This window comes from Microbacterium sp. UBA1612 (genome assembly GCF_002321605.1).
Taxonomy (GTDB): Bacteria; Actinomycetota; Actinomycetes; order Actinomycetales; family Microbacteriaceae; genus Microbacterium; species Microbacterium luteum.
The window spans coordinates 1-57,671 of sequence record NZ_DCMW01000034.1 but is presented as its reverse complement, the minus strand read 5'-3'; the positions used below and the strand labels follow the sequence as shown (position 1 = coordinate 57,671).

Annotated in this window: 46 protein-coding genes and 1 pseudogene (1 of these 47 running past the window's edge); 22 read left to right on the top strand and 25 right to left on the bottom strand. The window is 68.5% G+C overall.

What is annotated here, in order from left to right; translation table 11 throughout:
• Window positions 1-1,088 carry the 3' portion of a glycosyltransferase gene (locus tag B3S45_RS12355; protein WP_286720946.1) on the top strand. The gene continues 823 nt to the left of window position 1, outside the view, so the window shows 1,088 of its 1,911 coding nt (coding positions 824-1,911); its start codon lies off the left edge, out of view; it ends in the stop codon at window positions 1,086-1,088.
• The gene (locus tag B3S45_RS12350; RefSeq protein WP_286720944.1) at window positions 1,085-2,089 is read left to right on the top strand and encodes a glycosyltransferase; all 1,005 of its coding nucleotides are present in this window, start codon (window positions 1,085-1,087) and stop codon (window positions 2,087-2,089) included. Before B3S45_RS12355 ends, B3S45_RS12350 begins: the two co-directional genes overlap by 4 nt.
• A 35-nt stretch (window positions 2,090-2,124) precedes the next feature.
• Here B3S45_RS12350 and B3S45_RS12345 read toward each other — a convergent pair whose 3' ends face one another.
• The 5 genes from B3S45_RS12345 to glf all read right to left on the bottom strand — a co-directional run bounded on the left by B3S45_RS12345 (window position 2,125) and on the right by glf (window position 7,827).
• A complete protein-coding gene (locus B3S45_RS12345; protein ID WP_286720942.1) occupies window positions 2,125-3,354 on the bottom strand; it encodes a polysaccharide pyruvyl transferase family protein in 1,230 nt (409 codons plus the stop codon).
• The gene (locus tag B3S45_RS12340; protein WP_286720940.1) at window positions 3,351-4,325 is read right to left on the bottom strand and encodes a lysylphosphatidylglycerol synthase domain-containing protein; all 975 of its coding nucleotides are present in this window, start codon (window positions 4,323-4,325) and stop codon (window positions 3,351-3,353) included. The genes B3S45_RS12345 and B3S45_RS12340 overlap by 4 nt, the downstream gene beginning before the upstream one ends.
• A gap of 3 nt (window positions 4,326-4,328) precedes the next feature.
• Window positions 4,329-5,402: a nitroreductase family protein gene (locus tag B3S45_RS12335; RefSeq protein WP_194383514.1), complete on the bottom strand. Its 1,074-nt coding sequence runs from the start codon at window positions 5,400-5,402 to the stop codon at window positions 4,329-4,331.
• 34 nt (window positions 5,403-5,436) lie between these two features.
• Entirely contained in the window at window positions 5,437-6,507 is a 1,071-nt protein-coding gene (locus B3S45_RS12330; protein ID WP_414683091.1) for a glycosyltransferase family 2 protein, read from the bottom strand.
• A 183-nt stretch (window positions 6,508-6,690) separates the two neighbouring features.
• On the bottom strand, window positions 6,691-7,827 hold the full coding sequence (gene glf / locus B3S45_RS12325) for a UDP-galactopyranose mutase (RefSeq protein ID WP_286720937.1): 1,137 nt from the start codon (window positions 7,825-7,827) through the stop codon (window positions 6,691-6,693).
• Between the two features lie 133 nt (window positions 7,828-7,960).
• Between glf and B3S45_RS12320 the strand changes: the two genes are divergently transcribed.
• From B3S45_RS12320 to B3S45_RS12270, 11 genes are all read left to right on the top strand, one after another.
• Entirely contained in the window at window positions 7,961-9,913 is a 1,953-nt protein-coding gene (locus tag B3S45_RS12320; protein WP_286720935.1) for a DUF6541 family protein, read from the top strand.
• On the top strand, window positions 9,913-11,118 hold the full coding sequence (locus tag B3S45_RS12315; RefSeq protein ID WP_286720934.1) for a glycosyltransferase family 4 protein: 1,206 nt from the start codon (window positions 9,913-9,915) through the stop codon (window positions 11,116-11,118). The genes B3S45_RS12320 and B3S45_RS12315 overlap by 1 nt, the downstream gene beginning before the upstream one ends.
• Window positions 11,115-12,314: a glycosyltransferase family 2 protein gene (locus B3S45_RS12310; RefSeq protein WP_286720932.1), complete on the top strand. Its 1,200-nt coding sequence runs from the start codon at window positions 11,115-11,117 to the stop codon at window positions 12,312-12,314. Before B3S45_RS12315 ends, B3S45_RS12310 begins: the two co-directional genes overlap by 4 nt.
• 3 nt (window positions 12,315-12,317) lie before the next feature.
• On the top strand, window positions 12,318-13,457 hold the full coding sequence (locus B3S45_RS12305; protein WP_286720930.1) for a glycosyltransferase family 4 protein: 1,140 nt from the start codon (window positions 12,318-12,320) through the stop codon (window positions 13,455-13,457).
• On the top strand, window positions 13,454-14,725 hold the full coding sequence (locus tag B3S45_RS12300) for a hypothetical protein (protein ID WP_286720929.1): 1,272 nt from the start codon (window positions 13,454-13,456) through the stop codon (window positions 14,723-14,725). The genes B3S45_RS12305 and B3S45_RS12300 overlap by 4 nt, the downstream gene beginning before the upstream one ends.
• Entirely contained in the window at window positions 14,715-15,605 is an 891-nt protein-coding gene (locus B3S45_RS12295; protein WP_286720927.1) for a glycosyltransferase, read from the top strand. The genes B3S45_RS12300 and B3S45_RS12295 overlap by 11 nt, the downstream gene beginning before the upstream one ends.
• Before the next feature lie 46 nt (window positions 15,606-15,651).
• Window positions 15,652-16,533, top strand: coding sequence for a glycosyltransferase family 2 protein (locus B3S45_RS12290; protein ID WP_286720925.1), 882 nt, complete (start codon window positions 15,652-15,654; stop codon window positions 16,531-16,533).
• A 31-nt stretch (window positions 16,534-16,564) separates the two neighbouring features.
• Window positions 16,565-17,506: a UDP-glucuronic acid decarboxylase family protein gene (locus B3S45_RS12285; RefSeq protein ID WP_286720923.1), complete on the top strand. Its 942-nt coding sequence runs from the start codon at window positions 16,565-16,567 to the stop codon at window positions 17,504-17,506.
• Window positions 17,507-17,530: 24 nt separating this feature from the next.
• Window positions 17,531-18,400: a glucose-1-phosphate thymidylyltransferase RfbA gene (gene rfbA, locus B3S45_RS12280; protein ID WP_286720922.1), complete on the top strand. Its 870-nt coding sequence runs from the start codon at window positions 17,531-17,533 to the stop codon at window positions 18,398-18,400.
• Window positions 18,400-19,398, top strand: a complete 999-nt coding sequence (gene rfbB, locus B3S45_RS12275; RefSeq protein WP_286720920.1) for a dTDP-glucose 4,6-dehydratase — start codon at window positions 18,400-18,402, stop codon at window positions 19,396-19,398. The genes rfbA and rfbB overlap by 1 nt, the downstream gene beginning before the upstream one ends.
• A gap of 71 nt (window positions 19,399-19,469) precedes the next feature.
• Window positions 19,470-20,891 (top strand): bifunctional dTDP-4-dehydrorhamnose 3,5-epimerase family protein/NAD(P)-dependent oxidoreductase, encoded by a 1,422-nt coding sequence (locus B3S45_RS12270; protein WP_286720919.1) that lies wholly within the window; start codon window positions 19,470-19,472, stop codon window positions 20,889-20,891.
• Between the two features lie 49 nt (window positions 20,892-20,940).
• Here B3S45_RS12270 and B3S45_RS12265 read toward each other — a convergent pair whose 3' ends face one another.
• The 4 genes from B3S45_RS12265 to B3S45_RS12250 all read right to left on the bottom strand — a co-directional run bounded on the left by B3S45_RS12265 (window position 20,941) and on the right by B3S45_RS12250 (window position 28,898).
• Complete coding sequence (locus B3S45_RS12265; RefSeq protein WP_286720918.1) at window positions 20,941-22,578, bottom strand: DUF2142 domain-containing protein; 1,638 nt, start codon at window positions 22,576-22,578, stop codon at window positions 20,941-20,943.
• A complete protein-coding gene (locus B3S45_RS12260; RefSeq protein WP_286720916.1) occupies window positions 22,508-23,722 on the bottom strand; it encodes a glycosyltransferase family 2 protein in 1,215 nt (404 codons plus the stop codon). The genes B3S45_RS12265 and B3S45_RS12260 overlap by 71 nt, the downstream gene beginning before the upstream one ends.
• Before the next feature lie 3 nt (window positions 23,723-23,725).
• Window positions 23,726-27,211 carry a glycosyltransferase gene (locus B3S45_RS12255; protein WP_286720914.1) on the bottom strand — a complete coding sequence of 1,162 codons (3,486 nt, stop codon included), beginning with the start codon at window positions 27,209-27,211 and terminating at the stop codon, window positions 23,726-23,728.
• Window positions 27,212-27,293: 82 nt separating this feature from the next.
• Window positions 27,294-28,898 (bottom strand): glycosyltransferase family 39 protein, encoded by a 1,605-nt coding sequence (locus B3S45_RS12250; RefSeq protein ID WP_286720913.1) that lies wholly within the window; start codon window positions 28,896-28,898, stop codon window positions 27,294-27,296.
• A 311-nt stretch (window positions 28,899-29,209) separates the two neighbouring features.
• Between B3S45_RS12250 and B3S45_RS12245 the strand changes: the two genes are divergently transcribed.
• Window positions 29,210-30,121: a glycosyltransferase family 2 protein gene (locus B3S45_RS12245; protein WP_286720912.1), complete on the top strand. Its 912-nt coding sequence runs from the start codon at window positions 29,210-29,212 to the stop codon at window positions 30,119-30,121.
• Window positions 30,122-30,146: 25 nt separating this feature from the next.
• A complete protein-coding gene (locus B3S45_RS12240) occupies window positions 30,147-31,253 on the top strand; it encodes a glycosyltransferase (protein ID WP_286720910.1) in 1,107 nt (368 codons plus the stop codon).
• Here the strand turns inward: B3S45_RS12240 and B3S45_RS12235 are convergent.
• The 4 genes from B3S45_RS12235 to B3S45_RS12220 all read right to left on the bottom strand — a co-directional run bounded on the left by B3S45_RS12235 (window position 31,243) and on the right by B3S45_RS12220 (window position 37,583).
• Window positions 31,243-33,738 (bottom strand): polysaccharide pyruvyl transferase family protein, encoded by a 2,496-nt coding sequence (locus tag B3S45_RS12235; protein ID WP_286720908.1) that lies wholly within the window; start codon window positions 33,736-33,738, stop codon window positions 31,243-31,245. The genes B3S45_RS12240 and B3S45_RS12235 overlap by 11 nt on opposite strands.
• Before the next feature lie 47 nt (window positions 33,739-33,785).
• On the bottom strand, window positions 33,786-34,541 hold the full coding sequence (locus B3S45_RS12230; RefSeq protein ID WP_286720906.1) for an ABC transporter ATP-binding protein: 756 nt from the start codon (window positions 34,539-34,541) through the stop codon (window positions 33,786-33,788).
• A complete protein-coding gene (locus B3S45_RS12225; RefSeq protein ID WP_349676003.1) occupies window positions 34,542-35,396 on the bottom strand; it encodes an ABC transporter permease in 855 nt (284 codons plus the stop codon). It lies immediately after the preceding gene.
• A gap of 108 nt (window positions 35,397-35,504) precedes the next feature.
• A complete protein-coding gene (locus B3S45_RS12220) occupies window positions 35,505-37,583 on the bottom strand; it encodes a hypothetical protein (protein WP_286720904.1) in 2,079 nt (692 codons plus the stop codon).
• A 7-nt stretch (window positions 37,584-37,590) separates the two neighbouring features.
• Between B3S45_RS12220 and B3S45_RS12215 the strand changes: the two genes are divergently transcribed.
• Window positions 37,591-37,854 carry a hypothetical protein gene (locus B3S45_RS12215; RefSeq protein WP_286720903.1) on the top strand — a complete coding sequence of 88 codons (264 nt, stop codon included), beginning with the start codon at window positions 37,591-37,593 and terminating at the stop codon, window positions 37,852-37,854.
• Between the two features lie 37 nt (window positions 37,855-37,891).
• Here B3S45_RS12215 and B3S45_RS12210 read toward each other — a convergent pair whose 3' ends face one another.
• The 6 genes from B3S45_RS12210 to B3S45_RS12185 all read right to left on the bottom strand — a co-directional run bounded on the left by B3S45_RS12210 (window position 37,892) and on the right by B3S45_RS12185 (window position 43,667).
• Window positions 37,892-39,019, bottom strand: a complete 1,128-nt coding sequence (locus B3S45_RS12210; protein WP_286720902.1) for a glycosyltransferase — start codon at window positions 39,017-39,019, stop codon at window positions 37,892-37,894.
• Window positions 39,016-40,455 carry an LCP family protein gene (locus B3S45_RS12205; RefSeq protein ID WP_286720901.1) on the bottom strand — a complete coding sequence of 480 codons (1,440 nt, stop codon included), beginning with the start codon at window positions 40,453-40,455 and terminating at the stop codon, window positions 39,016-39,018. Before B3S45_RS12205 ends, B3S45_RS12210 begins: the two co-directional genes overlap by 4 nt.
• Complete coding sequence (gene purE / locus B3S45_RS12200) at window positions 40,452-40,919, bottom strand: 5-(carboxyamino)imidazole ribonucleotide mutase (RefSeq protein WP_286721070.1); 468 nt, start codon at window positions 40,917-40,919, stop codon at window positions 40,452-40,454. The genes B3S45_RS12205 and purE overlap by 4 nt, the downstream gene beginning before the upstream one ends.
• A 119-nt stretch (window positions 40,920-41,038) precedes the next feature.
• A complete protein-coding gene (locus tag B3S45_RS12195) occupies window positions 41,039-42,175 on the bottom strand; it encodes a 5-(carboxyamino)imidazole ribonucleotide synthase (protein WP_286720900.1) in 1,137 nt (378 codons plus the stop codon).
• A gap of 61 nt (window positions 42,176-42,236) precedes the next feature.
• Entirely contained in the window at window positions 42,237-42,821 is a 585-nt protein-coding gene (locus B3S45_RS12190) for a PH domain-containing protein (RefSeq protein ID WP_286720898.1), read from the bottom strand.
• A 51-nt stretch (window positions 42,822-42,872) separates the two neighbouring features.
• Window positions 42,873-43,667, bottom strand: coding sequence for a biotin--[acetyl-CoA-carboxylase] ligase (locus B3S45_RS12185; RefSeq protein WP_286720896.1), 795 nt, complete (start codon window positions 43,665-43,667; stop codon window positions 42,873-42,875).
• A 165-nt stretch (window positions 43,668-43,832) separates the two neighbouring features.
• On the opposite strand from B3S45_RS12185, the gene B3S45_RS12180 reads away from it, so the two are divergent.
• Both B3S45_RS12180 and B3S45_RS12175 read left to right on the top strand, forming a co-directional pair.
• Complete coding sequence (locus B3S45_RS12180; RefSeq protein ID WP_286720895.1) at window positions 43,833-45,422, top strand: acyl-CoA carboxylase subunit beta; 1,590 nt, start codon at window positions 43,833-43,835, stop codon at window positions 45,420-45,422.
• Window positions 45,419-45,658 (top strand): acyl-CoA carboxylase subunit epsilon, encoded by a 240-nt coding sequence (locus B3S45_RS12175; protein ID WP_286720894.1) that lies wholly within the window; start codon window positions 45,419-45,421, stop codon window positions 45,656-45,658. The genes B3S45_RS12180 and B3S45_RS12175 overlap by 4 nt, the downstream gene beginning before the upstream one ends.
• Before the next feature lie 638 nt (window positions 45,659-46,296).
• Here B3S45_RS12175 and B3S45_RS12170 read toward each other — a convergent pair.
• The 4 genes from B3S45_RS12170 to B3S45_RS12155 are packed head-to-tail and all read right to left on the bottom strand — an operon-like array spanning window position 46,297 to window position 50,649.
• Complete coding sequence (locus B3S45_RS12170; protein ID WP_286720892.1) at window positions 46,297-47,376, bottom strand: hypothetical protein; 1,080 nt, start codon at window positions 47,374-47,376, stop codon at window positions 46,297-46,299.
• A complete protein-coding gene (locus B3S45_RS12165; RefSeq protein ID WP_194383542.1) occupies window positions 47,376-48,644 on the bottom strand; it encodes an ATP-binding protein in 1,269 nt (422 codons plus the stop codon). The genes B3S45_RS12170 and B3S45_RS12165 overlap by 1 nt, the downstream gene beginning before the upstream one ends.
• A complete protein-coding gene (locus B3S45_RS12160) occupies window positions 48,641-49,306 on the bottom strand; it encodes a response regulator transcription factor (RefSeq protein WP_194383543.1) in 666 nt (221 codons plus the stop codon). Before B3S45_RS12160 ends, B3S45_RS12165 begins: the two co-directional genes overlap by 4 nt.
• Window positions 49,307-49,362: 56 nt before the next feature.
• Window positions 49,363-50,649 (bottom strand): class I SAM-dependent RNA methyltransferase, encoded by a 1,287-nt coding sequence (locus B3S45_RS12155; protein ID WP_286720889.1) that lies wholly within the window; start codon window positions 50,647-50,649, stop codon window positions 49,363-49,365.
• Window positions 50,650-50,680: 31 nt separating this feature from the next.
• Between B3S45_RS12155 and B3S45_RS12150 the strand changes: the two genes are divergently transcribed.
• Window positions 50,681-51,331: a Maf family protein gene (locus B3S45_RS12150; RefSeq protein ID WP_286720887.1), complete on the top strand. Its 651-nt coding sequence runs from the start codon at window positions 50,681-50,683 to the stop codon at window positions 51,329-51,331.
• Window positions 51,332-51,456: 125 nt separating this feature from the next.
• Complete coding sequence (locus tag B3S45_RS12145) at window positions 51,457-53,226, top strand: biotin carboxylase N-terminal domain-containing protein (RefSeq protein ID WP_286720885.1); 1,770 nt, start codon at window positions 51,457-51,459, stop codon at window positions 53,224-53,226.
• Window positions 53,227-53,230: 4 nt separating this feature from the next.
• Here B3S45_RS12145 and B3S45_RS12140 read toward each other — a convergent pair whose 3' ends face one another.
• Entirely contained in the window at window positions 53,231-54,280 is a 1,050-nt protein-coding gene (locus tag B3S45_RS12140; RefSeq protein ID WP_286720883.1) for an alpha/beta hydrolase, read from the bottom strand.
• A gap of 249 nt (window positions 54,281-54,529) precedes the next feature.
• Window positions 54,530-55,978, bottom strand: coding sequence for an NAD(P)H-quinone dehydrogenase (locus tag B3S45_RS12135; protein WP_194383548.1), 1,449 nt, complete (start codon window positions 55,976-55,978; stop codon window positions 54,530-54,532).
• A gap of 82 nt (window positions 55,979-56,060) precedes the next feature.
• Between B3S45_RS12135 and B3S45_RS12130 the strand changes: the two genes are divergently transcribed.
• A complete protein-coding gene (locus B3S45_RS12130; RefSeq protein ID WP_286720881.1) occupies window positions 56,061-56,894 on the top strand; it encodes a purine-nucleoside phosphorylase in 834 nt (277 codons plus the stop codon).
• Window positions 56,895-56,935: 41 nt separating this feature from the next.
• Window positions 56,936-57,671: pseudogene (locus B3S45_RS12125) on the top strand (phospho-sugar mutase); the annotation flags it as partial.

The window sequence follows — 57,671 nt, the reverse complement described above, 5'->3', positions numbered from 1 at the left end:
TCTTCGGGCAGTACGCGACTACGCCGACGATCGTGGGCGCGCACATGTTCGACCTGCTCGATCGGCCCAAGCTTCACGCCTGGGCAGAGGTCGTCGACGAGCAGCCGTTCATGTGGCGCGCGCTTTTCCAGGAGCGCATGCCGCACGACTTCTCCGAGGGCAACCTTCGCCAGTCCCCCACCCTCCACATGCGCCTCGACGCCGACTACAACGGCTGGTGGATGTGCCTGATCCCGAAGGAAGCCCTCGAGAAGGTCGGCCTCGCACTGCCCGCCTTCATCAAGTGGGATGACGCGGAGCACTGTCTGCGTGCCCGGGAGGCAGGGGTTCCGACGGTGTCGTTGCCCGGCGTCGCGCTGTGGCACGTCTCCTGGGTTGGCAAGGATGACTCAATCGATTGGCAGGCGTACTTTCACGCGCGCAACCGCATCGTCGCGGCACTTCTGCACTCACGAGCACCCGAAGGCGGAACACTTCTGCGACACAGCCGCCGCGTCGACCTCAAACACCTCATGATGATGCAGTACTATCCCGTGGCACTTCGCCATCGGGCGCTGCGCGACATCCTCTCGGGGCCCGACCACATGTGGCGCACCCTGGCGACCGCGATGCCGGAGGCGCGCGCCCTCGCAAGACAGTTCCCCGAAACGGTCGTCCATAAGGACGACGGTAGCCCCATGAGATCGCGGCGCGGACGTCAGGTGTTCAAACGGCTGCGCCGCCACGCCTATGACAGCCCGGCCGGCATGCGACTCCGGTGGTTCACCGCGACCACACTGATCTCTCATTGGCTGCACGAGCCGCGGCCGGAGAACGTCGCTCAGCCGGAAGTGGAGTTCGGCAAAACCGACGCGCATTGGTGGCGCGTCCCGCTGTTTGACAGTGCGCTCGTGAGCACCGCAGATGGCGCCGGGAAGAACGTGTACACGCGTGATCGCGCAGCATACCGACGCATGCTCGTCGAATCAATCCGACTTCACCGTGCGCTGCGAAAGGATTGGAGGCGCCTTTCGCGCGATTATCGCGCGGCGCTTCCCGCCCTGACCTCACCGGAGGCTTGGGCCTCGACTTTTGAGGAGGAGAGATGACCGTGACTGAGCGAGGTATCGCAGGCGTGGAACAACACTCCTTCCAACCGGCATCCGCGACGATCGCGATCGTCACGTTCAATCGCTCACACCTGCTCGCCGGACTTCTCGAGAGCATCACGCGCATGGACCCGAAGCCTGGACATGTCGTGGTCGTCGACAACGCGTCCAGCGATGACACCACCGAGATTGTGGAGTCGTTTCGCGATCGCCTCGGCACCGAGCTCGTGTACCGTCGCCTCGAGTCGAACACGGGCGGCTCGGGCGGTTTCAGCGAAGGAATGCGTATCGCCTACGATCTCGGCTCCACCTGGATTTGGCTCATGGACGACGATGTCGAGGTGCTTCCGGACGGTCTCGCTCGGATGGGCGCGTGGGCGCCCCGATTTAAGACCGTTCAGGGACGCCGCTACGATTACGACGGCAGCGAGTTCTACTGGCAGTACCGAATCGCCGAGAAGATGGCGATCCCGATTCCGTTCGCTCCCGCCGGCTTCGACGAGTCCGGCTACAAGGAGATGAACTCCGGCTGCTTCGAAGGCATGTTCATCCACCGGGATATCGTGAGGCAGATCGGACTTCCCGACCCTCGGTTCTTCATCTACTGGGATGACCAGCTGTACGGCTGGCTGGCGTCACGCGTCACAACGTCGGTCATCGTCGACGAGTTCGTTCTCCGCCGTACCCGCGAAATCAAACAGTGGGACATGGGCATCCGCCACATGAATGCCTCAAGCAACGCGTACAGGTACTACATCATGCGCAACCGGGCCATCATCAAGAAGTACTATCGCGCCAACGGCGTGTATCACCCGCTGCTGTTCGGGCTGGGCACGTCGCTTACGTTCGGCAAAGAGCTCATTCGTCTCCTCTTCGTCGAACGCACGGTACGGGGCACCAGCAATCTGTGGCGCGGCCTGCGAGACGGACGCATAATCGGACGCGACGGTAACTTCAGAACCATGCCCTCGCTAGCGGAACCCTCTGCCGCCGGTAGCTGACCAATACAAACGGACCCGACGGTCGTAGCGAGCGTTCATTGATGGGTGCGCACAACCTGCGCAATGAGTTCGGCCTGCTCAATCGATCGCGCCTTTACAACCGGCAGACGTTCATCGAGCTTCCGTTCCACAACCGGCCGAGCATCCTCGAGTGCCTCGAAGCGTTCCACCAAGTACTCGAGAGTCAGCATGTCGTGACCGAAGGCCCATTCCTCCAGTTCGAACATCTCGAGGACCTCGCGGTACTTGTGGCTCCAGCCGATCACGAGCGTCGGCACCGCCATGGCGAGCGACGAGACCATCGCGTGGAACCGGCTGGCGACGAAGAACGAGCACTGTCCGATCAGATAGCGCAGCTGCTGCGAGCTGAGTTCCCGATCGACGAAGAGGAGGTCGTCACCCAGCGTGAGCCGCGAGTGGATCTCACGGCACAGCGGCAGATCGTTGTTGTGGGTCTTGTCGGTTCCGGTGCGCACGCTGTGGGGCAGGAGGAGCACGCGCTTGCCCTGTGCGCGCACGTGCGCGATGAAGTCGACGATCTGCCCGGCGTAATCGCCGCCGCGTGCGTCGACCTTCTTCTGCAGCACCACGCTCGGGCACACGCCCACCACGTCCTCGTCGAAGAACGACAGATCGAGATGACGGGACACCTGCTCGCTCTCGGTGCCCTCGAGCTCGAGCGAGAAGGCGTAGTCGGCGCCCGCGACGAGGTTGGTCAGTCCCAGCCCCTCGGCGTACTCGTGGGTGATGCGGCCGCGCGTGACGACCGTCGCCGCCTTGGGCAGGAAGGTGCGCGACGCCCAGCGGTTGATCGGATTCTGGAACGGGCCGACGGCCTGGGCGCACTTGAAGACGGGCGTGCGGGTGTTCAGCGCCGGCAGGATCGATGCGACGTTGTACAGGAGGAACTTCTCGCGCCCGTCGGTGAAGGTGATGCCGCCCTGGTCGAGCAGCACCGACGACTCGGCGAGTGCGCGGATCACACGCGAATGGCGACGCAGCGTCCCGCGCAGGAACGGCAGGACGCGGTAGGCCAGCGCGAGGGTGTTGATCGTCACGCCCAGCTGACGCGGATTCGCCGGCAGGATCTCGAGGTTCGGGTACGGGTTCTGCGCGGCGTCTTCGCGCGGGTACATGCTGAGCAGCGTGAACCGGGGGTCGTCGAGTCGCTCGCCGAGGGACTGGATCGCCGCTTCGAGCATGGCGGAGGCGCCCTTGTTGCCCGACAGGGCTGAGCCGATGATGGTGATCCGCGGACCGGTCATGGTCGGTACTCCTTGGGGATGGTGCGGCGGATGCCGACGTAAATGAGGGCGACGAGGCCGTCGCCGAGGGTGCTGAGGAGGCGCGCGAGGAGGCTGATGACGATCGCCTCCGCGACGGGGATGTACTGGCTGAGGACGAGCACGATGACGGCCTCGCGAACTCCGAGACCGCTGGGCACGAAGAACGCGAGGATTCCGATCGCACCGGCCAGCACGTAGGCGGCCGCGAAGGGAAGCCACTGCGTGGGCGGGACCGCACTGACGGTCGCGGCGATCATTACGAAGCCGATGCCGTTGAGCGCACGGGGCCCGAGGAATCCGACGATGTACGCGAGCGTCCGCCCGGTCGACAGAAAGTACTCCTTCGGCACCTCGCGCTTGAGCGCGCGCCGCGCGGGGATGCTCACGAGGCGGTGGAAGACCGGCGGGTACAGCAGCGCCGCGAGCGGCACGAGCACGAGGAGTGGCAGGACCAGCAGCGTCGCATTCTCACCGAAGATCTCGGGCCCCAGGCTGAGCAGCAGGACCACGGCGCCGGGGACGATCGAGGCGAACTGCAGGAACACATTCTCGTACACGAACGTGATGAGCACGAGCGAACGACTGACGCCCTTCTTACCCGCCCAGACGACCTTGTTCACCACAGACCCAACCTGGCCGGGAATGTACTTGAGCAGCCACGAGGCGCACTGCACCGCGATCGCCTCGGCCACGCTCACGCGCCCGCCGAGGTCGGTGTCGAGCACGCGCACCATGTGCCCCCACAGCAGGCCCGTCAGCGGGACGGCGAGGGCGAATACCACCGTCGCTACGATCCACCAGGGGCTGAAGGCGAGCTGCTCGGCGGCGATCGCATCCCAGTTGTCCCACAGCGCGACGGCGAAGAAGTACCCGACGACGCCGACGACGAGGACCGTCAGCGCCCAGCGGAGCGCGCGACGTCGCCAGCGCGGAGCGGATTCCTCGGTCATGCGTCAGTTGAAGCGGCGGAAGGTGTCCAGCTCCTTCTTCTGCGAGTAGGGCACCATCCCCTCCGGGTGCGCATAGCCCACGGCGATCAGCATGACGACGCGGTCGGTCATGGACAGTCCGAGCGTCTTCTGCATCTTGCGCTCGAGAGGCTCGAAGTCAGGCCAGTTGATGACCGAGGAGCTCAGCCCCAGGGTCTCCAGGGCCAGCATGAACTGCATCGCTGCGAGGGAGCTGTCGACGTAGATGGCGTGACGATCGCGGGGGCTGAAATACGACTCGAGTTTGCCGACGACGACGATGATGGCCGGGATGTTGTGTCCATAGCCGGCGGCCCCGAACGGTATCGACGACACCCGGCGAACGGATTCAGGGTCGTCGAAGACACGGAACTCGTACGGCAGCCGGTTGCACGCCGTCGGCGCCTGCCGTCCGACCAGGAGCGCCCGGTCGATCTCCTCCCGCGGCACGGGGCGCTGGTCGAACCAGCGCACGCTGCGTCGCTGGGAGACCAGGCGCTCGAGGTCGTCGTACGACAGGTTCGAGAGCTGCTCCTTCGGATGCGGCACCTTGCCCGTGAACTCCCCCGCGTAGCCGGCGGCCACGAACCGTGCACGTGCGGCGTCGACGGTGGCGTCCTCGCCCGTAACCGAGCGGAAGTACTCGGTGAGCACGTCATGCGCCCAGTCCATCTCGCTCTGTTCCATGGTCCCAGGGGCCGCGGCGAACTGCGCGACGGCCTCCTCGTAGAACTCGATGGTCTCGGTGATGTAGTCGCGTGCGAAGACATCCCGACGGGGGCGCATGATGAGGCCCTTCTCGAGACGGTGCACGTTGCGGCGCAGCTCGACATGCGAGAGGCGGTCACGATGCTTGTTTCGGTAGTAGTCGCGGCGACCACGCAGGACGGCGGACTGCTCGCGGTTGAAGGTGATCGCGCTGACGAAGAACCACAGGTGGGTCAGGATGCGGCTCGAGCCGAACGTCTCGAGCACCACACGGTTGACGAACTCGTAGACGCGGCGGATCCACGTGATCGCGAGCAGATCCTTGGCGATGCGCTTGAGCGTGTTGAGCACGCAGACTCCTGTCGGCGGGAGGGGCGGGGAGTGGTCAGGCGCCGCGCGCGGCGCGCGCGGCGCGCGCCCCGGCGTCATCGGCACGTTCGTGCTCGGGCGCGATGGTGGCGACCGGTTCGGCACCTGAGAGCACCGTCTCGACCGCTAGGGGACTGATGGCCAGCGACGGATGCTGCGCGGCGTCGTCAGGACGCACCGCGTTCGGGTCCGCGATGCGCTCCGGCGCATACTGCAGCTGCTTGATGCGCTCGAGGGCGTCCTCGACCAGGGTGCGGTTAGTGCGCAGCATGTCGGAGATGACGAGGAGCGCGATGCTCAGAAGCGCACCGACCAGCAGCGCCGAACCGAGGATGAGCGATTGAATGTGGTCCCCGGCGACCCCCATCAAGCTCAGCACGAGGAACCGACCAAACGGTATCGCCGCACCGACCAGGAACACCACGGCCAGGGTCAGGAAGACCGCGTGTGGTTTGAACATCACATAGCTGCGCATGATCGCCTGCGCGGAGCGCCCCATGTGCTGGAAGATGTTCGAGAACAGACGCGATTCGCGCGTCTTCGGGTTGGTCTTGATGGGAACACTCGCGATACGCAGGCGCTTGTTTCCGGCCTGAATGATCGTCTCCATGCAGTAGCTGAACTGAGTGACGACGTTCAGTCGGATGAGGGCCTCGCGCGAGTACGCTCGGAAGCCGCTCGCCGCGTCGGGCAGGTCGGTCTCGGCGGCGAAGTTCACCACACTGCTACCCACCCCCTGCATGATCTTTTTGAAACCAGAGAAATGCGCGATCGTCTTGGTTTGCCTGTCCCCGATGACGATGTCCGCCTCACCTCGCAGGATGGGCTGAACCAGGTCGGCGATTCGCTCCTGCGGGTATTGGTTGTCGCCGTCGGTGTTGATGACAATGTCCGCGCCGTGCTGGAGGGCGTAGTCGACACCGTCGCGGAACGACCGGGCGAGGCCCATGTTGCGGGTGTGGAAGACGAAGTGCTCGACCCCCAGCTGCCGTGCTACCTCGACGGTTCGGTCGGATGAGCCATCGTCGACCACCAGCACGTGGATCTCGTCGACACCGTCGATCTGCTTCGGGATCCCCGCGAGCACGAGCGGGAGGGTCGTCTCCTCGTTGAGGCAAGGAATTTGTATGAAGATGCGCATGTGTCTGAGGAGGCTTTCGCGAGGCGGCGGCGGATTTTCCGCCGCGTGACGAGTCCGGATCCGAGCCGACCCGCCGCGGCAACAATTCTACCCGACGCCTCCCCCGAGGCGACACGCGCCGCCGGTCACTCAGGCGAGCCTGTTGGTCCAGAGCGACAGAGCCGAACCGATCGCCATGTGCATGTCGAGGTACTGATAGGTGCCCAGACGCCCGCCGAAGTGGACGTCCTTCTCGCCCTTGGTGAGCTCGCGGTACGCGAGGAGGCCACTGCGGTCCTTCGGGGTGTTGACCGGGTAGTACGGCTCGTCCGCGCGCTCGGCGAATCGGGAGAACTCGCGCATGATGACCGTCCGGTCGGCCGGGTGACGGTCTGCGCGCTCAGGGTGGAAGTGCTTGAACTCGTGGATGCGCGTATACGGCACGTCCGCGTCGGCGTAGTTCATGACGCTCGTGCCCTGGAAGTCGCCGACTTCGAGCACCTCCTGCTCAAAGTCCAGCGTCCGCCACGAGAGCGCGCCCTCGACGTAATCGAAATACCGGTCGACCGGCCCGGTGTAGACGATCGGGAGCCGGCCCACGGTGTCGGCCCTGTTCAGCGGCTGGGTCTCGTCGAAGAAGTCCGTGTCGAGGCGCACCTCGATGTTCGGGTGGTCGGCCATGCGCTCGAGCCAGGCGGTGTATCCGTCGGTCGGAAGTCCTTCCCACGTGTCGTTGAAGTACCGGTTGTCGTAGGTGTAGCGCACCGGCAACCGGCTGATGATCTCGGCCGGCAGGTCCTTCGGATCCGTCTGCCACTGCTTGGCGGTGTAATCACGGATGAACGCCTCGTAGAGGGGACGCCCGATGAGCGCGATCCCCTTCTCCTCGAGGTTCGCCGCGCTCTTCGCGTCGAACTCCCCCGCCTGCTCCTGCACCAGCGCGCGAGCTTCGTCGGGCGAGTAGGCCGCCTGGAAGAACTGGTTGACGGTGCCGAGGTTGATTGGCAACGGGTATACGACGCCGCGATGGTTCGTGTACACCCGGTGCACGTACGAGGTGAAGGATGTGAAGCGGTTCGCGTACTCCCACACCCCGGGGTTCGACGTGTGGAAGAGATGCGCGCCGTATCGGTGCACCTCGATGCCCGTGGACGGTTCGGGCTCGCTGTAGGCGTTCCCGCCGATGTGGGGCCGGCGGTCGATGACGGTGACCTTGCGTCCCGCCGCGGCCGCGCGCTCCGCGATCGTCAGGCCGAAGAAGCCGGAGCCGACAACGAGAAGATCCATATGGTGCGCTTTCTGAATCGGTGCGACGACGCGATCCGCGCGCCTCGTATGGGGAGTCGCCGGGGCGTTGAGCACCTGTCCAGCAGACGGACTACTACGATATCTCACTGTTGTCCACCGGCCGGGAGTCGAGATGAATGAGGCTTGGCTTGACGCCGCACCATCGGTGCTGATCGCCATCGGCGTGGTCCTGTTGCCGGGCGCCGCGGTGATCGCCGCGGGATGGGGCTTGCGATCGGTCACGGCCTGGCTGTTCGCGCCGGCCGTGTCGCTCGCCGTCGTCGCCGTTGCGGCGACCGCCGCCCCGCTGGTGGGCTTGAGCTGGTCGCCGGTGCCGGTCGCGATCGTCGCCGCCGCCACCTCAGCGGTCGCGTTCGCGGTGCGACGCTGGGTCGGCCGTACCGAGGCTCCCTCGCCGTGGGAAGCCCCCGCCGCGCCGTCCCGACGCGCGGTCGCCCCGATCGTCGCCGCGGCCGGACTCGTCGCGGCGACCGCAACGATCGCGACCCAGCTCGCCATCGTGTTCGGCGACCCCGAGAACATCTCCCAGACGTTCGACGCGATCGTGCACCTCAACGCGGTCCGCCTGATCCTCGACACCGGCGACGCCTCGATCTTCACGGTCGGCAGCGCCTCCGACATCGACTTCTACCCCAACGGGTGGCACAGCGTCGTCACGCTGGTCGCGCAGCTCGGCGGCGGCGGCGTGGCGCTCGCGGTGAACGCCGCGAACATCGCCATCGGCGCCGTGGTGTGGCCGGCCTCCGCGCTCGCACTCGCAGCCGCGGTGTTCGCGGCGCGCCCCGCGGCGCTCGCGCTGACGGCGGCGCTCACGACCGGTTTCGGTGCGTTCCCGCTGCTGCTGCTCGACTTCGGCGTGCTGTACCCGAACTACACCGCGTACGCGGTGCTCCCCGCCGGCATCGCCGCCGTGTGGCTGCTCCTGCACACCCGCGGGCGTGACCGACTGCGCACCGCGTTGCTGCTAGTCACCGTGTGCGCGGCCATCGGGATCTCGCACCCGAACGCGTTCCTGGCGCTCTACGCTCTCACCGTGGCGGGCATCGCCTGGATCCTCGGCGCGGCGGCCATCACCGAACGCACGCGCGCCGCGGTCACCGTCGCCGCCGTGACCATTCCCGCCCTCGCCCTGGTCGGGGTCGGCCTGTGGCGCTTCGGCCGCACCAACGAGGAGATGTCCGGGTGGGGCGCGTGGCAGAGTACGGCGCAGGCCTTCGGCGAAGCGGCCCTCGTCGCCCCGCGCGGTTATCCGATCACGGTGACCACGGCCCTCCTGCTGATTCTGGGGATTGTCGTTATCGTCCGCCGTCCGGCACGCTGGGCCCTCGCGGGCATCCCTTTCGCGTCCGCCGCGCTCCTATTCATCGCCGCCAGCGGCCTCCCCGTCGGCACGCAGATCCGCGACCTGCTGACCAATCCCTGGTACAACGACTCATATCGGCTGGCCGCACTCCTGCCGATCGCGGCGATTCCCGTCGCCGTCCTGGGGGCCCTCGTCCTGATCGACCTGCTGAACCGGGCGGCGCGTCGTGCGCGGTCGACGGAGCCCGTCCGGGTGGGCGTCGTCGCACTCGCCGCGGCCGCGGCGTTCAGCGTCGCCGTCGGCCCCAATGTCACCGCGACGATGCACGCCGCACAGGACGCATATCGGCTGGACGGGTCCGCAGCGCTGCTCACGGAGGACGAGCAGATCCTGCTGGACCGACTGGATGAGACGCTGCCCGCGGATGCCGTGCTCATCGTCAATCCGTGGACGGGAGGCTCGCTCGCGTACGCTCTCGCGGGGCGCGAGGTGCTGGAGCTCCACGTCTTCGGCACGCGCACGGACGACGAGGAGTACGTCGACGCCCACCTCGCCGACATCGACGACGACCCGCGCGTGTGCGACGCCGTGGACCGCCTGGGAGCAGAGTACGTGCTCGACTTCGGATCCCAGAACGTCTTCAATAGCAAGAACTCGGGCACCGAGCGCAGCGGCATCAACGACCTCGAGCCCTCCGACCGCCTCGTCCTCGTCGACGCCGAGGGCGACGACGCGCGGCTCTTCCACATCGAGGGGTGCTGATGCCCGTGACATCCGTCGCGATCGCCTACGACTGCCTCTTCCCGTACACCACGGGCGGCGGTGAGCGGCAGTACCGCGCCTTCGCCACCGAGCTCGCCGGCCGCGGCCTCGCGGTGGACTATCTCACCGCCCGCCAATGGACGGGGGCCGCGCCCGAGGAGCCCGGGTTCCGGGTGGTCGCGGCCACGGGCCCGCTCCGTCTGTATTCCGCGGACGGTGTCCGCCGATCCGCCGCCGCCGCGGCGTTCGCCTGGGGACTGTTCCGCACACTCCGCCGTCGCCGCCACCGGTACGACGCGGTGATCGTCAGCGCACTCCCCGTGTTGAACGTCCTCGCCGCGAGGGCCGCGCTGGCCGGAACCGGCACGACGCTGATCGCCGACTACCTCGAGGTGTGGCGGCGCCCACAGTGGATCCGGTACGCCGGCCGGGCCACCGGCACCGTCGCGTGGTTCCTGCAGCGCCTCGCGATCGCGCTCACACCGGTCGCGACCGCCCACTCGCAGCTGAGCGCCCGGCGCCTGCGCGCGGAGGGCCTGCGCGGGAGGCTGCTGGTCAGCCCCGGCCTGATCGAAGGCGGCGGCCCGGAGCCCGAGACGCGCGATGCGGCGTCGCCGCCGTTCGTGCTGTACGTCGGACGCCATATCCCCGACAAGCGCGTGGAGTGCCTCCCTGCGGCCGTCGCCGTCGCACGCGAGCGCACCCCGGACCTGCGCCTCGTCATCCTGGGGGAGGGACCGAGTGCCCCCGAGGTGCGCGCCGCGATCCAGGCCGCCGACGGGGACGGATGGACGGACCTGCCGGGCTTCGTCTCCGAGGAGCGCCTCGACGAGCTCATGGCGACCGCGGCGTGCCTGGTGAACCCCTCGCGTCGCGAGGGATACGGCCTCGTGGTCGTCGAATCCGCCGCACATGGGACGCCCGTCGTGCTCGTCGCCGACGAGGGCAACGCGTCGACCGAGCTGATCGAGGCGGGACGCAACGGCCACGTCGCCGCGAGCGCCGCGCCGCGCGACCTCGGTGATGCGATCGGCCGTACCGTGACCGGTGCCGGTGCGCTGCGGCGATCCACGTCAGACTGGTACCGCGAAGCCCTGGCGACGCGCACGATCCGCCGCACCATCGACGCGATCGTCGACACCGTGCGAGACATTCGCGGCGCGGGCGCCGATCGCCCCCGCGCCGAGAGAGCAGAGAACAAGTGAACCAACCAGTCGAGACGGATCCCGTCGAGCTGACCATCCTGATGCCGTGCCTCAACGAGGCCGAGACGCTGGCCGTCTGCATCCAGAAAGCCCAGGGCTTCCTCGCGCGAAGCGGTGTGCGCGGTGAGGTGCTGATCTCCGACAACGGCAGCACCGACGGCTCCCAGCAGATCGCCGCAGACCTCGGCGCACGGGTCTCGCACGCCCCGCGCCGCGGATACGGCGCAGCCCTCATCAACGGCATCGAGCAGGCCCGCGGCAGGTTCGTGATCATGGCCGACGCCGACGACAGCTACGACTTCGAGAACCTCGAGCCGTTTGTCCATAAGCTCCGGGCAGGCGCCGACCTCGTGATGGGCAACCGCTTCCGCGGCGGGATCGCACCCGGCGCCATGCCCCCGCTGCACAAGTATCTCGGCAACCCCGTGCTCTCCGGCATCGGGCAGCTGTTCTTCCGCCCCGGCATCGACGACTTCCACTGCGGACTGCGCGGCTTCAACCGCGAGCGGATCCTGAGCCTGGACCTCCAGACGACCGGCATGGAGTTCGCCTCGGAGATGGTGGTCAAGGCCTCGCTCGCCCGCTACCGCATCGAAGAGGTGCCGACCACGCTCAAGAAGGACGGCCGCTCGCGCCCGCCGCACCTGCGCAGCTGGCACGACGGCTGGCGCCACCTGCGGTTCCTGCTGATCTTCGCGCCCCGCTGGCTGTTCGTCTACCCGGGACTCCTCGCGTTCCTCGTCGGGGCGGTGGCCGTCGGCGTGCTGTCATTCGGCGGCGTGCAGATCGGCGCCGTCGGGTTCGACGTGACGACCATGGTGTACGCCAGCGCCCTGTGCGTCATGGGCTACCAGTCGCTGCTGTTCTTCTGGCTCACCAAGCTCTACGCCACCCAGGAGGGATTCCTTCCGGCGAGTCCCCGGTATCGCGCGATCGTCGCGAGGTGGAGCGCCGAACGGGGCCTCCTCATCGGCGTCGGCCTGTTCGTGGTCGGCGTAGGGATCGGCTTCGTGCAGGTGCTCCGATGGGGCAGCCTCGACTTCGGGCCGCAGGACGCGACCGAGGTCGTGCGGATCGCGATCCCGAGCGCGCTCGGGATCATGCTGGGGTTCCAGACCGTCATGATGAGCTTCTTCTCGGGCGTGCTCTCCACTCCTCGGCGCGAGGTCCGGCCCGACGCCGTCATCGAGAGCTGATCCATGCCCGACCGGATCCTCGTGGACCTCCTCTCGTACACCGGCACGCGCGGTGGCACCGAGACGTACGTCCGTGAGATCGCTCCCCGCCTGCCCGACGCGTTGCCCGGCGTGGAGCTGATCGCCCTGGCGAACCGCGTCGGCGCGGATCGTGTGCGCGCCTTTTTCCCGGGGCGGGTGCGGACGTTGCGGACGGTCGGCGCCGATCGCGTCAGCTGGGCCCTGGGCGCGGTGTTCGCCACGACCCGCGCCGCCCGCTCGGCCGGCGCGGACCTGGTCTGGTGCCCCGCGAACTTCGGCCCGATACGGCGCGGGCCGAGCCGGCGCGTTGTCACAGTGCACGACGCGATCTACCACGAGGCCCACGGCTCGCCCATCACCCGCGCGATGAGCGCAATCACCTCATGGCTGATGACCCGCTCAGCCCGCACCGCCGATGCCGTCGTCACCGTCTCGCATGCCGCCGCGCACGCGATCGGGACCCACATGGGCGTGCCCGCATCCCTCATCACCGTGGTCCCGAACGGCGCGAACCCGGGCTCTGCGCCCGCCGATCCGTGGGCGGCCGTGGCCCCCCTCGGCGTGCACCGCGGTCGCCCGATCTTGCTGAGCACGGGCAACCGGCTTCCCCACAAGAACTTCGCCGGCCTCCTGCGCGCACTGGCGTCCGTAGCCGCCGAAGACCGACCGCTCGCGGTGATCACGGGCGGCGGGTCCGCCGATCCGCTGACGGGGCTCCGTTCCGAGCTCGGGCTGGACGCCGATGTCGTGCTGCCCGGATGGGTCGGCGCCGAGCAGCTCGAAGCGCTCTACGCCGTTTCGGACCTGTACGTCTGTCCGTCGCTGGCGGAGGGGTTCGGGCTGCCCGTCGTCGATGCACTCCGCCGAGAGGTCCCTGTGCTCGCCAACGACATCGAGGTGTTGCGCGAAGTCGGCGGCGATGCCGTCCGCTACGCCGACGCCACGGACGCGGCGGGGTTCGGGCGCGCGCTGCGCTCGGCACTGTCGGACCCGCCTGCCGAGGCGGCGCGCACGACCGCGAGGGAGTGGGCCGAGCGCTTCACATGGGAGCGCGCCGCCGCCGCCACCGCCGGAGTCCTTCGCGACGCTCTTCACGGAGACCGACCGGAGGCAGGGGCATGACGGCCGGGCCTCTACGCCGCCGCCTCGTCGGCTTCATGCTGCTGCCGGCGATCGCCGCCGTGTCGCCGCTGATCGTCCTCCCCCTCATCTCGCGCGAGGCCGGACCGGGCGGCTGGGCCAGCGCGATCGCCGGCGAGTCGATCGGCACGTTCGCCGCCATCGTGATCGGCTACGGCTGGCCGGCCATCGGTCCGGCGCTCATCTCCATCGCCTCGGGGATCGACGAGCGCGCGCGCCTCTACCGTGAGTCCCTCGTCGTGCGGCTGCTCCTGGCCGCCGTCTCGATCCCCGTGCTCGGCGTCGTGTGCTGGCTCGTCGCGTCGCCGGGTGCGGAATGGCTCACGGTCCTGATGGGCGTGCAGGGCGCGCTCATCGCCCTGTCGTTCACATGGTACTGCGCCGGGGTCGGCCAGCCGCGCACGATTATCTTCTACGACGCGGTGCCCCGTGTCGTGGCCACCGCGGCTTCGGCCGCGGCGATCGCCGCGACCGGCATCGTCGAGCTGTACCCGCTCGCCGGCATCGCGGTCACACTGGTGGGCACCGGCCTGTTCACCGCCCGCCTGCTGCGCCGCCACCCCGGGCCGTGGCCCGGCACGCGCGACCTGCCGGGCCTGCTCCGCACCGGCCTCCCCGTGGCCCTCAACGACGCCGCGCTCAGCGCATACTCGAGCGTGCCCGCACCGCTGGTCAACGTGACCGCCGCGCCGGATGCCGCAGCCGGCTTCGCATCCGCCGACAAGATGTTCAAGCTGGGCAGCGTGCTGCCCTTCACGCTCGCGAGCGCACTGCAGAGCTGGGTGGGGGAGGTCACCGGCCCGGCACGCGGACGCCGGGTGCGCGTCGCCCTCCTCGCCCACACAGGTTTCGGACTGCTGGGTGGGGCCGTTCTGGCAGCCCTGGGCCACTGGGTGAGCCTGGTCCTGTTCGGCGCCGACGCCGCCGCCGGCGTCGACCTGCTGATCGCGATGGGCCTGGTGTTCATGTTCCTGAGCATCCGCACGTCCATGACCCGTCACGCGCTCTTCCCCGCCGGCCAGGCGGCCGTCGTGATGCGCGCCAGCCTGATCGCCACGGCGGTGGGTGTGCCGGTCATGATCGCCCTCGCGATCGCGATCGGCCCGCTCGGCGCGGCGCTCGGCTACGCGGTGACCGAGGGTGCGGCGACCCTGCTGCTGTGGCGCCCCTGCGCGGCGGCGGTGCGCGCGCTCGACGCGGCCGACGCCGCACACCTGCTCGATCGAAACCGGGAGCACCATGACGACTGAGACCTCTCCCGCCCCGCAGGCCCGCCCCACGGTAGGCGTGGTCGTGCTTACGTGGCGCGACCGCGACCAGACGGCGGCCTGCGTGGCGCACCTGCTCGACGGCGATGCGGTGTCGCGCGTCGTCGTGGTCGACAACGAGGCCGACGGCACGATCGCCTCGGCGATCCCCGCCGATCCGCGCCTGACGTTCCGCGAGCTGGATGCGAACACAGGCTTCGCCGTCGGCGTGAACGCCGGGATGCGGGATCTGCTCGGGGACGCGTCGATCGATCAGCTGCTCGTGATCAACAACGACGCCACCCTGACCGTAGCCGACCTCGAGCTGCTGCGTGCGGAGCTCGACCGCTCGCCCGCCCTCGGCGTCGTCGGGCCGCGCATCATCACTCCGGAGGGGCAGGAGTTCTCGGCGGGGGGCGTGCTCTCCCGCGTCACATGGAGCATCCGCCAGCCCCGGCCCGGCGAACAACCGGACTTCCTCACGTGGGCGTGCGTGCTGCTCCGGCGAGAAACGCTGGAGTCGGCGGGTCTCCTCGACGAACGCTTCTTCATGTACTGGGAGGACGTCGATTACGGGCTGCGGCTGAGCGGCCGCGGAATCGCCTTCGCCGAGGTCGGGGACGCCCGCCTGGTACACGCCGTGTCGTCGTCGCACGCGCGTGCAGGGTCGCGCATACTCGCATACTCCAGCCAGGCGTTCCGCCACTTCCTGCGGCTGCACGGCGGACGCACCCGGGTGACGGGCTACGCACGCCTCGCCGCGAAGACCCTGATCACCGCGATCACCGGCGATCTCCGTGGTGCCCGCTATGTGCTGGCGGGCTGGCGCCTGGGCCGCGACGCCCCCGATCCCGCGTATCCGGCCTTCGACCGCCTCCCCTGATCGAGGCGATCGCGGCCGCAGCGGCCGCGTCGGGCAGAATGGGCGGGTGGATCTCGCCCTGGTAATCACGACGCTCGGACGCCTCGACCCGCTTCGCGCACTCCTCGAGTCTCTGGAGGGCCAGCTGGAGGCCGGCGACCGCGTGGTCCTGGTGGCGCAGGGGCGTGGTGACGAGGTCGTCGCTCTGGCGGCGGAGTTCGCCGACCGGGGCGTGCCGGTCGTGGCGACCGACTCGGCGCGCGGGGCGTCGCGCGGACGCAACGCCGGTGTCGCCGCGCTTCCGGCGGGAGACGCCGTGCTGCTCTTCCCCAACGACAACACCGTCTTCCCCGCCGGCGTGCTCGGGCGGGTCCGCGAGGCCGTCGCCGATCCCGCCTTCCTCGCGGGCGGCTTCACCTCGTGGGACGAACGCGGCCCGAAGACCACGCTGCCGCCGGCCGGCACTCCCCTCGACCGGTGGAACGTCTGGAGCGTGATCGAGATGGGGATCCTGCTGCGGCGCTCCGTCTTCGAGCAGATCGGCGGGTTCGACGAGCGGATGGGTCCGGGGGCGGCGACCCCGTGGCAGGTCGCCGAGGGGACCGACCTGCTCCTGCGCGCCCTGCGAGCGCACCCCGAGATGGCCGAGGGCTTCGCCTGGCTCCCCCACGACGTCTACGTCGAGGGCATCTCGACGGCGTTCGGGCTGACGACGGCGGAGCGCCGTCGCAAGCTGCGGGCATACGGCCGCGGCACGGGGCACGCGCTCAGGATCCACCGCTACCCGTGGTGGTGGCGCGCGGCGTTCACCGCGGCAGGGCTGCTCTACGGGGTGCGCAACGCGCGCCCCATCACCGCGCTCGACGGCTGGCCCATGTTCCTCGGCCGCCTCGAAGGCGGGATCGGGCGCACATTCGGGCAGCGGAATATGGTGTCCACCACCCGCTGAGCGGCACGTGCCCCGGTGCTACGCTACCGAGGTGTCATCCAGGGTTCTGATCACCGGCGGCGCGGGCTTCATCGGCTCGCATCTCTCCGAGCGACTCCTCGCCGAGGGTCACGACGTCATCTGCGTCGACAACTTCTTCACCGGATCACGGCGCAACATCGAGCATCTGTTCGGCAACCCGCGCTTCGAGGTGCTGCGTCACGACGTGACCTTCCCCCTCTACGTCGAGGTCGACCAGATCTACAACCTCGCCTGCCCCGCCTCGCCGGTGCACTACCAGCACGATCCGGTTCAGACGACCAAGACCAGTGTGGTCGGTGCGATCAACATGCTGGGGCTTGCCAAGCGCCTGCGCGTTCCGATCCTCCAGGCGTCGACCTCCGAGGTCTACGGCGACCCCGCGGTGCACCCGCAGACCGAGCAGTACTGGGGCAACGTCAACCCGATCGGTCCGCGCAGCTGTTACGACGAGGGCAAGCGCGCGGCCGAGACCCTCTTCTTCGACTACCGGCGCCAGCACGACCTCGATATCAAGGTGATCCGGATCTTCAACACGTACGGTCCACGCATGCACCCCAACGACGGCCGGGTCGTGTCGAACTTCATCGTCCAGGCGCTCCGCGGCGATCCGATTACGATCTACGGCGACGGCTCGCAGACGCGCTCGTTCTGCTACGTTGACGACCTCGTCGACGGCATGGTGCGCCTCATGGACACCGGGCACGAGGTCACCGGCCCGGTCAACGTGGGCAACCCCGGCGAGTTCACCATGCTCGAGCTCGCCCAGGCGGTCTTGGAGATCACCGGCAGCAGTTCCGCGATCGAGCACCGTCCGCTCCCGCAGGACGACCCCAAGCAGCGCCAGCCCGACATCTCGCTCGCACGGAGCAAACTCGGGTGGGAGCCGTCCGTCCCGCTCACCGACGGCCTTCGTCGCACGGTCGACTACTTCCGCCGCTCGCTCGCCGACTGACCGGAGATGGCAGGATAGATGCCTGTGAAGGGCATCATTCTGGCCGGGGGTTCCGGGACGCGTCTGCATCCGATCACGTTGGGGGTGTCGAAGCAGCTGGTGCCGGTGTTCGACAAACCGATGGTGTATTACCCGTTGTCGACGTTGATGCTGGCGGGGATTGACGAGATCCTCGTGATCACGACGCCGCATGACGCGGCCGCGTTCGAGCGGCTGCTGGGTGATGGGTCGCAGTTCGGGGTGCGCTTGTCGTTCGCGGTGCAGCCGTCGCCGGACGGGTTGGCGCAGGCGTTCACGATCGGTGCGGAGTTCATCGGGGATGACCGCGTGGCGTTGGTGCTGGGTGACAACCTGCTGTACGGGCCGGGTCTGGGAACGCAGCTGAAGCGGTTCTCGGATGTAGATGGTGGGGCGGTGTTCGCGTACTGGGTCGCCGAGCCGCAGGCGTACGGGGTTGTCGAGTTCGACGGGGATGGTCGGGCGGTGTCTTTGGAGGAGAAGCCGGCCGCGCCGAAGTCGAACTACGCGGTCCCGGGGCTGTATTTCTACGACAACGATGTGGTGAAGATCGCGCGGGGACTGCGGCCGTCGGCGCGGGGCGAGTACGAGATCACGGATGTGAATCGGGCGTATCTGGAGCGGGGGAAGCTGCAGGTGGAGGTGCTGCCGCGGGGGACGGCGTGGTTGGACACCGGGACGGTGGACGACATGCTCGACGCTGCGGAGTACGTCCGCACGGTTGAGCGGCGTACGGGGATGAAGATCGGTGCGCCGGAGGAGGTCGCGTGGCGGCAGGGGTTCCTGTCGGATGAGCAGCTCGCCGAGCGGGCGCGTCCGCTGGTGAAGTCCGGGTATGGCCGGTACTTGCTGGAGCTGCTGGAGAGGGGACGCTGATGCGCAGACTGCTGGTGACCGGTGGTGCCGGTTTCATCGGGTCGAACTTCGTCCACCATGTCGTATCCCACACCGACGACCACGTCACCGTGCTGGACAAGCTCACCTACGCCGGGAACCGGGCCTCGCTGGCCGGGCTCCCCGAGGACCGGGTGGAGTTCGTGCAGGGGGACATCGCGGACGCGGAACTGGTGGATGAGCTGTTCGGGCGGGTGGACGCGGTGGTGCATTACGCCGCGGAGTCCCACAACGACAACTCCCTCGATGACCCGCGTCCGTTCCTGGACACCAACATCATCGGCACGTACACGCTGCTCGAAGCCGCCCGCCGCCACGGGCGCCGGTTCCATCACATCTCCACCGACGAGGTGTACGGGGACCTGGAGCTGGACGACCCGGCGAAGTTCACCGAGACCACCCCCTACAACCCATCGTCGCCGTACTCGTCGACAAAGGCGGGGTCGGACCTGCTGGTCCGGGCGTGGGTGCGTTCGTTCGGGGTGCAGGCCACGATGAGCAACTGCTCAAACAACTACGGCCCGTACCAGCATGTGGAGAAGTTCATCCCCCGGCAGATCACGAACGTGATCCGCGGGATCCGCCCGAAACTGTACGGGGCGGGGCAGAACGTGCGGGACTGGATCCACGCCGACGACCACTCCTCCGCCGTGCTGACCATTCTCGAGGGCGGCACGATCGGGGAGACCTACCTGATCGGCGCGGACGGCGAGAAGGACAACAAGACCGTCGTGGAGATGATCCTCACCCTGATGGGACAGCCCGCCGACGCGTACGACCACGTCACCGACCGGGCAGGCCACGACCTGCGCTACGCGATCGACTCCACCAGGCTGCGCACCGAACTGGGCTGGCAGCCCCGGTACGCCGACTTCGACGCGGGCCTGGCCGCGACCATCGACTGGTACCGCACCCACGAGGACTGGTGGGCCCCCACCAAAGACGGCGTCGAAGCCTTCTACGCCACCAAAGGCCAGTAGCCGACAACGGCCGCCATACTTCCACACGCCTCCCGACGACCACCCTCGCCTCGAAGGATCACCCGGTTTCCATGACGCAGTTTGGTAAACCCCTCACCCGCACCGAAACCCCCATCCCGGGGCTGGTCGTGTTCGACCTGCCCGTGCACGGCGATTCCCGGGGGTGGTTCAAGGAGAACTGGCAGCGGGAGAAGATGAGCGAAGCCGGCCTGCCGGATTTCGGGCCGGTGCAGAACAACATTTCCTTCAACGACAAAGCCGGCACCACCCGAGGGATCCACGCTGAGCCCTGGGACAAGTTCGTCTCCGTCGCCACCGGCCGCATCTTCGGCGCCTGGGTCGACCTGCGCCAAGGCCACACCTACGGTGCCGTGTTCACCACCGAACTCGACCCCTCGAAGGCGATCTTCGTGCCCCGCGGGGTCGGGAACTCGTACCAGACCCTCGAGCCGGACACCGCGTACACGTACCTCGTCAACGACCACTGGTCCCCCACCGCCGAATACGCCTTCCTCAACCTCGCCGACGAAACCATCGGGATCACCTGGCCCATCCCCCTCGAGGCAGCCGAACTGTCGGAGAAGGACAAGAACCACCCCCGCCTGGCGGATGTCACCCCCATCCCGCCGAAGAAGACCCTCGTGCTCGGCGCCAACGGGCAACTCGGCCGCGCACTCCGCGACCTGTGGGGAGACCGACCCGACGTCGAGTTCGCCACCCGAACCGACATCGACCTCAGCGATCCCAACTCACTACCCGGGGCGCGGCGATGGCGGGACTACGACACCATCGTCAACGCCGCCGCCTACACCGCCGTCGACAAAGCCGAAACCCCCGAAGGCCGCACCGCCGCGTGGACCATCAACGCCACCGCCGTCGCCGCCCTCGCCAGAATCGCCACCGAGAACAGCATCACCCTGGTCCACATCTCCAGCGACTACGTCTACGACGGCACCAAGACCGGCGAACACACCGAAACCGACGCCATCTCCCCGCTCGGCGTCTACGGACAAACCAAAGCCGCCGGCGACACCGCCGCCGCCACCACCCCCCAGCACTACATCATCCGCACCAGCTGGGTCATCGGAGACGGCAACAACTTCGTCCGCACCATGCAGAACCTCGCCCAACGCGGCATCGACCCCCGCGTCGTCGACGACCAGACCGGACGCCTCACCTTCACCCCCACCCTCGCCGACGGCATCCACCACCTCCTCACCACCCACGCCCCCCACGGCACCTACAACCTCACGGGCACCGGGCAGCCCACCACCTGGGCCGACATCGCCCGCACCGTCTACACCCTCACCGGACACGACCCCGCACGCATCACCGGCGTCACCACCACCGACTACTACGCCACCGCGGAACACGCCACAGCACCACGACCCCACAACAGCACCCTCGACACCACCAAGATCCAGAACACCGGATACACCCCGACGGATGCGATTGCGTCGCTGAGGTCCTTGCTCGCGGACACCGCCCGATAGAGCTCGGTCCTGGCGCCGTTCAGCCGTCCCTTCCGGAGATGGGCAGCCGCTACCGCGGACCACTCTCGCGCTGGCTGTCCACTGCCGCATCGGATCGGATGAATCGCAAGGTGACGATCACGGCGCCGACCGTCAGCACCGCCATCAGCAGGCTCGATATCACGACTCCCGGGATTCCCCCGGGTGACAGCAGCGCCCACTGCGACAAGCCATCTCTCGTCAGACGGTAGAAGTCCGCTTCGTATGCGCCGGCGTAGGCGCGGAAGAGACCGACGGCAGCCACAAGGACGAAGGCAATGAGGAGCCCCGTCCCCACATGCCGTCGATGAGCAGCAGGGATGAGCCGACGCCAAGCCACGGCGCTCATCACCACCAGTATGAGGATCGCAACGAAGAGGTAGCGCCCCTGCATACCGGCGAAGAGCTGAGTGCGCACGTAGTGCCGCCAGGTATTGACGATGAGCATCAGGACCAAGAGAGTCGGGAGCGACATCAGCACCGCCATGCGCAGCTTGTCGCGGTCCCGCACGAGGAAATAGACCACGATCATCGAGAGCGAGACGATGCTGAGCAGGTCTGTCAGGAAGTCCGGCAACGCATAGTCGAGGAGGCCGAAGTCGCCCCAGAAGCTCGTCGTCACGCGGATCCACATCACGTCGAGATAGCTGACGAGATCTGGTCCGGTACCCGGTTCCCAGGGCACGGTCTGGCGGATGCCGGCCAGACCACTGGGTTGAAGGTCGCCATAGATCAACAGGTTCCGCAACCACCACCACCCTCCGAGAGCGAAGGCGATGGCGAGTGCTGCGACAGAGCGGATCATACGCGTCGAAATGCGCACCTCACGTGGCCAGACCATCAGCACCGCCGCTACGAAAGGAATGAATGGCAGCGACGTTCCCTTGGTGAGAAGCGCCAGGCCCAAGCTGATTCCCACAGCGACAACGGTCCGGCGACGGTCATCGCCCGTCATCATTCGTACGCAGAGCCAGCCGACGATCGAGCACAGCAGGATGGTGAGCCCATCGTTGGACACCGCCCCCGCGATCTGTCCCAGCTGCGGAACGAGGAAGATGCTCGCTGCCGCGAGAACTCCCGCCTTCGACGAGCCGGTCATGCGGCGGGCGGCATCCCATAGGAGCAGCGGCAGCGGCAGCGTCAGGAGGACTCCGCCGAGGCGGAGCGAGAGCAGCGCGACATCGGCGCGCAGCTGCTCATAGCCGACCGCCTGGAGCGTGCCTGCGGCGAGCAGATAGTAGAGCGGCGGGTGCTGTGTCATCTGGTCGACACCGCCGTCACCGGGGTGGTCCGCCGTCAGCTCGCTGAATGTCGATCTGTCGCGTCCTGTCAGAGCGGCCTCGTCTCGCGCGGCGACCACAGCCTCACTCAGGCGCGCGTCACCTGGTGCCGGCCAGGTGAGCCCTTGCGTCAGGCGGATGGCGCTGTTCAAATGCGCATGCTCGTCCGGTGCGCCGTAGATGGGCGTGAGAAACGCCCAGAGCGTGAGCATCGCAGCGAAAGCCGCCGTGAGCGCTGCGAGAACCACGAACTCCGGTCGCGTCGCCCGTGGGATGATGCCACCGCGCGGCGCTTGCCCGCCTGAGCCGGCCGCAGTCTCAGGCGCCACCCGCTCCTCCCGAGGATCGGAATGCGCGCATGCCACGCGATGCCAGCGCTCGCGCAGCATCCACCGCCCTGCGCACAAGAGCGCGTAGGCGCGCCTCCGGCCGCGCTCGCAGACGGCTCACGACGCTTTCCGCGTGCTCTCGCTCGGATTCCGCACGCCGACGCTGCGCTGCTTCCGCTCGGTAGAGGTCTCGCCAGCGGGTGCTTGCCTCGATGTGCTCGATCTCGAGCGGGATCACGACTCCGGCTACGGCTTCCGCCGACTGACGCTCGTCGCTGGTGTACTGGTCGCCGGGCGCAGCGAGCAGGGGTTCCAGGCGGCCGGGGACGATGGCACGACCAGACTGCAGCAATTCCGCCAATGTCGTTTCAAGTCTGGTCTCGGAAGCGAAGCCCTCCGACGGCACCTCGCTGGATCCCCGGTGCTGACCGGGATGCCGCACGAGGTACAGGGACTCGAGCACGCCCGCTTTCCAGAATCTGTAGTCTCGCATGCCGTGATGGCGTGGACTCGGGTTCAGGAGCGGGTTCGCATCGTATGCGCGCCCCGTGTTGATCACCTTGGTCTCGTACTGGGAGTACGTGCGCCACGGCACATGCAGGACCTCCAGCGCGAACCGAGCGTCCGGCGTGCCGAGGCTCGGGATGTCGACGCCATGATTGCCCTGCTGAACCGTCACACCAACGCGACCGACGTGCACCACGTCGGCCGTGGGATGGGCATGGAGCGCGACAGTGCTCATCAGCGTGCTCTCCTCGCGCACATCGCGCTGGGTGAGCCGCCGAATCCACGCACCGCTCCTCGCCGGGACGCCCGTGAGGTTCACCACCGGCACCGGAAAGGAGCCGATGCTCGTCGGGATCCGTGAGAGGGCTTCCCGCAGCGTGAGCCGCGGATCCTGTGCGATGAAGAACTCATCGGCATCCGCATTGATCACCCAGGTGGCCGCATGCTCAGACGCTGCGCGCGAGGCCATCTCCGAGACGACGCCGGTCTGGTTCTTGTCATGCGCGAGGTAATCGTGCACCTCGACGCGGCCGGACGCTGCATAGTCGGCGAGGATCTCTCGAGTTCCGTCGACGGAGCCGTTGTCCGTGGCGATGATGAGGTCCACGCCCTGCGAGAGATGATGCTCGATCATCGCGGCAATGATGTCCGCTTCATCCCTCACCATGAGGGTCATGACGATCTTCAGGTCAGCCAACAGTCACCCATTTCTCCCGCGCATCGCGAGTGCGTCATTCAGCAACCGTCGAGCCCGAGCATCGAACGAGTGCTCAGAGGCGACAGATCGTGCGAGACGGTCCCTCTCGGAGTCATCGGGCCAACGATCGGATGCCGGATCCAGGAGGGCTCGTAGCTCGTCGACGCTCTCGTAGGACTGAACCTGCCCCTCGAACAGCTCGGTCATCCCGGGGACGGGGTCGCTGATGACGCGCGCGCCGGTCGCCGCCGCATCGAACAGCCGATTCGAGAAGAAGCCGAATTCCGCCATGTCGCGCCAGTGATCGTTCAACACGAACGTCGCCCCCGCGTACGCGCCAGGCAGGTCGTCGTTGTCTATGCCTGTTCCCTTGAGGTAGCGCGGCTCGATGAATCGGTCCCAGCCGTCGTCGCCGAACACGGCGAGCTGCGCGCCCGCGTCGATGGCGTCGGACACGATCGGTCTCGACACGCCTCGCGTCCGTCCGACGAAGAGGACCTCGTGCGCAGCGCCTCCCCTGGCCTCGAGGTTGAACTTGGAGGTGTCGGTGGCCTGCAGCATCGTATGCACGTCGACGCCCCACCGATCCCGAACGTGCTGGGCCCAGATCTCGCCCGCAGAATAGATGCGATCGTAGCCCGACTCCAGCTCTTGTCGGGTGACGAGATCGGGATGACTGATAACCCACAGCAGGTTGGTCGCTCCCGGCTGAGGGGTGAAGGGGACCAGGCCCCGCAGGGTCAGCGTGACATCGTCCCAGCCGCCGGAGTCCCGCACATGGGCGCTCGCACGATCGACGACGACTTCCTGTCCGTACCGGCGGAGTGCGTCCGCCAGCGCTGATGCGAAGAACGTATCCCCCCACACATCGCCCGACGCATCACCCGTCGCGGAGGTCTTGATCGCCCACCGGAGGCACGGCGCGCTCTCATCGACCACGGCAGCCAAGTGATCTCGTCGTGCGAGGACGAGGCGGGGCTCCCACAGCGGCGAACCTGCCAGGCGTTCCCAAACGACATCCCGGAGCTCCACCGGACCTGAGTCGAAGATCGCTCGGTCGTCGAGCGCTGTGATCATCCGTCGCCACCGCCGCGCGAAGCGTGCTCGGTTGGGAAGCTGGAAGTCCATCCGGCCGGGCGACCGAGATTCGAAATGCACCACTCGTGAGGACGTTCGAACCGCGAGCGGACGGCCGTCCGCTCGAAGACGAAGACACAGGTCGACATCCTCCATGCCGTTCACATAGTGCGGGTCGAAACCTCGCAGTCGAGCGACGTCAGCCCATTCCATCGCGAGGCAGGCCGCCGTGAGCGCTGAGAACGGATAGTCATCGATGGCTGGATCGAGATCGATCGGATGCACGGCGGGCAAGAGATGCCTCGGCATCGAGAACCCACCCAAGAAGATCGTTCCGGCCGTCTGGATCGTGCGGTCACCGTACAGCAGGAGCGGCTGAACCGCGCCCGCGCCCTCCGACAGCGCGCCCGTCAGCGGCTCCAGCCAGCCCTCCTGAACAGCGGTGTCGTTGTTCAGGAAGACGACGCAGCGCGCTGGCTTCGTCGTCGCACCGACGTTCGAGCCGAGCGCGAAATCCGTATTGCGGTCCATGCGACGCACGGTGACGCGTACGTCCGATGCGAAGCACGCGGCCAGAATGGTGGCGACCGGGCGGCGAGAGCCGTTGTCCACGACGACGACGTCGACACCGTCTCCCGTCGTCTGGAGCACGTGCCGCACCGCACCGAGTGTCATCGCCCAGTCCTGGTAGGTGGGGATGACGACCGTGACCTCGCCGACCGGGTCCTGGTCGAAGTCGACGAGGTGCCGGCTGCGGGCGGCGTTTGCCCCTGCCCGCATTTCTAGATCCGGGTCTTCTCCCTGACGCGATCGACTGACGAGGTCGGCGGGTAGAACGGCTGCTGTCCCTGAAGCCGAGAGACCGATGAGCGCGTGCCACACGATCCCGCGGTCAAGAGAGGGATCGGGCAGCACCGCACGCGAACCCGTCCCCCGAAGCACCACGCCTGCCCCGTCGAGGTCGTCGAGCCAGAGGGCGTCGTCCGACCGCAGCCAGGGCTGCGGTGTCGTGGGAGACACCACCGCTGCCGCAGACACCCCTGGCTGCTCTGCGAGCGCGGCGACAGCCGAAGACAGGAACTCGGGCCTCCAGCGCTGCGTGGGCGTCCAGAATGTCCAGCCGTCGGGCTGCGCGTCACGCAGGATCTCCGCGACGACCGCTCCGACCGTGTCGGTCGGGTTGCGGGGGACGAAGTCGATGAATGGCGACGCCTCGACGAGTTCGTCGAGCTGGGCGGTCCGGGTGTCGTCGTCAGTCTCGATGACCGCCACGCGCAGTCCGGACAGCGATTGCTGTGCGCAGGATGCCGCGAACTCCTGGATGACCGACGCCGCCCGGAGGTGCTGTTCATCGACGAAGACCACGCACGTCTCCGTCGCCTGCGCCCGCCGCGGGGCGGAGGTGTGGTGGCCGCGAACGGGACCGTGAGCGCGAAGCCGGCCGAGAGAATCGTGATAATCGCGCACACGAGATCTGACGAGGGCTTCCGCTTGACCGCGGGTGATCGAGCGGACCCCCGCTGAGGACGGCGTGAGACTGTCCCGGTGCGCGTTCTCGAGGAAGTGCGCCAGGATGCTCCCCCCGTCGCTCGCGACAGGTTCGGAGTCGAGGTACTTCGTTCCCCAGAAGTGAGGGCTCGCCTGGCCGAGCTCGCCGCGGGCGACGAAGTCGAGGAACAGATTGATCGGCCGCCCACGATGTCCCTGTGAGCGATCGGCGACCGAATACCACTCAGCTTCGAAGAAAGGATTCAGCGCACGGCCGTCGAGCTCGCCGTTGGCGAGATAGTCGTCGAGCGCCGCTTCACGGGAGACCGGTCGGGCCCCGCCCACCTGAGAGCGGTAGAAGCGTTCGTCGATCATCGCGGACGAAAGCGCTGTGCGGGAAGCCGCCACGAGATCGCGACAACCCGCGATGTACTCCTCGTAGTTCAGTTCACGAAGACCGACCGTGAGCCGCACCGATCGCGGGTCGCGCCGGGCGCGCCGAGTGAGACCGGCGACCCATCCTCCGCTGTCGTCGAGATGCTCGCTGACGTCGAAGCTTCCCAGGAGCCGACTGGGTGTTCCGAGCCAGCGTGTCCGCGGCTCGCCCCCTCGGGCGATACGAGCGAGCTGATTGCGCAGCAGCAACGACGCCGCACGCGAGAAGCGCACAGCCGGAGCATCGATGAACGGAGTCGGCACGACGCCCAGCTTCCATCCGTGGTGAAAGTAGTGGCGAGCGGCCGCCTCGTCGTCGTCGAAGTTGATGCCGAGCTGCATGCTGTAGTGCGCGGAGACAACGATGTTCGTCCCCTGGCGCGATCGCACGTACGGTGTCGCGAGCACGGGGACCGCGGCGTCGACCACACGCGACGTCCCGAGGCGCCGGGCCAGCCGACCCAGTCGCGCCATGGTCAGTGGTGCCATGGGTGCCTCTATTCCGTGGAATGCGCACGCCCGTGCGCGCTGATTCGTGTCGGAGCCCGTTCGAGAGCCCCGCCGATTCTACCTATCCGGCACTGGTGGGCTCATCTGAGCGGGTCCCGCGTGGACTTTCCCCTCCCCGGGGAAGCGCGGCCTTCGCGTTTCCACCGCCCTGAGATCGTGCGGCAGCGATGCCGAGCACGGCGTGCGCCGCCATCGCCGCGACCATCAGAAGCACGATCCACCCTGTCGGCACCCCGTGCGCAAGGGCCAGCGAGTGAGCCGGCTCACCGTTCCAGACCCAGGCGTACACCCACCACAACCCTGCCCATGTCGCCGCAGGCGCAAGCACGACACCGACCACGGCGAGCGCCCGTACGCCACGACCAACGTGACGACGCACAATCCAGGCGAAGAGGACTGCGATGGTGGCGGCGAAAGCGGCGATGCCCGCGAACACATACCGACCTTGAATGCCCTGTGCAGGCCTCCCGAGATCCCAGAAGATCCGGTGCGCGTTGACAACGGTCGTCGCCACAACGAGCGCCGGGAACAGCCACAGGCTGAGAAGGAGGGCGCGTCGACGGGCGACGACGACCGCGACCACCAGGGCAACGACGAATCCGAGTCCGGCGAGATCCGCGACGAGCTCCGGCAGGGCGAACTCGGGGCGACTGCCCCGCCCCCAGAACGACCGGTTGAATCGCACGACGGCGTTGCCGACGAAGAACCAGAAGTCATAGCCCTCCGCGGGATTGCCGATCGGTTCACGCCCCCCGAGAATGCTCGGCTGGACCCGCCCGAGAATGATCAGGTTGCGTGCCCACCACCACCCCCCGATCACGAACGCCACGAGCATCGGGGTCACCACAAGTGCCGCCTTGCGCAGGAGCCCGGATGCCAGCCGTGCGGAGCGGACTGCGATCAGCGCGATGACGGGGATGAGCATGAGCGCCAGCCCTTTGGTCAGGAGGGCAACCCCGAGGGCCGCACCCGACCAAACGAAGTACCGGATCGCACGTTCCCGATCGCCGAGCCCTCTGATCGCAAAATACGTCGCCGCCGCACACGCGACGACGAGGAGGTTGTCGTTGTTCACGAAACCGCCGCTGTTGGTGAAGTACGGCACGAGGAGAACGGCAGCCCCACCGACGAGGCCCGCGACTCGGGAGGAAGTGACCCGGCGGGCTATGCCCACGACAAAAGGAATGGAACACGCGAGCATGAGTGCGGACATCGACCGCATGATCATCTGCGCCTGGTCCCAGCGAAGCTCTTCGCCACCGGCTGCCCATACAACGGCCGCAACCGCTCCGTAGTACAGCGGCGGGTGCTGAACCATCTGGTCGCGGGCCTGCCGTTCCCAGTCATCCCCCTCTAGCAGCAGTGCGCGATCCGTTGGATCCGGTAGCGCCTCAAGGCGCTGGTCGAGGTAGGAGCCGCCCGACTCAGCGACCGCTTGGATGGTCGACTTCTCGATGCGTGCGTCATAGGGGCGAGGCCATCCGTCGCCGGCGACGAGACGGGTTACCGAGTTGTAGTGCGCGTACTCATCGGGCCCCGTGAACGGAGGCATCACCACAGCCCACAGGAGCGAGAAGGCAAGAGTGAGAAGAGAGAGCGCAGCGATGGCCACGTGGTACGCGCTCGATCGGGTCTCTGCACCACCGCGGTGCGGCTTGATCGACATGATCAGTCCTCGCTCGCCCATTCGGGCGTGTGTGTCTTGTGGGGCGTTCGAGGAGCCGTCTCCGGGTGCCTTCGCGATGGCGTATTCCTCTCGACCTGCGAATGCACTCGGACGCGCACCAGGGCGCCGGCCGTCGCCGGGAGTCTATCCCAGGGGGCATCGAGCGCCTCTGGTACGCCGCCGCGGAGCCGTCGACAGATGCAGTGAACGATAGGATCGGAGAGCTCGATTTCCGTCGACCCAGCGCTCCGATCGTGCGCAGCGCGAAGACGCTTCCGGTCGAGGTCGACCGATCAGAAGGGTGCATTTGCGTGAGCATCGCCGACGTCGCCGTCATCATCAGAACCAAGGACAGGCCGGACTTCCTCGCGCGCGCTCTCCAGAGTGTGACCTCGCAGTCACACACAGAGTGGGAGTGCGTCGTCGTCAATGATGGAGGAGACCCGACGCCCGTCAATGAGCTGATCGACGCGCTCGATTCGGCATCCCGCGGACGGATCCGCGCTGTGCACTCGCCCGAGACGCGCGGTCGATGGAAGAGCGCGAACGCGGGTGTCCTGCAGACGTCCGCGCCGCTGATCGTGCTCCATGACGACGATGACTCGTGGCATCCGGAATTCCTGCGGCGCAGCATCGACTACTTGGCGGAACACCCACAGCGCGCCGGGGTCGTCTCACGAATCGAGATCGTGTGGGAGCGCCGAGCGGGAGAGTCGTTCGAGGAGACCGGTCGCGAGCTGTTCCAGCCTCAACTGCACGATCTGCTGCTCAGTGATGCTCTGCTCTTCAATCGGCATGTCCCGATCGCCTACGTCTATCGACGCAGTCTCCATGAGGAGCTCGGTCTGTACGACGAGAGCCTTCCGGTGGTCGGGGACTGGGCGTTCAACCTGAAGGTGCTTTCGCGCCAACCGCTGCCCTTCCTCCCCGGCGAGCCGATGGCCTACTGGCACCAGCGCGTCGAAAGCGCCGGCGCGGACGGAAACAGCGTAATCTCCTCCCGCGGGGATCACGACCGCTTCGATGCCCTCATCCGAGATGAGGCGCTTCGCGCCCACGCCTCTCAACAGGGTCTGGGCCTCGCGCTCTACCTCACGAAGTTCATCGACCAGCGTTTCGTCGACGTCGAGAACGGCATCAGAAGTGAGGTGGCCGAGGCGTCGCTTCTTCGACGCCTCGAGCGGCGGTTCAGACGCCCGCGCGATCGTCGAGGCCGGGCATGACGGAACGCTTCCCGGGTGGGGCGCGATGATCACGGGCCGCACCGTCCTCGTCTTCCCCTTCTACGACGACAACCCGTTCCTCAACGTCCTCTCCCTCGCACCGATGGCGGAAGGCTGGGTATTCCGCTCCGCGGGCGACTTCGACGACTGGGAGGCTCGAAGTGACCGCCTCTCCCCCGGCGATGTGATGCATCTGCACTGGACTGCGCCGATCCTGCAGACCGCAGAGACGCAGGCGGATGCGGAGCGCCGTCTCGTCCGGTGCGGGGCTATGCTGTCCCGCGCGCACCGCCGAGGCATCGGCATCATCTGGACGGTTCACAACCAAGTACCGCATGAGCTTGTCTACGCCGACCAGGAAAGACGTCTCATTCGTCTCATCTCCGAGCGAGCGGACCTCATCCACGTGATGTCCCCCTCGACCGTGGAGGTTCTCGCCGACATCTGTCGCCTCCCGCCCGAGAAAGTGCGCCCGATACCCCACCCCTCCTATGAGGCCGTCTACGGGGACGGTCCGGCGAGACGCGATGCCAGAGCGTCGTTCGAGCTCACCGACAGCGACCGCGCCGTGCTGTTCTTCGGAAATGTCCGTGCATACAAGGGCGTCCAGAGCCTGATCGACGCTATCCGGCACGTCCAGAATTCGGAGCCTTCCGGCGTACGCCTCGCGCTCCTGCTCGCGGGCCGCACACCACCCTCAGACCGCGCCCTCATCGAGAGCGCTCTTGCACCGCTGAAATCGGTCGGGCACTTCGACTTCGTACCCGAGCAAGAAGTCGGGAGATGGTTCCGCGCAGCAGACGTCGCGGTGTTTCCCTTCGAGAAGGTGCTCAACTCCGGCAGCGTGCACCTCGCAGCAACCTTCCGCGTGCCGGTCATCCTTCCCGATGTTCCCCATCTACGGCGGGACTTCGGCGAATATCCATGGGTGCGCACCTTCGACGCCAACAACCCGGTGGAGTCGCTCGCGTCGTCCCTCCGCGATGGCTCGCTCTTCTCCTCGCTGGAGGTCACCGACTTCGACTGGTTCCTTCGCTCACGTGCGCCGTGGGCGACGTCGCTGCGGTACCGGCGCATTCTGCAGGAGGCGCATAGCCTCGGCGCGTCGCGTCGCGTCGCGACTACCGCCTGAGTCGGGCACGCAGACGCCTCGCAATACGGCCGAGTGCGCGCATCGCCGGGTTTCTGCGTCGCCGCAGCGTCACGGTCGAACCGACCCGCTCTAGCAGGAGCGTGTCACGCCGCCGCGGCGCGAGCTCGTGCACGTCGACCTCGACTCCGACGCAGGCGCCGATGTCGTCGTCCCACAGCCCGAGGCCGAAGGGGGCGTGCAGAGGAATGGAGCGAGCGCTCAGCGTCATGCTGCGATCGCGCGGAGCGCAGTTCGACAGCGCGTCGTGAGAGAGCCGAATCACCGGTCCCGCCGTACCGATGGGAAACAGAGCCACGCTCACACCGTCGGCAGGACTCTGGACATGCACCGCGAAATGAAGCGCGTTCCAGCGAGGACGCATAATCGAAAGCCGCCCGCGCAGCCGCCGCCGCGCGCCGAGCGCTGCTCGTAGCATGTCGATGTCGCCGATGAGCGCCGCCTCCGGGATCGGATCCACCGCGTCGCCGCCGAGCACTTTCCGCGCCGATCGGGCGAGGCCAGCCCATCCGACAGCCATGTCGGCCGTGGAGGCGGGAGTGGTCCCGAGCACAGCGCGGACCGACTCGATCGCCGTGTCCGCGATTCCGGAAACATCGAGCCCCGTGCGCTCGACTGCCAGGAGAATCTCGGTCCAGAGGCCGAGTTTAACGGCGACGGGGCTGCGCGGGTCGCGGATCAGCGTCGCCGTCGCCGCGGCGGCGGTCGGTTCGCCCGCCGACAGGAGCCGGAACATCAGCAGCTCGAGTGGGTCGGACTCGGAGGGAAGCGGCATCGCAGCGACGAGAAGCGCGACCGTTGCGGATAGACTCGGGTCGGCGATCACGAGAAGGCCCGGGTTCAGAAGCACATCTACGAGCCTCGGAGCGATCTCGCACCGATATGTGTCAGAGCGGTACGCGTCAGTCTCCAGTGACGACACCGCAAGCACGCAGGCGAGCCCCAGTTCGCGCCGCAAAAGCGCTCCCAGATCGTCGTCCAGCATGAGCCCTTCGCGGTCTGCGCGCACGCCCGTCGGCATCCGGTGCAGACAGGTCACATCAGAGGTGATGTCGACAGAACCGGCGATGACCAGCGCCATCAGCATCGAGACGGCGTCTGCGCCATCAGGCTCGCATCCGAACGGCAGGTCGGCCCGTGTGAGCAGTTCGCGCGCGAACGCGGTTCCACAGAGCCCACGGCGCAGCGCTGCCGGTGACAGCGTGTCGACGGAGATCGAACTCCGCTGGGAAGGCCCAGGCGAGGAGGACAGCGCCTCCCGCGGGCGGAACGTGGCGCTTGCAGAGAAGGCGAGCCGGTCACCGATGACGACGTCGGACCCGCGCACCGAGGGCCGCTGCCCGATGCTGCGAACGAGATCGGGGGGCACGATGTCACCGGCATCGTAGAAGACCACCCAGCGACCGCTGGCCGTGCGGAGCGCAGCCTGCCTGGCCCCTTCGCCGCCGGCAGGCTCGATGTGATGGACGGGCGCGGCGATGAGCGGGGGCGCTCCCGTCGGGGGTCGTGAGTCGCGCGAGTCTGTGACGACGATCACTTCCGCCCCGGGCAGGTCCTGCGTCGCGAGAGATTCCAGCGTCTGGACGAGTTCGCTCGATCCGGGTCCTGAAATCACGACCGACACATCGATACTGCCCGGTCCTCCATCCCCGCGCACGAGGTTCGAAGTCTGCGAGGTCCCGGCGTGTGACGTCCGCGCGGACCAGAGGTCCGACGGAAACGCTTGGCGCAGGGCGGCAAGATCGGCGACCGCGGGACCGACGGCGCCGAGCTGGAACGCATGGGCGGTCGATGCTGCGAACTGCACATCGTGGCGTCCTGTGCCCCAGTAGTGGTCGAGGTACTTGAGCGGATGCTCGGCCTTCGGTGCGATCGGGCGAGAGGGGACCCCGAACGCATCCGCGATGATGAGCGCGTGAAGGGATGTCCCAGTGACGAACTCCGCGGAAGCGATTCTGCCGACGATCTCGAGAGGGTCACCCAGCGGACTGACGACCTCAGGGCCTTCGAAGCGGTCGAGCTCGTTGAGATTCGGCACGATGACACGGCCGCCGGTCCCCCGTCGGCTCGAAAGGTCGGGCAGCAGGTGAGGAAGCAGGAGCGCGGGGTCCCCGTAGACCGGAGGCACCTCGATCCCCCGTGACAGCAGAGCGGTGCGGGTGATCGGCCCACGCACCGCACGGACGTCGAGCTCCCGTGGATATCGCGGCGGAATGACCTTCCCGTTGATTCCCGCGCCCCACACCACGTCACGATCGCGCGCGAACTGGAGGACGCTCCCCACCGACAGCAGGCGCGGTCGCGGGTCTGCCTCTCGCGTCGCCCTGCCGTCCCGGATTCGCTGCCCGCTCAGGAGGGCCGCGATGATCGGTCCCAGTTCGTCGCCGAAGTTTCCTCCTCGGGAGGAGTCGCGCCCGACCCAGCGAAAGCAGTCGACGCCTCCGACGTCCACGGTGCTCTCAGGCACGATGGGCCCCCACGGGACATCCGACTCAAGAGTCACGATCGGGTGCCTCACCGGGCCGCGTGGCGTTCCACAGCTTCATCAATCGGTCCGTCGAACTCCAGCTTGCCCTTTCGGATCAGGATTCCTCGATCGCAGAGTTCGCGGACCATCACCATGTCATGGCTGACGACCAGCATCGTGATGCCGTGAGAAGTGAGTTCCTTGATCTTCGCGGCGCACTTCGCCCGAAACGGTGCGTCACCCACTGAGAGCACTTCGTCGACGAGGAGCACATCGAGCTCGACATGAATGGCCACCGAGAACGCCAGTCGCATGAACATCCCCGAGGAGTAGTGCTTGACCTCCTGGTCGATGAACTCCTCGATCTCCGAGAAGGCGACGATGTCGGCGAATCGCTCGTCGATCTCTTTGCGCTTCATTCCGAGAATGGCGGCATTGAGGTAGACGTTCTCTCTTCCGGTGAGATCGGGATGGAACCCGGCGCCCACCTCGATGAGTCCCGCGACACGGCCGCGAGTGTACACCTGGCCGGAATCCGGCTCGAGCACACCCGACACGAGTTTGAGGGTCGTCGACTTGCCCGAGCCGTTCAGGCCCAGCACAGCGACGGCCTCGCCCTCGCCGACCTGGAAGCTGAGGTCGTCGAGCGCGGTGAACGTGTCGGCGCGCACCTTCTTCTTCTTGATCCAGCCGATGAACGCTTCCTTGAAGGAATGCGAGTTCCTGCGGAGGAAGCGCTTCGACACGTGCTCGAGGATGATCGAGGGCTTCGCGGTCGTCTGCGCGGTGATCTGGTTCGTCACTTAGAGGTCCTGTGCGAATGAGCGCTCGAAACGGCGGAAGGTGAACTGGCCTATGAAGAGCATCGCTACGCAGATGCCCATTGCGATCGCTGCATACTCCCAGAATGCGGGAGGCAGCCCATGGCTCTGCGTGACCGTCTGCTCCCAGAACCCCACATGGAACAGCTCGACGGCGATCGTGAGCGGATTCATCATGTAGATGCCGAACGCCCACGCCGGAAGAGTCGCCGCGACAAACGTCCAGAGGTACAGGACCGGAGATGTCCAGGTGGAGAACATCCGAATGATCTCCACGAAGTTCTGGACGTCACGGAATCGGACGTTGAGTCCGCTGAAGAACAGTCCGAGGCCGAGCGCGAATGTCACGACGATCACCGTACCGAGCAGCACAGCGCCGAGCGCGGCGAAGGTGGGAGTCCATCCCACCACGATGCAGACCAGAAGGAGAACCGCGAGCTGCGGGAGGAAGTGGATCAGAGCGACGATGATCGCCGCGATGGGGAACAGCTCGCGGGGAAGGTAGATCTTTCGGACAAGCGAACCGTTGGCCACGATCGAGTCGGTGGCATTGCCGAACGCTTCATTGAAGAGGTTGACGATCACCACGCCGGCGAAGAGATAGATCGCGAAGTACTGAACGTCGTCATGCGCCCGCAGCACGATTCCCATGACGAAGTAGTAGACGGCGAACTGGGCGGCCGGCTTGACATAGGACCACGTCCAGCCGAGGACCGAGTTGCGGTACCGCGTAGCCGTCCCTTTGCGCACGAGCAGGCGCAGAAGATATCCCCACTGGAAAACGTCGAGAATCCCGCGGCCGCGGCCAGGGACGTCGTATTCGGAGAGGTCGATCACTGTGTTCAATGCAGAAAGCTTCGGTGTCGGGTCGGCGGAGGTACGGAGGCCAAGGGGAATCTTAGCGCCCGCCGGATGAGAGCACGTCGTGCGGACAGGAGGTCAGCCCTACTGATAGTCCACGTCTTCGCGCGGAAGCCAGAGATCCTCGCCCGACGAGGACTCGAACAGCAGCCACTGCCGATCGGCGGTCACCGCCTTGGCTGTGAGCACCGTTCCCGCGGACATCTCGACGACACCACGGCCGCACTCGAGAGAAGGCGCGCTCCGGGATACCGATCCTTCGCTCCGCACGACGTACGTCTTGTACGCCGATCGCACGTCAGACGGCTGGGTGCAGGATTCTCCCGATGTGGCGTAGCGGACCGCATCGCGCGGCACCCAGAGGTCGCCCTCGGCAAGCCGCAGCTTCAGCCAGTCACGCGCGCCGTTGACCTCCACCGCCGTCGCCACCGTGCCGGCGGCCACCTCAACTACACCCGACGCGCACTCCGCGTACGGCGCCGTCCGCGCCGTCGCTGGTGCGAGGAACGTGTACGTCTTCATCGCCGACGTCGCGTCGGCCGGTGGCTCGGCGCACAGTTCCTCGCTTGTCACCTGCCGCACGGAGCCGCGGGGCACCCACCGCATACCTTGGCCGGTCTCCACCTGCAACCAGTCCCCCGCCTCAGTGCTCGCCTTCGGGCGGAGCACCGTCCCTGCCGAGATGGGTACGGAGCCGGTGTCGCACACGGTCGTGGGCGACGAGAGCGCCTCAGTGTCGACATCGAGGAGATAAGTGCGCTGCGCCGCTCGCGACGAAACGCGCACCTCGCACGGGTCCGCGGTCGAAGCTAGACGAGTTAGATGGCTGCGATCAACCCATAGGAGGCCCCGGCCCGAGGACACCAACAACCAGTCGCGGTCCCGGTTTGCCGACACTGCCTGCACCACCGTCTGTCCAGAAAGAGTCGCGCGCCCGATGCCACACTCTGGGTTCGGCGAGGTCAGCCCAGAGGTGCCGCTTTCTCGGATCGTGTAGACCATGTGTGCTGCGCTGGTGTCCCCTGGCAGAGCGCACGCAGTTTCCATCGTGTCGGCGCGGCGGAGCGCCGCCCGGTCTACCCAGCCATCGACGTCGCCGATGTGCACCTTCACCCAGTTGCGGTCGCCGCTCACCGCGAATGCTTGTACGATCGTCCCCGCTGAGATCTCAGTCGATTTGAGTTCACAGCCGGAGTTCGGGACTGCCCGTCCGGTTGAGTCGGCGACGAGCACATACGCGTACTGCGCCGACCCGACCTTCGGCGGGAGAGCACAGGCTGACTCGTCTGCGGCCGCGTAGCGCACATGCTCGCGCGCGACCCATCGTGCGCCGGCCTCCGTGTTGACACGTAACCAGCCGTCGACCACAGCAGTCGCCTGCAAGACCGTGTCCTGCGCCAATGCGGAGATGTTCTCATTACACGCAAGGCTCGGCGCCGACCGTGCATTTAGGCTGCTGGCCGTCACGACGTACGTCTTGACCGCAGTCTTGGGTGATGATGGCTGAGCGCACGCGTTCACCGGCGTCGTGGTGGAGCCGAACCAGTCGGTGAAGTACTGGTAGAAGTTCCTGTTGCCGTAGGACGAGCACCCGTCACCCGTGCCATACCCGGCGCGGATCGCCGCAGCGTTGGGCTGGTAGGGCGTGTAGTAGTACAGGTTCGCTGTCGCCTGATTCTGCACGTAGACCGGCGACGAGCCGCAGTCATGGTTGGGGTTCCACAGGATGTTCCACGTCTTCCCCGGCGCATACCAGGTGAAGTACTGGCTCGTCCCGGCGGGGTTCGCGTATCGCTTGAACTGCCACGCGGCACCGTAGACCTGGTTGAAGAAACCGTAGTAGCGCGTGTCGCACGCCGCGGTGTCCGGGCAACCCTGCCCCATCGCGATGCGGTACCGCCAGTCACTCGGCCACACGTGGTTGACGAGCCCCTGTTCCTTCTGGAGCGTCGCGAGGATGACCTGAGGGTTGATGCCACACGCCTGCGACACCTTGTAGATAATGCGCGAGGCGCGCTCGCGCGTGCCGCCCGAGTAGGCGCCACACATAGAGTCGGCAGACGTCGTGCGCGACGTGTCGTACCAGTCCTTCAGACAGGTGTATCCGGACCGGCAGGACGGAACCATTTTCTCCAGGAAGGCCTGGATCTGCGCTTCGGTCATCGTGGACTTGTCGAAGAAGACGGCGTCGCTGATGATGTTGCCGGCCTGGAACTTCGACAGATCGGCGGTCTGGATGGAGTCGCCGATCGCGGTCTCCGCGTCGAGGGCCGCCTCGACGTCCAGCGCGGTCGAAGTATCGGCGACCGACGTCTGCTCCACCGCTGACGCGGCGGGGGCGACGAGGACGCCGGCGAGCATGGCGATCACAGCGAGGGTCGGCGCAATCAATCGCCTCATCTACCCGACTCCTTATTCACAGGGGATTCTGTGACTAGTGTGGCGAAAGTTACACCTGAACACAATTGTTACTAGAGTTCGGCGTGCAAGGCCCAGATCTTGTCTGCAGCTTCGAGCCACGAGAAGACGCGGCCGCGATCGGCGGCCATGACCGCCAGACGCTCAGCAGCGGACGTCGATCCGAGCGCGTCCGCGAGCGCCGCGCCCAGGGCGTCAGCCGCATCCACGCCGGATGTCGGCACCAACGTGCCGCCGTCGACGACGACCTCGCGCAAGACATCCGAATCCGCCGCGATGACGGGAACCCCGAGGGCCATCGCCTCGACGGTCCGCCAGGGGAACACCGCGCGCATCGAGGGCGCCACGTACGCGACGGCGGCACCGAACACCGCGCCGCGGTCGGCGTCGGCGAGCGCGCCGCGCACGTGCACGAGTCGCGCGGGAACCCCGGCGGCCGCTGCGATCTCGGCGATCGCCGGCTCTTCGCCTTCGCCGGCATCCATCACGACGACGGGCACGTCGTGGCCGCTGCGGGCGACCGCGCCGAACCCGGCGGCGAGCGCATCCGATTCCGCTGACGTACCGGCGAGCACCACGTATCCCTCGGGGAGGTCGAGCTCGCGCCGACGTCCGATCTCATCCGTCGGCACGCGGAAGCCCTCGGGAGCGGCACCCGAGATCACCCGGATGCGATCCCCGAGCCGGGCGATCTCCCCCAGCCGACGCGCCATCGCGTGCGTGGGCACGACCACGGCGTCGGCGTGCTTGACGGCGCGCTTGAGCATCGCCTTGTGCCACGCGACGCTGGATCGGGAGAGCTCGTCGGGTGCGTCCCACGGGCGAAGATCCCACACGGTCACGCTCGTCTGATCGTTGTTGTGCACGCGGTCGTGCTTGACCAGCGGCGCGAACAGACTCGGGGCGTGAATCATCCCGCCACCGATGCCGGTCGCGACACCGAGCTGCAGCGCACCGGCGAGCTCGCGGCGGGGCAAAGACGTGCGACGCACTCCCGCCATGCCCGGGATGGACAGCGCTGCGATGCCGTCACCCCCGGCCGCGGGTGCGATCCCCTCCACCTCGCACCCCTGCGGCGCGTGGGCGATGAGGGCACGCACGAGCTCCCCGGAAGCGACCTTCAGGTCGTTGTCGGTGGGGGCGACGAGCTGATCGAGCATCACCCGCAGCACGGCGGTCACGACTCGGGCTCCGGCGTGGGCGTCGGAGGGTGCAGCGTCTGCTGCACGAGTTCGCGGATGTAGTCGTAGTCGGGGTCGTACTCGTCGATGCCGCCCTCCGGCGTCAGCTCGATTGTCGTGACCGGCTGATCCTTCGCCTTGGCCGCAAGGTCGACCAGGTACGGGAGCATCGAGTTCGGGATGTCGGTCTCGACCAGATCGGCCCCGGCCGCCGCCAGATCCTGGAACCGGGTGAGCACGGTCTGCGGCGTGAACTGGTCGAGCATCGCCTGCTGTAGCTCGCGCTGACGCTCCATGCGGTCGAAGTCGCTGGTGGTGTATCGCGAACGGGCGTACCACTGCGCGGTGTCGCCGTCCATGTGCTGTTCGCCGACCTCGATCCACCCGGTCGCCCACTCCTCGGCCGGCTGTCCGTCGTACGTCGGACCGCCGCCCTCGGGCAGCCGCTCGTCGACGGTGATCGTCACCCCGCCGAGCGCGTCGACGAGGTCGGCGAAGCCCTTCATGTCGACGAAGACGTAGTACGGGATCTCGATGCCGAGGATCCCCTCGGCGGCATCCTTCGTCGCCTCGACACCGGGCGACGAGCCGTTGTCGTACGCGTCGGGATACAGCGCTGTGCCGTCCTGACACACCTCGACCTCGGTGCGCAGCTGGTTGACGCCGCTCCCCCACCCGCACGTCGGGTCGGCGAACCCCTCGTGACCGTTCGGGTACTTCTCCTGCATCGGCCCCTCCGAGAAGGGGAAGTTGGGCATGTCGCGCGGGATGCCGGTGATGGTCGTCGCGCCGGTCTCGGCGTTCACCGACACCACCGAGATCGAGTCAAAGCGCATGCTGTCGCGACCCTCGCCACTGTCAGCGCCGAGAAGCAGGATGTTGTAGTACCCGTCGGAAGGCTCCACCGGCGGTCCGCTCGCACCGAAGATCGCGCCGAGCGCGGTGCGGGCCGCACCGACCGACTGCGCCGCGTAGGCGGCACCGCCGCTCGCGGCGATCACCAGCGCGATCGCGAGCGCCGGGATGCCGACACGAGCAATACCGGCGGTCTTCACCAGCCGCACCAGACGCAGCGTGTCGATCGTGAGGACGACCCACAGCGCGGCGTACGCGATGAGGACGCCCTGCGCGAGCAGCAGCACGAACCAGTTCGTGCCGAGCGAGATGAGCAGACCCTGCGCGAACAGGGCGATGAGCACGCCCGCGACCACGAGCATCCACATGAGGATGGTCGCGGCCAGCCCGATGCGCCCCAGCCGCCTGCTGCCGGCGAGCACCTGGGCGGAACCGGGAAGCAGGAAGTTCAGGCCCACCAACCACCAGCCGCGTCGGCTCATGACCGAGCCGGAGGACACGTCGGGGTAGCGCAGCGGCCGCTCCTCGATCGTGCGCGACCGGGACGAGGTGACCGGCCGGTGCGGCGCCGCGACGCTCACAGGGCGTCCTTGAGCCGCCGGCTCTTCTCCTCGACCTGCGCCTCGAGATCACGGGCATACGCCTCGACGCGGTCGCCGAGAGCGGCATCCGAGGAACCGAGCATGCGGGCGGCGAGGATTCCGGCGTTCTTCGCGCCGTTGATGGACACAGTCGCCACCGGAATGCCCGCGGGCATCTGCACGATGCTGAGCAGCGAATCCATGCCGTCGAGCGTCGCCAGCTGCACCGGCACGCCGATCACGGGAAGCGAGGTGAGCGAGGCGAGCATGCCCGGCAGGTGCGCGGCACCACCGGCGCCGGCGATGATCGCCTTCAGGCCGCGCGCCCGCGCCTCGCGGCCGTAGCGCAGCAGCTTGTCGGGCGTGCGGTGGGCCGAGACGACCTCGACCTCGTGCGGCACGCCGAAGTCGGTGAGCGCCTGCGAGGCGTCGCTCATCACGCGCCAGTCCGAATCGGAACCCATCACCACGCCGACCAAGGGCGCGTCGGAAGAATGCAGCGGTCGGGTCACCCGTCCAGGCTAGGCGCGGCGGCTGGAAGAACCCCGCAACGGCACGGGGGCGTTTCGGGAGAGGAACGACGTCAGTCCTGGAAGAAGGCGGCGGCGGCGCGAGCCTGGTAGGCGACGTCGTCGAGATCGGCGCCCGCGACGTTCACGTGACCCACCTTGCGGCCCGGACGCGGCGCCTTGCCGTACGTGTGGATCTTCGCGACCGGATGCGCCTCCATCGCCGCGGCGAAGCGCGCGTCGAGGGAGTCCGACACCGGCCCACCGAGGATGTTGATCATCACCGACCAGTCCGCCACCGCATCCGCATCACCGAGCGGCAGGTCGAGCACCGCGCGCAGGTGCTGCTCGAACTGACTCGTGATCGCGCCGTCCTGCGTCCAGTGGCCGCTGTTGTGCGGACGCATCGCGAGCTCGTTCACGAGCACCCGCTCGTCGACGGTCTCGAACAGCTCGACGGCGAGCATGCCGGTGACATCCAGCCCCTCCGCGATCCCGACGCCGATCCGCGCGGTCACTTCCTGCAGGCGCGCGTCCTGATGCGGCGCCGGCGCGACGACCTCGGCGCACACGCCGTCTTTCTGCACCGTCTCGACCACCGGATACGCGCGCACCTGTCCCGACGGCCGACGCGCCACCTGCTGCGCGAGCTCGCGTGAGAAGTCCACGAGCTCCTCGACCAGGAGCGCTCCGCCGTGGGCGTCTTCGGCGAGCGCCGCGAACCAGTCATCCGCTTCGGCGGCGGCCGACACGACGCGCACGCCCTTGCCGTCGTACCCGCCGCGCGGCGTCTTCACGACGGCGCGGCCGCCATGGGCGTCGAGGAACTCCTGCAGCTCGTCACGGCCGGTCACCGCCGCCCACTCGGGCTGCGGCATGCCGAGCTCGGCCAGCCGCGTGCGCATCTCGATCTTGTCCTGCGCGAATCGCAGAGCGTGCGGACCCGGACGCACGGCCACGCCGGCATCGACCAGAGCACCGAGAACGTCCTGCGGCACGTGCTCGTGGTCGAAGGTGATCACATCGACCTCGCGGGCGAAGGCCAGCACGGTCTCGGCGTCGCAGTAGTCCCCGACCGCGGTCGCGGCGAGCTTCGCCGCCATCCCCTCGGACTCGGCGAGCACCTGCAGCTCGATCCCCAGCTCCACCGCGGGCGCGATCATCATCCGCGCCAACTGTCCGCCACCGACCACACCGACACGCAGGGTCATCCCGCTCCTTCCGACCGCTCCATTCTGTCTCACCGCCGCCATCGAGGCATGCGGCGACGGATCACACCGGAGCCGGAGGCGCCGGCGGAGCGGCGAATGCCCCGCTCGTCGGCGTCATGGACTGCGCATCGCGGTGGGCGAGGATCTGATTGACCTCGACCTGGTCGACGAGCGCCTCGTGCACGAGGGCGACGTTCGGGATGTTCCGCAGCCGCAGCGGCTCATCGACGCCGTTCGACAGCGTGAGGGTTCCCGCTCCCCACAGCCGCTGCAGGATGCCACGACGCACACCGATGGAGTAGCCGCGCACGTGGCTGAGCTCGCGACGGCGTCGCACGAAGACGCCGTACCGCTCGATCACCCGGCGCGTGGTGATCACGTAGGTGTGCGACCACCAGGCGAGGAAGGGCAGCAGCACGAGAAGGAACACCACAACCGCCGCGGCCGTCAGCAGCATCCAGTTCTCGAACGGCGCGGGAAGGTTGCCGTAGAAGAAGCCGACCGCGCCGGCGACCGCCAGCAGGACCAGCACCGACCAGAACAGCCGTCGCGCGTGCGGACGCACCCGCGCGATGCGCAGCTCCGGGGTCGGTGCCCCGGGCGCAGGAAGGAGCGGCCGCGCGCCCGTTCCGATCGGCTGTGTCATGCCCCCATCATGCCGGGAGCGGCCGACATCGAGCGGATGCCGCGCCCAGCCTCAGCGCACGTGCACCACGTCGCCGGCCGAGACCGCGATCGGGTCGCCGCCGGAGTCGACGACGAGCCGGCCGTCGGCGTCGATGCCGGTCGCCTCGCCGTCGAGCGAGGTGCCGTCCGGAAGCGACACCGTCACGCGCTTGCCGATGGTTGCACAGTTCTTCGCCACGTCGGCGTGGAGGCCGGCGACCGCTGCGTCACCGCCCGTGGCGGCGAGGTCAGCGAGGTAGCGGTCCAGGGCGTCGAGATAGTCGGCGATGAGGCGATCGTCGTCGACGTCGATACCGGCGGCCAGGAACGACGTCGCGGTCTCGACAGGCAGCTCGGCCTGCGACATGCGCGTATTGATGCCGGTGCCGATCACGACGCAGTCGGGATGACTCGGCACGACCTCGGCGAGGATGCCGCACAGCTTCGCCCCGTCGAGCAGCACGTCGTTCGGCCACTTCAGCGCCGCCTCGTGCCCCGACGAGCCCAGCTGCCCGCGCACCGCCCGCACGAGCGCGGCGCCGGCCGCGAGCGGGATCCATCCACGTGCCGACACCGGAAGATCGGGCACCCGCACGAGGGTGGAAACGGCCAGCGCGGTTCCGGGCGGGGCGACCCAGGAGCGGTCGAGGCGGCCACGACCCGCCCGCTGGTCGGTCGTCACCAGCACCGACAGGTGCGGCCACAGGCCCGGCGCATCACGCACCCCCTCGATCACGTCCGCGTTGGTGGAGTCGGTCGACTCCGTCAGCTGCACGCGAGGGCTGCGGGCGGCGGCACGAGGGTATCCGGCGGCGGGGATCGTCATGTCGCCCACGGTACGCCGTGGCTCCGGTCGGCGCCGCGCCGTTCCGGCGGCACGGCGCATCCGCTACGGTCCCGCATCCGCGGTGTGGACCCGCACCAAGGCAGCGCGGATCGGTTGTGCAGACCCTCCAAGGGATCGCAGGCCCGCGCCGATAGGGTGGAATCCGTGACCGACGACATCGACCTCTCGACCACCGCCGGAAAGATCGCCGACCTGCGCGCGCGGTATCAGGAGGCGGTCGTCGACGCGGAGAAGACCGCCCACGACAAGCAGCACGCCAAGGGCAAGCTCACCGCTCGCGAACGCATCGAACTGCTCCTCGACACCGGCTCGTTCGTGGAGATCGACGAGTACGTGCGACACCGCACCACCGCTTTCGGGATGGACCGCGCCCGCCCTTACGGTGACTCGGTCGTCACCGGCACCGGCACGATCCACGGGCGCGCCGTCGCTGTCTACGCGCAGGACTTCTCGACCTTCGGCGGATCGCTCGGCGAGGTGGCCGGCGAGAAGATCATCAAGGTCATGGAGCTCGCGCTGCGCAGCGGCATCCCGATCATCGGCGTCCTCGACTCCGGCGGCGCCCGCATCCAGGAGGGCGTGGTCGCGCTCGGCAAGTACGGCGAGATCTTCCGCCTCAACACCCGCGCGTCGGGCGTCATCCCGCAGATCTCGATCATCATGGGGCCGGCCGCCGGCGGCGCCGTCTACTCCCCCGCCCTCACCGACTTCGTCGTGATGGTCGACAAGACCAGCCAGATGTTCGTCACCGGCCCCGACGTGATCAAGACCGTCACCGGCGAAGACGTGGGCATGGAGGAGCTCGGGGGCGCGCACACGCACAACACCCGCTCCGGCGTCGCGCACTATCTCGCCGACGACGAGGACGACGCGATCGACTACGTGCGCACCATGCTCGGCTACCTCCCCGACAACAACATGGCGGAGCTGCCGGTCTACGAGACGGAGTTCGAGTTCGAGACGACCGACGCCGACCGCGCACTCAACGCCGTCATCCCCGACTCCCCCAACCAGCCCTACGACATCCACACCGTCATCGAAGGACTCCTCGATCACGGCGAGTTCCTCGAAGTGCAGCCGCTGTTCGCGCCGAACATCGTCATCGGGTTCGGACGCATCGAGGGCCGCTCGGTGGGCATCATCGCCAATCAGCCGTCGCAGATGGCCGGCACCCTCAACATCGACGCCGGCGAGAAGGCCAGCCGCTTCGTGCGGTTCTGCGACGCGTTCTCGATCCCGATCGTCACGCTCGTCGACGTGCCCGGATACCTCCCCGGCACAGACCAGGAGTGGACCGGCGTCATCCGTCGCGGCGCGAAGCTCCTCTACGCCTACGCCGAGGCGACCGTGCCGCTGGTGACCGTGATCCTCCGCAAGGCCTACGGCGGCGCCTACATCGTGATGGGATCCAAGCAGCTGGGCGCCGACGTCAACCTCGCTTGGCCGACCGCGGAGATCGCCGTGATGGGCGGCCAGGGCGCGGTGAACATCCTCTACCGCGGTGAGATCAAACGCGCGGCCGAAGCGGGCGAAGACGTCGCCGCGGTGCGCACCAAGCTCGCCACCGAGTACACCTACAACGTCGCGTCGCCCTTCCTCGCCGCCGAGCGCGGCGAGCTCGACGGGATCATCGAGCCCGCGCAGACGCGCGTGTCGATCGCGAAGGCGCTTCGCGCGCTGCGCGGCAAGCGCGCGAGCCTGCCGCCGAAGAAGCACGGGAACATCCCGCTGTGACCGACAGCGACGCCGAGCCCCGCGTCATGATCGACGTGCGCCGCGGCAACCCGACCGACGACGAACTCGCCGCCCTCATCGCCGTGCTGTCAGAGGCGTACCGCACCGAGGTCGAAGACGCCACGGCCGACCCGACGCCGCAGCGGTCCGCGTGGGAACTGACGCAGCGCGGCCTGCGCCCGCCGCTGCGCCGCGACCTCGGGTGGCGCCAGGGCGGCTGGCAGCACGGCTGCTGACGGCTCCGGCCGTTCGTGTGGGGTGGGCACGGCGCCCGCCGGCGTGTCCCCCGAAATACCTACAGACGGCGTGTTGCGCGCGTCGCATACTGGAGGAGCTGGAACGCTGCGGCGTTCGGCTGGCCCACCTCCGCTTCGCGGACTCGTCGGGTCGGCCCCTGCGGACGGTTTTCGGGTAATCGTCCGCCCAGGCGGGGAGCTGGCGGAAACGCCGCTCCCCGCCTCTTCTCTGTCCGCGGCGTCTCGGCCCGTGCGGCACCGCCGCGCGCGGCCGCACCGCCACCGGTCGACAACACAGGAGATTCGGGCGCGGTTACCCCAGATCCGGGCCCCTAGGCTCCCGCGACGCGCATATCTCCTGCGTTGTTCACACCGCGCCGCGGCGGCTCCGACGTTGGTCTGGCGTCGCGCCGGTCCGCCGTGACGACCACCCGCGTGACGCGCATCGCCGACCGCCGGTCAACAACACAGGAGATTCGGGCGCGGCTGCCCTAGATCCGGGCCCCCAGGCTCCCGCGACGCGGATATCTCCTGCGTTGTTCACGGCGGCGCGGGCACAGACGCGACCGGTTCGGCCGCCGCGCGGTGGTCGCGGCGCGGTAGGGGTCAGCGGTGGGCGTCCGTGGCGCGCGGTGGAGTCAGCGGCGGGGGTGGGCGATCTCGCGCCAGAGGTCCACGGCGTCTTCGTCGGAGAGCGCGGCGCCGGCGCCGGAACGGCCGACGACCGTCACGGCCACGCTCTCGTGCGGCGAGGTGCGCACGTACAGGCGCTCCGACGTCGCCTCCCGCAGGGTCTCGGCGAGCTGGCCGCGGATGACCGACAGCGTCACCTCATCGACGCGGTCGAGGCCTCCCTCATCGAGCACCGTCACGGTCGATCCGCGGCGCCGGAGTCGTTCGAGCTCGGCCCGAACGTCGTCGTCGAGGAGGCGCGGTCCCCGCAGCTCGTCACGGAGGCTGCCCTCGGCGATGCGGGCGCCGAGGCGTTCGTCCTCGGTAAGACGACCGCGTTCGGCGACCACGCGCATCAGCACCGGGCCCGCGATCGCGAGTGCGCGCTGCACCTTCGTGCGACGCTCGCGCTGCCGCACGCTCTGCGATGCCTCCACGCCGGATGCCGCCCGCTGCAGCGTGGTCAGCTGCGCCGTGTCGCGCGCCGCGCGGTCCAGGGACAGCACGAGCGTCTGCGCCACGGCGACCCACACCACCGAGCCGACGAGTCCGAGGCCGAGCGCCGTCATCGGCCCCATCCACACCGAGGCCGTCACGCCGAGCGCGATGATGCCGAGCCACGCGACCCACGGGCGTCGGCGGACCATGACGACGACCATCAGGGCGCCGATCCCGCCGAGGTACCACGTGGCGTACGGAGCGGTGACGTGATCCGGACCGACGGCGACCGACAGCGCGTTCGGCACCACGATCGCGGCCCCGAGCGCGAGGCCGGCCGCCCACGCGGGAAGGCGACCGGTGCGTCGGGCAGCGCTCAGCGCCTCGTCCACGCCATCGCCGTCGACCTCGGGGATCGGCTCGGTTCCCACGGTCTCGGCCCGGCGCGGCTCCCACAGCACCACCAGCCACGTCGTGCCGAGATAGACGAACAGCGCGACCACGAGCAGCCACGGCAGCGGCACCGGCTCGGTCCACCACAGCCCGCGCGCGGCGAGGTACGCAGTGAAGGCCAGCGCGAGGCCGACGAGGATGTTCCGCACGCTCATCACGCCGACACCAGCCCCGCCCACTCGAGCCGCACGCGGGTGCCGTCGGCACCCGAGCTGACCACGCCGCTTCCGCTGACAGCGGCCATGCGGGCGATGATCGACGCGCGGATGCCGAGACGGTCATCCGGCACGGCGCCGACGTCGAAACCGGCCCCCTCGTCCCGGATCTCCACGACGATCCCGGCGGGGTCTCCCGAGGCCTCGAGCACGACCTCCAGGCCCGACGCCGAGGCGTGCTGGAGCGAATTGGAGATCGCCTGCGTCGCGGCCAGCACGATCGAGCGGGCAACGCGGCCGGGCATCTCGCCGGCGTCTGTCGCGACTCGACGGCGCACGGTGACATCCGCCCCCATCTCGTGCGCACCGGCCTCGATCTCATCGGCGATGCTGTCGGGCGTGCGCGCGGCGTCGCTGCCCTCGCTCGCGTCACGGTCGGTGTTGGCCAGACGCGTCAGCGCCTCGCGCGCCATCGACACCGCGAGCGCCTGCTCACGCGGGGTGTCGGCGCGTTCCGCGGCGATGAGGGCGGCGAGCACGCTGTCGTGCATGAGGGCCGCGACGGCCACGCGCTCGTCTTCGGCCGCGTCGGCGGCCGCGGCCCGCGCGTAGGAGTCGACGGCACGAGCACGCGTCTCGTCGACGTTCGTCGCGATCGATCGCAGCAGCCACCCCAGGGTGAGCAGCACCCCGCCGAGGATGAGCGCGAACGACACGTCGAGCCCGAGCGACAGCCAGAACGACGGGTCGAACGCTCCCCCGATGAGGCGGATGACACCGAACATCAGGGGCGCGAGGATCGTCCAGGCGATCTGCGCCGGCAGCGGGAAGACCAGCACGCTGGACACGGTGGCGACGTTGATGAGGAACCAGATCCACGGCTGCTCGGTCGGGGATGTGTAGAGACCGACGTTGACGATCGGGAAGGCGATGAGCACCACGGCGAACACGCCGATGAACACGCCGGCGGTGATCCTCACCGCTCGGTCGAGCACGCACGCCACGAGCATGGCGACGAGGCTGCCGAAGGTGACGACGACGAGGGCGTTCTGCGCGACGGTGCCCGTGGCGAGGGTCCCGATGGCGGTGACGAATCCCTGCAGACCCAGGAAGACCGAGCCGAGCGCGATGGCGATCTGCAGCACCCGCTCGATGCGGTGGCGCGTGAACGACCCCAGATCGGGATCGGTCCCCCGCAGGCGCGGGAGCTGTCCCCAGGCTTCGTCGACGGCGACAGGGGTGTCGGTGCGGAGGCGAGGTGAGGTCACGGCGAGGTCTCGCGGTCGGCGTGGCGGTCGAGCAGCCCGTCTTCGACGGCGCGGTGGAGCAGGTCGATCTTCGTCGGCGCGGGGCGTCCGACGTCGACGTACTTCATGCGAACTCGGGTGATGTTCTCCTTGGCCGTCGAGTAGGCGACCCCGAGCCGTTCGGCGACGACCTTCAGCGGCAGACCCGCCGCATACAGGCGCAGCACGTCGCGCTCGCGGGCCGAGAGCTGAGCGTCGGCGAAGGCGCGATCGCCCTCGACGGCGCTCGCCCACTCGACGTTGTTGAGAGGCTCGCCCTGCGCGACGCTGGAGACCGCGTGGAGCACATCGTCGATGCGGGAGGACTTGCTGACGATTCCGGCCGCCCCGGCGGCGAGCGCCTCGCGCACGGAAGCCGGGCGATCCGCGACGCTGTGGATGATGACGCTCGAGCCGTCGGCGACCAGTCGCGTGACGTTCTCGGTCACGGTCGCCCCGTCGCCGAGGGTGAGGTCGAGCACCACGACGTCGGCGGGTGAGACCTGCTGTTCCTGCCGCCACGAGAGGTAATCGGTGACGGTGCTGCCGGAGAACACCACGCTCGCCGATCCCTCGCGCGCGCAGCCGGCCTCGAGACCGAGCCGCACCGACTCGTGATCGTCGATGAGCGCCACCCGTGTCATGCGATCACCTTACCTGTGAGAACGCTCCATCGCGGGGTCGGGGCGGCCGCTCGCCCTCACTCGTGTCGCAGTACAGCGACGGCCTCGACGTGGTGCGAGTTCGGGAACAGGTCGAGCGCGTCGACACGGTCCGTGACGTACCCGGTCTCGCGGAAGGTCGCGAGGTCACGGGCGAGGGCGACGGGATCGCAGGCGACGTACACGATCGTGCGCGGTCCGAGCGCCGCGACGTCTTCGGCGACCTGGCGTCCGGCCCCCGATCGCGGCGGATCCAGCAGCACCACGCCTCGGGCCAGGCGCTGGCGCTCACGCTCGGTCGCGGATGCGCGCAGTGCCGACACCCACCGGTCCACCCTGGCCGTCTCGGGCCGGGCTCCCACCCAGTCGGCGAGGTTCCGACCGGCGTGCTCGGTCGCCCGTTCGTCCGATTCCACCGACGTGATGCGGGCGCCCTCTCCCCCCAAGCCGCCCAGGGTCGCGGCGAAGAGCCCCACGCCGCCATAGAGGTCGAGGTGCCACCCGTCGGGGTCCACGGCCGGTTCGTCGCCGGCGACCTCGCGAAGGCGCTGCGAGACGACCTCGGTGAGGGTGTGGGCGGCGAGGCGATGCACCTGCCAGAAGCCGCCCGCATCCACCCGGAACGATCGCCCTGCCGCCTGCTCCAGGATCACCTCGCGCGCCGCGTCGGAGCGCTGTCCGGCCGGTCGCGGCACGACGCGCACCCGGCCGTCGGCGGGCTGGACGAGGTCGATGCGGCCCGGCTGTGCGGACCGGACGCCCTCGAGGGCGCGCTCGAGTGCCGGCGTCACCAGCGGCAGCGAGTCGACGTGAACGATGCGATGGCTGCGCTGTGCGTAGGGCCCGACCCGTCCGTCGTCGCCGACGTGCAGGCTCACGCGCGTGCGCCATCCGGTGCCGTCGGGCGTCTCCTCGGCGAGCACCGCGCCGGCATCGTCGTGGAGCGGCGCGGCCGCGGACATCGTCGCCGGGATGTCGAGGCGGCCGATGCGCGCGAGCGCGTCGCGCACGACGTCGAGCTTGAGCGCGCGCTGCGCATCCAGCTCGATGTGGCCGAAGTCGGCGCCGCCGGGGCGCTCGTCGGGCGGCACCTCGATGTCGGCCGGCGCCCACACGTGCGGCCGGCGGGACGGCGCCGCATCCAGGACCTCGAGCGCCTCGGCGCGCCAGAAGGACTTCTTCGACGTCTCGGTCAGGCGCGCTCTGATGCGCTCTCCCGGGATGGCGTCGGGCACGAACACCACGCGGCCCTCGTGGCGGGAGACGAACACGCCGCCGTGCGCGACGCCGGTGATGTCGAGGTCGAGGATGCTGCCGACGTCCATGCCTCGAGCCTGTCACAGCTATCGTCGTGGCATGCGCGTGTGCCTCGCCTCGACCTCGCCCGCCCGCCTCATGCTGCTCCGCCAAGCGGGCATCTCTCCGGAGACGGCGGCGCCCGACGTCGACGAGGAGGCCGTCATCGCCGCCGTGGAGGCGGGCGAGGATCGCACCCTCTCCCCCGACGAGCACGTGCTCCTCCTCGCGCGCCGCAAAGCGGCCGACGTCGCCGCCCGGCTCACCGCCGAGCAGCCCGACTTCGACGGCATCGTCATCGGCGGCGACTCCATGTTCGAGCTCGACGGCGAGATCCTCGGCAAGCCCTACACGCCCGAGAACGCCACCGCGAGGTGGCGCGGGATGCGCGGACGCACCGGTGTGCTGCACTCCGGTCACGCGGTGTTCCGGCTCGCGCCCGGAATCGCGCCGCGGGAGGCCCACGCCGTCGCCGAGGCATCCGTCACCTTCGCCGACGACGTCACCGACGCCGAGATCGACGCCTACGTCGCGACCGGGGAGCCGCTGCTGGTCGCCGGCGCGTTCACGGTCGACAGCCTCGGCGCGCCGTTCATCACGCGCGTGGAGGGCGACCCCTCGACGGTGGTGGGGATGTCGCTGTCGACCCTCCGACACCTCGTGCGCGAGCTCGACGTGGCGTGGCCCGACCTCTGGGCCCCGGCCGCATAGAGACGCGAGGGCATCCTGGCGCGACGGATGCCCGACGAACGTTGTACGAGGAAGACCACGTTTCTTCGTGGGATTTGTACGAACCGGTCAAAACCACCGCGGAGGCCGTCGGTAGGCTGAAATCCATGCCTCGTATCGCCAAGGTCCTCATCGCGAACCGCGGCGAGATCGCCGTCCGTGTCATCCGCGCCGCGCGCGACGCCGGAAAGTCGTCCGTCGCCGTCTACGCCGACCAGGATCGCGACGCCCTGCACGCGCGCCTCGCCGACGAGGCGTACGCCCTCGACGGATCCACCAGCGCGGAGACCTATCTCTCCATCGACAAGATCCTCTCCGTCGCACGACGCTCCGGCGCCGACGCGGTGCACCCCGGCTACGGCTTCCTCGCCGAGAACGCCGACTTCGCCCGCGCCGTCATCGGGGCGGGCCTCACCTGGATCGGCCCGTCACCGGAGGCCATCGAGGCCCTCGGCGACAAGGTCACCGCCCGCCACGTCGCCGAGAAGGTCGGCGCTCCCCTCGCGCCCGGAACCCCCGGCCCCGTCGACGGTGCCGAGCAGGTGATCGACTTCGCCCGCGAGCACGGGCTGCCGATCGCCATCAAGGCCGCGTACGGCGGCGGCGGGCGCGGCCTGAAGGTCGCGCGCGAGTTCGACGAGGTGGCGGAGCTGTTCGAATCCGCGACGCGCGAGGCCATCGCCGCGTTCGGCCGCGGCGAGTGCTTCGTGGAGAAGTACCTCGACAAGCCGCGCCACGTCGAGACCCAGTGTCTCGCCGACTCCGCCGGCAACGTCGTGGTCGTCTCCACGCGCGACTGCTCCCTGCAGCGCCGCCACCAGAAGCTCGTCGAAGAGGCTCCGGCGCCGTTCCTCACCGAGGAGCAGAACCGCATCTTCTACGACGCGTCGAAGAAGATCCTGCGCGAGGTGGGATACCTCGGCGCCGGCACGTGCGAGTTCCTCATCGGTGCCGACGGCACCATCTCGTTCCTCGAGGTGAACACGCGCCTGCAGGTGGAGCATCCGGTCTCCGAAGAGGTCACCGGCATCGACCTGGTGCGGGAGCAGTTCCGCATCGCCGAGGGCGAGCAGATCGGATACGACGACCCGCAGCCGGTCGGTCACGCGATCGAGTTCCGCATCAACGGCGAAGACCCGGGCCGCAACTTCCTGCCGCAGCCCGGTCCCATCCACGTCTTCAAGACCTTCGGCGGTCCCGGCATCCGGCTCGACTCCGGCGTGACTGCCGGCGACGCCGTCTCGGGTGCGTTCGATTCGCTGCTGGGCAAGATCATCGTGAGCGGCCGCGACCGCGCCGAGGCACTCGAGCGCTCCCGCCGCGCGCTCGAGGAGTTCGAGGTCGCGGGCATGCCCACGGTGCTGCCCTTCCACCGCAAGGTCGTGAGCGACCCCGCCTTCACCGCCGAGGACGGCGAGTTCGGCGTGTTCACCCGGTGGATCGAGACCGAGTTCGTCAACGACATCCCCGCGTGGGACGGCGAACCGGATGCTCCGAAGCCCGACGAAGGGCGCCACACCGTCGTCGTGGAGGTGGGCGGCAAGCGCCTCGAGGTGAGCCTGCCCGACCGGGTCGTGTCATCCGCCCCGCAGACGGGCCGCCCGGCCGTCGCCCCGCCCTCGCGCCGCTCGCACGCCGCGACCGTCTCCGGCGGAGGCGCCAGCGGCGACGCGGTGAAGGCGCCCATGCAGGCGACCATCGTCAAGGTCGCCGTCGCCGAGGGCCAGGAGGTCGTCAAGGGCGACCTGATCGTCGTGCTCGAGGCGATGAAGATGGAGCAGCCCATCCAGGCCCACAAGGACGGCGTCATCGGCTCGGTCAACGCCGACCCCGGCACCACCGTCTCCGCCGGTCATCAGCTGATGACCATCGCCTGACGCGCTACAGGTGGGCCGCGAGGAACGCGGCGCAGCGCTCGAACGCGACATCGCCCTCGGGATGCACCCCGGGGAAGAAATAGAAGCCGTGCGGCATGCCCTCGGGCCAGTATCCATCGACCGGTGACCCCGCGTCTGCGACGAGCGACGCGAAAGCGCGGGCGGAATCGATGATCGGGTCGTGCGTTCCGGTGGCCAGGAACAGCGGCGGATAGCCGTGCAGGTCGCCGTAGATCGGGCTCGCCAGCGGATCCGTCCACGCCGTCGTCGGCAGGTAGGCGCTCCGGATGAACGCGAAGAACGCGCTGTCGTAGACGATGCCCCGCGGCGCCTGCGCCTGGAACGAGGGCCAGCGCTCCTGCGTGAAGTCGGCGAACGCACCGAGCATGATGACCGCGGCCGGGGCGGGCAGGTCGTGCGCGCCGGCGTACAGCGGAAGCGCGGCGGCGAAGTTCGACCCCGCGGAATCTCCGGCCACGACCACGCGCGCGGGGTCGCCGCCCACTCGTCCGGCTTCGCGGACGAGCCACGCGTAGACGTCGGCGACATCGTCGAGCGGCGTCGGGTACGGATGCTCCGGCGCCATCCGATAGTTCGTCGAGACGACGACCGCCGTGTTGTCCCGCGCCAGCCGGCGGGTGATGTACGCCGTGTCGAAGTCGGAGCCGACGGTGAACCCGCCACCGTGCGCGTACAGGATCACCGGCAGGACCGCATCCGGAACCGCCGCCTGCGGCCGGTACACCTGCGCGCTGACGTGACCGTCGCGCACCGGCAGATAGACGGTCGTCTCGTCGACGTCGGTCACCGCCTGCTCACCGGTGGGCGGGATGAGCGCCGGGTCGGGCTTCAGCCGGTCCGCGCCGATGTACCCCGTGCGGACGGGAAGGATCATCATGTCGCGCAGCGCGACCGGCTGGCGATTGTTCGCGATGACCCGGTACGACGGCATCGCCGGATCATCCGGATCGATGTAGCTCAGTCCGTCGATCTCGCGCACGACCGTGACATCGTGCGCCCCCTCCGGAAGCTGCAGCAGCGCGGCGTCGATCACGCGGTCCCCCTCCGACGCCCGGAGCCTATCGCCACCGACGTGGCCTGACCACCCTGGACGTCGGAGAATCACGCCGATGTCGGATGAATCCGCCGATATCCTCCGACGTCGGGCCGAATCTCCGACGTTGAAGCGTGGCTACGTTTCGTCTCGCTCCGCTCGCTCAACGACCGGGGCCGGGGAGGCGGGGAGCGCGTTTCGTCTCGCTTCGCTCGCTCAACGACCGGAGGTCGGGACTCGCGGGGAGGGTCAGTCCTCGTCTTCGCTGCGGTCGACGATGTGCATCGCACGGGTCGCATCCGTGATGCTCGTCGACAGCGACGGATACACCGCGAACACCCGCGAGACCTGGTCGACGGTCAGGCGCCGCTCCACCGCGATCGCCAGCGGATAGATCAGCTCCGATGCCTTCGGCGCGACGATCACACCGCCGATCACCGTGCCGCTCCCCTGTCGGGCGATGATCTTCACGAAGCCGTCCTTGATGCCCTGCATCTTCGCGCGCGGGTTCGCCGCGAGCGGCAGCTTGTGCACCACGCCGCGCATGACGCCGTTCTCGATGTCCTGCTCCGAGTAGCCGACCGTGGCGATCTCGGGGGCGGTGAAGATGTTCGCCGTGATGCGCCGCTGCTCCAGCGGGATCACGACGTCGCCGAGCGCGTGGAAGACGGCCTGCCGCCCCTGCATCGAGGCGACGGATGCGAGCGGCACGAACGTCGTGCAGTCGCCGGCGGCGTAGATGTTGGGCACCGAGGTGCGGGCGACGCGGTTCACGCGGATGTGGCCGGACGAGGTCATCTGCACCCCCGCGCCCTCGAGACCGATGTCCTTCGTGTTCGGGATGGATCCGACCGCGAGCAGGCAGTGGCTTCCCTCGACGACCTGCCCGCCCGAGACGGTCACGCGCACGCCGTCGCCGGTGTTCTCGACCTTCTCGGCACGGGTCTTCGACAGCACGGTCATCCCGCCGCGCTTGAAGACCTTCTCGAGCACGGCCGCCGCATCCTCATCCTCACCGGGAAGCACCTGATCGCGGGACGACACGAGCGTGACCTTCGACCCCAGGTTCATGTAGGCCGAGGCGAACTCGGCGCCGGTCACGCCGGAGCCGACGACGATCAGGTGCTCGGGCAGCTCCTTCATGTCGTACAGCTGCGTCCAGGTGAGGATGCGCGCGCCGTCGGGGCGGGCGGTGGGCAGTTCGCGCGGCGACGCTCCCACCGACACGACGAGCGTGTCCGCCTCGACGCGGTCGAAGTCGGTGCCGCCGGGGCCCGTCGAGACGACCACAGCGGAATCGCCCTCGAGGCGACCGTGACCGTTGATGATGCGCACGCCCGCCTCGGCGAGCTGCGCACGCATGTCGTCGGACTGCTGACGGGCGAGAGAGAGGAGGCGCCGGTTGACCGCCGCGAGGTTGATCGCGATCTCGGGCTTGAGCGGCTTGCCGTCGGCGCCCTTGGCGAACAGCTGCACGCCCAGATCACCGGCCTCGGAGATCGCCACCGCCGCATCCGCGGTCGCGATCAGCGACTTCGACGGGACGACATCGGTGATCACCGCCGACCCGCCGACACCGGCCCGTTCCACGAGGGTGACGTCGGCGCCGAGCTGGGCAGCGGACAGCGCCGCCTCATACCCGCCGGGGCCGCCGCCGATGATCGCGACGCTCTGGGTCTGCTCGAAGCTCAACGACATGCCACCCATTGTTCCAGTCCCGAGGACGCGCCACGAACGCCGGTTCCTGGCGGGACCGTGGGCACGTTCCTAGAGTGGGGGCATGCACGATGAGCCCCTGAATCCTCTCGACGACCCGGACACCGACCCGTTCGAGGTCGCCGCGGCGGCCGCCGCCGACATCGCTCGGCTCACCGGTGTCGACTCGCACGACATCGCCCTCACCCTCGGCAGCGGGTGGGGCAAAGCCGCCGACCTCATCGGCGAGACCACCGCGACCATCCCCGCGCCCGAGGTCACCGGATTCAGCAAGCCCGCTCTGGAAGGACACGTCGGCACCCTCCGCAGCATCCTCACCGCCGACGGGCGCCGCGTGCTGGTCATCGGCGCCCGCACCCACTTCTACGAGGGCCACGGCGTGCGGCGCGTCGTCCACAGCGTGCGCACCGCCGCGGCGACCGGCGCGAAGACCATGGTGCTCACCAACGGCGCGGGCGGCATCCGTCACACCTGGAAGCCCGGGCAGCCGGTGCTGATCAGCGATCACATCAACCTCACCGGCGCCTCCCCGCTCGAGGGGGCGACGTTCATCGACCTCACCGACCTGTACTCCACCCGGCTCCGCGACGTCGCCCGCAGCATCGACCCGACCCTCGACGAGGGCGTCTACTGCCAATTCCGCGGCCCGCAGTACGAGACGCCGGCAGAGGTGCAGATGGCGAAGGCCATCGGCGGGCACATCGTGGGCATGTCCACCGCCCTCGAAGCCATCGCGGCACGCCAGGCCGGCATGGAGATCCTCGGATTCTCGCTGATCACGAACATGGCCGCCGGCATCCAGACCACCCCGCTCAGCCATGCCGAGGTCATCGAAGCCGGCCGCGAGGCCGAGCCGGTCATCAGCGACCTGCTGGCGCGGGTCGTGGCGGCCCTGTGACGCCGAACGAGAGCTCTGTTCCCAGCGACGAGGAGGCCGCCATGGACAGCACCGCACACGAAGATCTGCTCGAGCGCGCCCGCGCGTGGCTCGCCCAGGACCCCGACCCCGACACCCGGGCGGAGCTGCGCGCACTGCTCGAGGGCGCCGAGGTGGGCGACGCGGATGCGCTCGATGCGCTGCACGACCGGTTCGCGACGCGGCTCGCGTTCGGCACGGCGGGCCTGCGCGGCGAGCTCGGCGCGGGCACGAACCGCATGAACCGCGTGCTCGTCGCCCAGGCGGCCGCGGGGCTCGCCGCCTATCTGGCCGAGCGGGCGGGTGTGGATGCCGCGGCCGACGACGTCGCCGAGCCGGCACCGCTCCGGCCCGACGCTCCGCTCGTGGTCGTCGGGTACGACGGGCGTCGCAACTCCGACGTCTTCGCGCGCGACTCCGTGGAGATCTTCGCGGGTGCAGGCCTACGGGCCGTGCTGCTCCCGCGGTTGCTGCCGACACCGGTTCTCGCCTTCGCCGTGCGCCACCTGGGCGCTGCGGCCGGGGTGATGGTCACCGCCAGCCACAACCCGCCGAACGACAACGGATACAAGGTCTATCTCGGCGGCGAAGACGAGGGGTCGCAGATCGTCAGCCCCGCGGACGCCGAGATCGCCGCACACATCCAGCGCGTCGCCGACGCCGGTGACATCGCCGCCCTCCCCCGCTCGCTGGCGTTCGAAACGGCATCCGAAGACGTCGTCGACGCGTACATCGAAGCGACGGCCGCTGTCGCTCCCG

Coding starts and splice junctions, on each gene's coding strand:
- B3S45_RS12350 (WP_286720944.1), top strand. CDS start 1,085: ATGACCGTGACTGAGCGAGGTATCGCAGGCGTGGAACAACACTCCTTC.
- B3S45_RS12345 (WP_286720942.1), bottom strand. CDS start 3,354: ATGACCGGTCCGCGGATCACCATCATCGGCTCAGCCCTGTCGGGCAAC.
- B3S45_RS12340 (WP_286720940.1), bottom strand. CDS start 4,325: ATGACCGAGGAATCCGCTCCGCGCTGGCGACGTCGCGCGCTCCGCTGG.
- glf (WP_286720937.1), bottom strand. CDS start 7,827: ATGGATCTTCTCGTTGTCGGCTCCGGCTTCTTCGGCCTGACGATCGCG.
- B3S45_RS12320 (WP_286720935.1), top strand. CDS start 7,961: ATGAATGAGGCTTGGCTTGACGCCGCACCATCGGTGCTGATCGCCATC.
- B3S45_RS12315 (WP_286720934.1), top strand. CDS start 9,913: ATGCCCGTGACATCCGTCGCGATCGCCTACGACTGCCTCTTCCCGTAC.
- B3S45_RS12305 (WP_286720930.1), top strand. CDS start 12,318: ATGCCCGACCGGATCCTCGTGGACCTCCTCTCGTACACCGGCACGCGC.
- B3S45_RS12300 (WP_286720929.1), top strand. CDS start 13,454: ATGACGGCCGGGCCTCTACGCCGCCGCCTCGTCGGCTTCATGCTGCTG.
- B3S45_RS12295 (WP_286720927.1), top strand. CDS start 14,715: ATGACGACTGAGACCTCTCCCGCCCCGCAGGCCCGCCCCACGGTAGGC.
- rfbB (WP_286720920.1), top strand. CDS start 18,400: ATGCGCAGACTGCTGGTGACCGGTGGTGCCGGTTTCATCGGGTCGAAC.
- B3S45_RS12270 (WP_286720919.1), top strand. CDS start 19,470: ATGACGCAGTTTGGTAAACCCCTCACCCGCACCGAAACCCCCATCCCG.
- B3S45_RS12265 (WP_286720918.1), bottom strand. CDS start 22,578: ATGCTGCGCGAGCGCTGGCATCGCGTGGCATGCGCGCATTCCGATCCT.
- B3S45_RS12255 (WP_286720914.1), bottom strand. CDS start 27,211: ATGGCACCACTGACCATGGCGCGACTGGGTCGGCTGGCCCGGCGCCTC.
- B3S45_RS12250 (WP_286720913.1), bottom strand. CDS start 28,898: ATGTCGATCAAGCCGCACCGCGGTGGTGCAGAGACCCGATCGAGCGCG.
- B3S45_RS12240 (WP_286720910.1), top strand. CDS start 30,147: ATGATCACGGGCCGCACCGTCCTCGTCTTCCCCTTCTACGACGACAAC.
- B3S45_RS12220 (WP_286720904.1), bottom strand. CDS start 37,583: ATGACCGAAGCGCAGATCCAGGCCTTCCTGGAGAAAATGGTTCCGTCC.
- purE (WP_286721070.1), bottom strand. CDS start 40,919: ATGGGTTCCGATTCGGACTGGCGCGTGATGAGCGACGCCTCGCAGGCG.
- B3S45_RS12195 (WP_286720900.1), bottom strand. CDS start 42,175: ATGACCCTGCGTGTCGGTGTGGTCGGTGGCGGACAGTTGGCGCGGATG.
- B3S45_RS12190 (WP_286720898.1), bottom strand. CDS start 42,821: ATGACACAGCCGATCGGAACGGGCGCGCGGCCGCTCCTTCCTGCGCCC.
- B3S45_RS12185 (WP_286720896.1), bottom strand. CDS start 43,667: ATGACGATCCCCGCCGCCGGATACCCTCGTGCCGCCGCCCGCAGCCCT.
- B3S45_RS12170 (WP_286720892.1), bottom strand. CDS start 47,376: ATGAGCGTGCGGAACATCCTCGTCGGCCTCGCGCTGGCCTTCACTGCG.
- B3S45_RS12160 (WP_194383543.1), bottom strand. CDS start 49,306: ATGACACGGGTGGCGCTCATCGACGATCACGAGTCGGTGCGGCTCGGT.
- B3S45_RS12155 (WP_286720889.1), bottom strand. CDS start 50,649: ATGGACGTCGGCAGCATCCTCGACCTCGACATCACCGGCGTCGCGCAC.
- B3S45_RS12150 (WP_286720887.1), top strand. CDS start 50,681: ATGCGCGTGTGCCTCGCCTCGACCTCGCCCGCCCGCCTCATGCTGCTC.
- B3S45_RS12145 (WP_286720885.1), top strand. CDS start 51,457: ATGCCTCGTATCGCCAAGGTCCTCATCGCGAACCGCGGCGAGATCGCC.
- B3S45_RS12135 (WP_194383548.1), bottom strand. CDS start 55,978: ATGTCGTTGAGCTTCGAGCAGACCCAGAGCGTCGCGATCATCGGCGGC.
- B3S45_RS12130 (WP_286720881.1), top strand. CDS start 56,061: ATGCACGATGAGCCCCTGAATCCTCTCGACGACCCGGACACCGACCCG.